The sequence below is a fragment of the Pelagibacterium sp. genome, assembly GCF_035555455.1.
GTDB lineage: Bacteria > Pseudomonadota > Alphaproteobacteria > Rhizobiales > Devosiaceae > Pelagibacterium.
The window spans coordinates 1-53,890 of sequence record NZ_DATMGM010000007.1 but is presented as its reverse complement, the minus strand read 5'-3'; the positions used below and the strand labels follow the sequence as shown (position 1 = coordinate 53,890).

Here is a 53,890-nt window from a genome sequence, read left to right as displayed (position 1 = left end):
AGAGCACCAATTACGCCGATCTGGTGCCGACGGTGGAACGGGTGGTCGCCTATCTGCAAAACGACCTGCCCAACGCCGCCGATATCGAAGACGGGCGCCCCTCGCCCGGCATCGACTGGCAGATCACCGTCGACCGCGTGGAAGCGGCCCGCTATGGCATCGGGGTGCGGGAGTTGGCACCTTATGTCCAACTGGTCACCGGCGGGGTCAATCTGGGCACCTATCGCGATCAGGAGACCGGCGACGAACTCGACATCAAGGTGCGCCTGCCCAACGAGGAACGCACTCTGGATGCGCTGGATTCCATGCGCATCGCCACTGCACAGGGCATGGTTCCGGTCTCGAACTTCATCGAACGCCGGGCGGTGCCGAAGGTGGCCAATATCGAGCGGCGCAATCAGGTCTATGTGATGCCGATCGCGGCCAGCCTCGTGGACCTGCCCGCTGGTGTTTATCCCGCAGAGCGGGTGGCGGAGTTGCAGGCCTGGCTCGATTCGCAGGAGTGGCCGGACAAGGTGTCGTTCGCCTTTGGCGGCGCGGAAGAACAGATGGGCGACGCCAACGCCTTTATCGGACAGGCGCTGGCCGCAGCGCTGTTCATGATCTTCCTGATCCTGCTGCTTGAGTACAACAGCTTCTATCAGGTGCTGGTGACCCTCTCGACGGTGATCATGTCGGTGGCGGGGGTGCTTTTGGGGATGCTGGCGACGGGTATGAGCTTTTCGGCCATCATGACCGGGCTGGGCATCGTGGCGCTGGCGGGGATCGTGGTCAAGAACGGCATCGTTCTGATCGACACCTATAACACCTACAACCGCGGGCAGAACGTCGAGCCGATCACCGCCATGCTGCTGACCACCGCGCAGCGGGTGCGGCCAGTGCTGCTGACGGCGTTCCTCACCGCGCTGGGCGTGATCCCGATGTGGGCGAATATCGAATTCGACTTCATCCGCCGGGAAATCGTCCTGGGGGGCATCGCCGGGTCGTGGTTCGTCCACCTGTCGGCGGCGCTGGTGAGTGGGCTGCTGTTCTCGACCGTGCTGACCCTGATCATGGTGCCGGTGATGGTGACTGCGCCCAAGGTGGTCCGGCACCAGATCGGCACCCTGTTCGGGTGGCTGCGGGGCCGGCGCACACGCGAACCCGTCCAGCCAGCCGGGTTCGACGGCATGGCCGTGGCCATCGAAGGCAACGCCGAAGCGCCTCGCCATATCGTGACCAAGGACACCGAATTGGTGGAGCGGGCCGAAAACGGGGTGACGATCCTGTCGCGGCGACCCGCCGCCGAATAGGCCCCTGCCCTTCCGAGTAAACAAAAAGGCCCCGCATTGCGCGGGGCCTTTTTTATGGCGAGAAAGTGGTAATTCCTCGCGTTTCCGAACCGGAAAACCGGCGGCCACTTTTCCTGTAAACGCTCATTGTTTGATCGCGTTTCCGAACTGGAAAACCGGAGACCACTTTTCCTGGAAACGCTCTATTCTGCCGGCTGGGGGGCCGGCTTGCGGGTGACGTAGCCTTCGGGGTCGTCCTCAGCGACCCGGAGCCGTTCGCTGGCCTCGGCGGCTTCACGCTGGCGGTTCCACATCTGGGCGTACAGGCCGTTGTGATCAAGCAACTCGTTGTGGGTGCCGCGCTCGGCAATGGTGCCTTCACGCAGGACGATGATCTCATCGGCATCGACCACGGTGGAGAGGCGGTGGGCGATGACCAGCGTGGTGCGCCCCCGCGACACGGTATCGAGCGCCGACTGGATTTCCCGCTCCGTCTGGGTATCGAGGGCCGACGTCGCTTCGTCAAGGATCAGGATCGGCGGGGCCTTGAGGATGGTGCGGGCGATGGCGACGCGTTGCTTCTCGCCGCCGGAGAGTTTCAGTCCCCGCTCGCCCACCTGGGTATCGAACCCGTGGGGCAGGCTTTCGATGAAATCGCCGATCTGGGCCATGCGGGCGGCTTCGCGCACCTCCTCGTCGGTGGCGTCGGGGCGGCCATAGCGGATATTATAGGCGATGGTATCGTTGAACAGCACGGTGTCCTGCGGGACCATGCCGATAGCGGCCCGCAGCGAGTTCTGGGTGACGTCGCGCACATCCTGTCCGTCGATAGTGACGCGGCCCGAGATCACATCATAGAACCGATAGATGAGGCGTGAGATGGTGGATTTTCCCGCGCCTGATGGCCCCACTACTGCGATGGTCTTGCCCGCCGGCACGGTGAAGCTGACGCCCTTGAGGATCGGGCGGTCGGCATCGTAGTGGAAATACACATCCTCGAAGCTGAGCACCGGGCCTTCCAGCGCCAGCGGCTGGGCGTCGGGCTTGTCCTCGATCTCGGGGCTCTGATCGAGCAGGCGGAACATGGCTTCGATATCGGCCAGACCCTGACGGATTTCGCGATAGACGAAACCGATCTGGTTGAGGGGCCGGTAAATCTGCATCAGGAAGGTGTTGAGCAGGACGAAATCACCAACGGTGAGATCGCCGCGCATGACGCCCAGCGCCGCCATGACCGAGAGGACCACCACGCCCGCCCAGAAGATCACGCCCTGGCCGAAGTTGAGGAAACCCAGCGAAGTCCAGATGCGCACGGCGGCGCGTTCATACCCGGCCATGGCGGAATCAAAGCGCCTGGCTTCCAGCGCCTCGTTGCCGAAATATTTGACGGTCTCGAAATTGAGCAGGCTATCGACCGCCTTGGCGTTGGCGTCGGTATCGCTCTCGTTCATGTCGCGGCGGATGGCGATGCGCCAGTTCGAAGCGCGCACGGTAAACACCATGTACAGCACCACGATCACGGCCAGCACCAGCACATAGGCCATGCCGAACAGCCAGCCGAAAATGATGCCCACGATGAGGAATTCGACAAGGGTGGGCGCGGTGTTGAGCATCGTGAAGCGCACGATGGTCTCAATACCCTTGGTGCCGCGCTCGATGACCCGGCTCAGCCCGCCCGTCTTGCGCTGGAGGTGGAAGCGCAGGGAGAGCTGGTGCATGTGGGTGAAGGTGCGATAGGCCAGCTGGCGCACGGCATGCTGGCCGACCGAGGCAAACAGGATGTCGCGCAACTGCTGGAAGCCGGTATCAACGATCTGGCCCACGCCATAGGCGATGGCGAGGATGATGGGGATGGACAGCCCCATGATCAGCGCCGCATCGGGGCCCGAAACCCCAAGGGAATCGATGATGCCCTTATAGGCGAAGGGAACAAGGGTGCTGGCGACCTTGGCGAGCAGCAAAGCCCCGATGGCAAGCACCGCGCGCCGGCGCAGATCGGGGCGCCCCTCAGGCCACATATAGGCCCACAGATTGCGCAGGGTGCCCAGGATTGCACCTTCATCGGCGCTGACGGTTGATCCGGATTCGTCGGACATGGGTGAGGACTCCGCGAAAGATTTTTTTGTGGCGGCAGGGGGTAGCGGCTGAAGCCGGACGCCTGCCGGTTTTTCGTTATGCCCGCGGACGGGCTGTTACTATCGGCGTCGAGAAAGTGAAGTGCTGCAACCGCACCCGGGCGGGGGTCATGAAGCGGACAGCAAGCACGCGCCATCCGCGCCTTGTGGCGAGAGGCCCGACAGATACCCATCCACAGCGCGGCTGAAGGCTGCAAGGCGGATGTGGCACACATTGTAATTGTTGCGCGTGCCCTGCGCATGGCGCTGAATCACCCCGGCGTCGAGCAGCACCTTGAGGTGTTGGGACACCGTGCTCTGGGCGAGGGAGAGACAATCGGTGATGTCGTTACAGCAGCAATTTTCGGCCCGCCGGGCAAGGATGCGCAATATCTCCAGCCGCACCGGGTGACCGAGGGCGCGCATTATCGTGGCAATATCGTCTTCGTCCATGGCCGCTGCTTTCATCGTCAGATAACGATAAAGAAATAGGCAAAAATTGCAAGACGCGCGGTGGCGCCGTCCCGACCTGAATTTGATCAGGCCGGGAGGTCCTCGTCTTCCATGTCGCCGATCATCTGATCGGTGCCCGGCAGATCGAAAACCTGTCCGGGATAGATCAGATCGGGATCGCGAATCTGATCGGCGTTGGCCTCGAAAATCTGGGTGTAGCGAATGCCCTCGCCATAGACGCGGCGGGCGATGGTCCACAGATTGTCGCCACGGCGGATGATCGCCTGACCCGACGTGGTGCGATTGCCGGTGGTGACGCCGACCAGCGTGGGCACGGCGGTTTCGGCGGGCGCAGTGGGCGTTTCGGGTTCGGCAGGCTCTTGCATTGTCGGAGCGGGCTGAGCGGAGACCGGAGCAGCCTGGGCCTGTTCGGGCGTTGAAACCGGCTCTGGCGCGGTCTGGGGCGCAGGTGCTGGCTGGGCATCGATCACCGGCGCGGATTCCGGCTCAGGTGCTTCGGCAACGACGATTTCATCGGCCACGGTGGCGGGCAGATCGAGAATGAAATCGACCTCGGCGCGACCGACGACGATGCCGTTCCTGTCGAGCATATCTATGCGGACACGCTGGCTTTCCTGATCGAGCACGTCGGTAGCTTCCACCAGCCAGCGGCCATCGGCGACCCGGGTGCTGCCTACAGCCTCGTTGTCCACATAGAGGCGGACGCTCATGCCGTTGGTACCACTGCCGGCAAAGAAATTGCGGTTTCCGTCGATCTCGACGGCATCGATAGTGGGCGGCACGGCGGCGGCAGGCGCGGGCGTTTCAGCCACGGCGATTGGTGCGGGTTCCGCCACCGGGGCCACCGTTTCCGGTTCTGCGGCAGGTGTGGGCACGGGAGCAGGCGCAGCGGCACTGGCTGGTTGCTCAGCGGTCACCGGGGCTGCGGGCTGCTCCGCGACAGGGGCGGCAGCGGCGGGCTGCTCCATTCCCGGTTCTGCGGCGGGAGTTGGCTCTTCCGCCACGTCTGGTGCCGGGGGCACGATGGGCTCGGGCTCAACCGTGTCCTGTGCGGCAGGCTGGTCGGGAGCTTCGGCGATGACCGGTTCAGCGACCGGGGCTTCGATGGTCTCGGCAGGTTCTGTGATCGGGGCCGGTTCGTTAGTTGTGGTTTCAGGCTGAGTAGCAGTCGCACTCCGGGGGGTAACGGCATCGGCAATGACCGCCGTTTCCACAGGTCGTGACGCGGGCTCGCGCGGCGCTTCGGCCACGACGATTTCGGGTTCAGCCACGGGTGCGGAAGGTGCCGGTTCGGGCTCGACGGGAGCGGTGGCTTCCACCGCTTCGGGCTGCACATGCGACTCGGAGGCCGTCAGCGCTGCGCTTTCGACTGGCTCCGCAGGTTCGGCCATTTCGGGCTGCGCCGGGACTTCGGCTGCGGCGATGGTGGCGGGCTGTTCGGCGGGTGTTTCTGCCGGTGCGGCAGGTGGCGCTGCGGGCTCCAGGCCCTGGAGGATTTCGCTTGCCTTGCCCGGTTCGGCGGCAACGACGAGGGGTTCTGCCGTACGGTCTTCCTGCACCACCACCATCACCGACGTGCTGGCAAAGCGGTCGGTCTGGACGTCGAGCAGGCGCAGTTCGACACCACCGGCAGGCAACGGCGTTTCGGTGACGAACACGAAGTCGCCGGACGGCTCTGCGGTCTCGGTGCCGATCTGCTGGTCATCGGCAAAGATATGAATTTCGCCCGAGGGCGAAGCCGTACCGGCGATCACCGCCAACCCATCGGGCTCGACCCGGACCAGCGCAAAGGACGGCAGCACTGCCTGCGACACGCTGAGCGCGGTTTCATCGTTTGCCGCCGTCGCGGGCTGGTCCGTGATCGGATCGCCAGGCTGCGCATCGGCCTCGACAGAGGTAGCACCCTCAGTCGCCGGTTCGCCTGCCGCTGTCTGGACGGGTTCGCCCCCGAAAAAGGTCTCGCTCATACAGGCCGCGAAATCGCCGCGCTGGACACAAGCAACAGTGCCCGGCCCGGCAAAGATGCCGATGACCACGATGGCGGTAGCTGCCGCCGCGCCGATGGCGAGAGCTACGGGAGAAAGGGGACCGGCCAGTGGAGCCTCCGTCAGTGTTTCCCGGCCGCCGCATCGGCCTCATTTCCTGATTCGCATATTTGCGACAGCGATTTGAATTATAACGCCTATAAAGTCTTCATCAACTTATAGGTGAACGCCTCATAGAGCGCCTCGAAAGACGCGTCGATGATGTTTGGCGAGACCCCGACGGTGAACCATCTATCGCCGGCGCGGTCCCGGCTTTCGATCAGCACGCGGGTGATCGCCCCGGTGCCGCCATCGAGAATACGGACCTTGTAATCCACAAGTTCAAGATCGTCGATACGGTCGGAATATTTTCCCAGATCCTTACGCATGGCGAGGTCGAGAGCGTTGACCGGGCCATTGCCTTCGGCCACCGACATCAGAATTTCACCATCGACGTCGATCTTGACCACCGCCTCGCTCACCGTCACCTGCTCGCCGCGCGCGTTATGGCGGCGCTCGATCGAGGTGCGGTAGCTGGTGACGTCGAAAAATCGGGGCAGCGTATCGAGGACCTTGTGGGCCAGCAGGCAGAAGGACGCTTCGGCCCCATCATAGGAATAGCCGCGTGCTTCGCGTTCCTTCACCTGCCGCAAAAGCTCATCGAGGCGCGGATCCTCGCGGGGCAGATCGATGCCGAAGCGGGCTAGCGAGGTCAGCAGGTTGGACTTGCCCGCCTGCTGGCTGACCATGATCGACCGTTCATTGCCCACACTCTCGGGCGTGACATGCTCATAGGTCGCCGGGTCCTTGGCGATGGCAGAGGCATGGATACCCGCTTTGGTGGCAAAGGCCGAGGCCCCGACATAGGGCGCCTGCCGGTTGGGCGCGCGGTTGAGGATTTCATCGAAGGCGCGCGAAACCTGGGTGATCCTCTCCAGCTTCTGCACGGTCACCCCGGTTTCGAACCGGTCGGCAAATATGGGTTTAAGCACCAACGTGGGGATCAGGGTGACCAGATTGGCATTGCCGCAGCGCTCGCCCAATCCGTTCAGCGTGCCCTGAATGTGGCGCACACCGGCGCGCACGGCGGCAAGAGTGTTGGCCACCGCCTGCCCGGTATCGTCATGGGCGTGGATGCCCAGCCGATCGCCCGGCGCGACGGTGAGCACATCGGCGACGATCGCTTCGATCTCGGCGGGCATGGTGCCGCCATTGGTATCGCACAACACCACCCAGCGCGCGCCAGCCTCGATAGCGGTTTTCACACAATCGAGCGCATAGGCGCGGTTGGCCTTGTAACCATCAAAGAAGTGCTCGCAATCGACATAGGCCTCCTTGCCGCTGGCGATGGCCGCCCCCACGCTTTCAGCCAGGCTCTGGAGATTTTCCTGTGTCGAAATGCCAAGGGCGAGCGTGACCTGATGGTCCCAGGCTTTTGAGACGTAACAGATCGCGTCGGAACGGGAATTGATCAGATCGGCGATGCCGGGGTCGTTATCGACGGAGCGCCCTGCCCGCTTGGTCATGCCAAAGGCAACGAATTGCGCCGCCTCCGTGCGCTTTTGCGCAAAAAACGCCGTATCGACGACATTGGCGCCGGGATAGCCGCCCTCGACGTAATCGATGCCCAGTCCATCGAGCAGAAGGGCAATATTGATCTTGTCTTCGAGAGAAAATTCGACGCCGGCGGTTTGGGCACCGTCGCGCAGGGTGGTGTCGTAGATATAGAGGCGTTCTTTGGTCATAGGCTGATACTTGCAGTCAGAGGGGGCCTGCACAGGCAGGCGGGCCGGGCGCGAAGGCGGCGGGGTCAAGCGGGTGCATGGCATACCGCCTCGATGTTGTGTCCGTCGGGATCGAAGACGAAGGCGCCATAATAGTTGGGATGGTAGATGTCACGCACGCCGGGCGCGCCATTATCGCGTGCGCCCGCTTGCAAGGCCGCGCGGTGGAACGCATCGACGGCCTCCCGCGACCGGGCGGAAAACGCGATATGCAGCCGGCCCGTGCAGCGCCCGCCGCTGCTGAGCCAGAATTCCGGCTTCGTGTCGCCATAGCCGGTGACCCTGCCTTTTGGCAGATCGAAATCCTGCAGTCGCCGGTATCCGAGCGGCGCGAGAACCGCATCGTAAAACGTCAGCGCGCGGTCGTGGTCGCCCACGCTCAGTCCGAAATGGTCGATCATGCTCATCTGGCGTCTCCCTCAGGCCAATGGTCAGTATCGTGGTCGGGGTGTTGGAAGCTGGCCTGAACCGATCGTCCCAAATCGGCCAGGCGCTGCTCGGTTGGAAGCTGCTCGGCTATCCGCGCGAGATCCAGGACCCAATCATGGCGCGCCTCGACGCCGAACTGCTTTCGCGGCGGGAAGGCATCGGGGCTATCGAGCGAGCCCAGTGAAACGGCCAGCCATTCGCTATCAATACGATCGAATGTCAGAGGCGTACCGCACGCCCGGCAGAACCCGCGTTGCGCCACCTTCGAGGACTTGAATACTGCGATCGCGCCGCGCACAGGCTCGAAATCAGTCCGGGGCACAGCAACGAACGCCGCAAAAGGGCCGCCGACCGCCTTCTGACACATGCGGCAATGGCAGATCATGGACGATCGTGGCTGACTCCGAATGCGGTAACGCACCGCGCCGCACTGGCACCCGCCGGTGACCTCGTCAGCCATGAGGCTTCTCCTGGAGCCGGTTCCAGACCGCATCGAGCACGGCATCGCGGTTTTCGGTTATCTGGTTATTCCAGACGCGCAGGATGGAGAAACCTTTCGAATTCAACGTTTCGTCGCGGGCGGTGTCGTCACCGGCGTGCTGGCTGCCATCGAGCTCGATGATCAGGCGAGCGGAATAGCATACGAAATCAGCGATGTAGGGCCCGATGGGAACCTGGCGGCGGAACTTGTACTCGGCAAGCCGGCGATCTTTGAGGATGAGCCACATCGCACGCTCGGCCTCGGTGGGGTTGCGGCGCATGGATTTGGCTAAGCCGCGGTTCCGCTTTGGAACCTGGTGCCGCCACGCTGCCCCCGCGGGCTGAAGCGAGGCTGTGCACCCCTCATCCGACCTTTCGCTGCGCGAAAGCCCACCTTCTCCCTCAAGGGGAGAAGGGGTGACTTGCAGAAGCGATCCAGCAGGAGCATTGGTTGCGTGTCGTGAAAGCCCTGCTTCTGCCACGAGGGGTAAAGAGGGGATGGGCCCAGGCGATGCGGAGAGAGCCCCCCTCTCCCCTTGAGGGAGAGGGGATGGGGGTGAGGGGTGCGCAGAGGTTGCCGACGAGCCCGGGCACGGCGTTTTTTCACTCACCGCGCGGCCTCCCATCTGGTGCGGCGTTCGCCGGTTTCGGGGTCTTTATAATCCATCAGCTGGATGCCCTGTTCCAGAAGTTCGGCGCGGATGGTGTCGGCGAGGGCGAAATCTCTTGCGGCGAGGGCGGCGAGGCGGGCGGCGACTTTTTCGGCGGTGGCGGTGTCGTCGCCGGATTGGCGGATCAGGCTGTCGAGGGAGAAGCCGAAGAAAGTCAGCGTGGCAGCAAGCGCCTGTGCGGCAGCGTCCTCGCCCCGGTTGGCGGCGCGGGCCAGGGCGTCGAGGGCGGTGGAGGCACGCGAGAAGTTGAGGTCATCGGACAGGGCGGCGATGACATCGGCGTCGGGAGACGTTTGCGAACCCGCCCGCGCGGCGCGCTGCCAGGAGACGAGCTTGTGTCCAGCCTCCTCCAGACGCGCGATGGAAAAATCGATGGGCTCGCGGTAGTGGGTCATCAACATGGCGAGGCGCAGCACTTCGCCGGGCCAGGCGCGGCCCCCGAAGGCCTCAGTTTCGAGCAGATCGCGGATGGTGATGAAATTGCCGTCCGATTTGCTCATCTTGCGGCCTTCGACCTGGAGATAGCCGTTATGCATCCAGTAGCGCGCCATCATCGGGGTGTCGTGGGCGCAGCGGGACTGGGCGATCTCGTTCTCGTGGTGGGGGAAGATGAGATCGAGCCCGCCGCCATGGATGTCGAAGGTTTCGCCCAGAAAGGCGAGGCTCATGGCCGAGCATTCGATGTGCCAGCCGGGACGTCCCCTGCCCCACGGGCTATCCCAACCGGGCTCGTTCTCGTCCGAAGCCTTCCAGAGAACGAAATCGGCGGGGTTTTCCTTGTGACTGTCGATGGCCACGCGGGCACCCGCGATATTGTCTTCGAGATTGCGGCCCGACAGCGCACCGTAATCGGGCATCGAGCCGACGCGGAACAGCACTTCGCCTTCCGCCTCATAGGCGTGACCTTTAGCCAGCAGACGCTCGATAATGGCGATCATGCCGCCGATATGTTCTGTGGCCCGAGGCTCGATACTCGGCGGCAAGCAGCCTAGAGCGGCGACGTCCTTGTGAAATTGCGAGGCTGTGGTCTCGGTGACCCTGCGGATGGCTTCGTTGAGCGGGAGGTCGGGGTGATCGCGCAGGGCGCGGGCGTTGATCTTGTCGTCAACGTCGGTGATGTTGCGCACATAGGTGACATGGTTCTCACCATAGACATGGCGCAGCAGCCGGTAGAGCAGGTCAAAGACGATCACCGGGCGCGCATTGCCGATATGGGCAAAATCATAAACCGTGGGCCCGCAGACATACATGCGCACGTTGCCAGGATCGAAGGGGACGAAATCCTCCTTGGACCGCGTGAGCGTATTGTAAAGCTTCAGGCTAGGCTTGTCCGACATTCAGCGCCCCGTGCGACATTCAGAGTGGAAACGGCAGGCAGGCGCAAGGGCCACCGCCGTTGGAAACGGTTGATGCTGCCGTACCGGCAGCGGGTCCACACCTGTATTCGGGATGATGAAAACCGCGCCGCCGACAAGGTCAGCAGGTAATGCAGCCGATAATGCAAATCTGGCCAAAGGTTTTCATGGCGCGCACCATGGACGCGAAGAAACCGCAAAGCAAGCAGGAAAATGGGGATAACGCCGACACGTCATCCCCACTGAATGGTGACCTTGGAGCAGTCTGGCCATCACCGAAGCCCCCTGCGGCGATGTTGAAGCTTTCAGCCTTGCTTCAAAGAGTGAGCCTGCCACTTTGGGCGACACGCCGCCACCTGCATCACGCAGTTGTTATTGGCCCCGCCACGGGGACGACAAGATCGGGCAATTGGCCGCTTTCGATCTAACGGCTGAGCAGTTCCACAGTCTGGTCGATGGCACCGAAAACGGAGCGGTTATCGGCATCGACGGCTTCGATGCGGACGGTGTCACCGATGGCGAGAAAAGGGGTACGGGCTTTGCCGATGCGGGCTTTTTCCGCCGTGCGCGCCTCGGCGATACAACTGAACCCGATGCCATCGTGGCGGATGGGGAGGATATCGTCATGGGCATTGGCGACGGTGCCCGACCCGATGATGGTGCCGGTCCCCAGCTCGCGCGTCTGGGCGGCGGCAACGATCAGATCAGCAAAATCGAACCGCATGTCGGTGCCGGCGTCGGGCTGGCCATAAAGGCTGGCATTGACGTGAGTACGCACCTTGAGGTGCAGGCGATTGTCCCGCCAGGCCTCGCCCAGTTCATCGGTGGAGACGAAAACCGGGCTGAAACTGGTAGCCGGCTTGGCGTGGAAAAAGCCAAACCCTTCCTGAAGATCGCCAGCAACCAGTCGTCGCAGAGAGACGTCGTTGCAGATGCCGACCAGCCGGATGGCCGCGCTGGCCTGTTCGCGCGTGGGGCGCATGGGCACACGGGAGATAACCACCACAACCTCGGCCTCGTAATCGACCGCGAGCCCATCTTCGGGGACGACGATGGGCGCGGTGGGGGCGAGGAAGCTATCGGAACCGCCCTGATAGAGCAGCGGACGATCGTTCTGGAGTTCAGCATCCTTGCTGCCCTTGAGCGAGCGCACCCGATCGAGGTGGACCATATATCCCGCACCGTCGATCCACTGGAAAGCCCGCGGCAAGGGGGCCAAGGCCTCGCGGGGGTTGAACGGCATGCCAGCGATCTCGCCATTGTCGAGCTGGTCACTGACCGCGCGCAGGATGGGGGCGCAACGGTCCCACTCATCAAGCGCATCCTGAAGATTGGACGCGATGCGGCCCGCCGAAGCGAAACGGGAGAGGTCTTTGGAAACGATGACCAGATGTCCATCGGGACGACCGTTGCGCAGGGTGGCAAGTCTCATTGGGGAACCGTACCGAACGTGATTGGTGTTGCTCGCCAAGATGGCGCATAGAAGGACACAGTTAAAGCCTTGCGTTGACCGAAAAGCCTGTTAGAGCTTCATCCGGTCTGCCTGAATCTGACTGCCCGCTCCCGGCTTGGGTTCCTATGCGACCGAGGCGGCACTAGCCTCCGCATTTTGCCCGACCCACGCGGCGATGTTGCATGGACACTATGACTTCACCACACGTTCCGCCAGCCGCAATAGCCCGCATCGCTCTCGTCTTGCTGGCCGCCCTCGGGTTTGTACTCACCGATATTTCGATCGCGATGGCCCAATCGCGCAATTGTTCGCAGATCGTCGCCATTCTGCGCGGCATCGAGCGCAACGAATTGTTCGTCAGCTTTAACGGCATCGTCGGCGAATTGCAGGGACGACAGGCTGAAGTCACCCAGGCTGAGGGGTTGTGGATGCGCAATGGCTGCCAGCAACTGGTCAGCGCAGGCCAGGCGTTGAGCCGCGAATGTCAGTCTTTGGCCCGTTCCATCACGCTGGGGCGCAGCCAGGTGGAACAGCTGACGACCATGGCTCGCGAGGGCCAGTCGCTGGCGCAGAGCCGGCAGCAATTGTTGCAGGATTACGCGCGTTCGGGTTGCGATGCGAACCAATCGGGCGTGACGTTCGGCCAGCAGGGAGCGCGGGGCGGGCTGCTCGATAACATGTTTGGCGACGGCTATGATTACGTCGATACCCCTTACGATCCGTGGAGCACGCAGCAAACCCGCCGCACGGTTTGTGTACGCACCTGTGACGGGTTTTACTGGCCGATCAGCTTTTCGACCACGGACAACTATGTGGGGCAGGATGCGATCCAGTGCCACGAAATGTGTCCGGGCACGGAGGTTGCGCTGTTTTCCTATCGCAACCCCGGTGAAGAGCCCGAGGACATGATCTCGCTATCGGGCGCGCCCTATCGCTCGATGCCCTATGCTTTCCGGTTTCGTACGGAAATCGACACAAGCTGTTCCTGCCGGACGCAGGATACTGTAGGCACGGTCGCCATGACAGGCGAGGGCGAGACCGCGCGGGCGGTGATCGAGCTGGGTGCCCTCGAATTTCCCCTGCCCCGCCATGATCCGCGCGAAAGAGTGGAAGCGGTGGTTGCCGAGGCGATCTATGTGCCGCTGCCACGGCCCCGTCCGCGCGCCGATGGCACGGCTGAGGCGATGGTGGGCCAACAACCCGACCTCGACAACCCCGATTTGCGGATTGTCGAGTTCGGCGACCGGCGGGTCAGGATAGTCGGGCCAGAGACGCCGTACGTCCCAGCACCGGCAGGAGAGTCCTGAGCTCAGGGCCCTCCCCCATCCCGGTCAGCGCCAGCCGCAGCGGCAGGAACAGCGCCTTGCCCTTGCGGCCCGAACTCTCGCGCAACGCGCCGGTCCACTGGCCCCAGGTGGTTTCGTCCCAAGGCTCTGTGGGGAGCAGTTCGCGGGCGAGATCGATGAACTCGCGATCCTCGTCGGCGATGACGGGCCGGGCCGAGACAAAAATCTGCTCATAAAGCGGCGCGAACTGGGACAGGCGCGAGACGTTTTCGCGTAACGCCAGCCACACCGGCTCGGTCAAACCTTCTATGGACGCAAGGCGATCGCGAACCGTGGCGAAGTCCATGTGGTGGACGATGCGGGCATTGAGGGTTTCGAGTTCAGCCGGGTCGAAACGCGCGGGGCCGTGGGAAATCATCGAGAAATCGAGGCGCTGGGCAATCGCATCCAGGCTGGAATAGGGCTCGACCGGGAGCGAGGTTCCGGTGACGGAGGCAACAATGGCAATGGCCAGTGCCTCGTAGCCTTCGCCGCGCAGCTGCTCCAGCGACAGTGAGCCCAGGCGCTTGGAGAACCCCTGCCCTTCGGCATCGGCCAACAGGTTGTGATGGGCGAACACCGGCACCGCTCCGCCCAGCGCCTCGAAAATCTCGATCTGGGTGCCGGTGTTGGACACGTGGTCCTCGCCCCGGATCACGTGTGTCACGCCGAGGTCGATATCGTCGACCACCGAGGGCAGCGTGTAGAGATAGGTGCCGTCCTCGCGGATCAGAACCGGATCGGACATCGACGCTGTGTTGACGGTCTGCTCGCCCTTGATGAGATCGGTGAACTTGACCGGACGGCCATCGAGACGGAACCGCCAATGGGGCTTGCGACCTTCGGCTTCAAGCCTCGCTTTGTCTTCGTCGGTCAGCGAGAGCGCCGCGCGATCATAAATCGGAGGTTTGCCCAGAGCGCGAGCCCGCTTGCGCTTGCGGTCGAGTTCATCGGCGGTCTCGTAACAGGGATAGAGCCGCCCGGCAGCGATCAGCTTGTCCCGTGCCGCATCGTAAAGCGCGAAACGGTCCGACTGGCGCGCTTTGAGGTCGGGCACGATGCCGAGCCAGGCGAGATCGGTTTCGATCCCTTCGGCAAATTCCTGGGTCGAGCGGGCGAGGTCCGTATCATCGAGGCGCAGGATATAGCGTCCGCCCTGGCTCTTGGCGAACAGCCAATTGAGCACGGCAGGACGGGCGTTGCCCAGATGCAGGCGACCGGTGGGGGACGGAGCATAGCGGACTGTGACACTCATTGCGGCAGGCTCCTGTCGCGGTAACCGGAAGTGATGGGGTATTTACGGCCCGAGCCGAACGCTTTGGCGGTCAGTTTGGGACCGGGTGCAGCCTGGCGGCGCTTGAACTCGGAAATCTGGATCAGGCGTTCGATGCGCCGGACGAGATCGACATCATAGCCCTTTGCCACCAATTCGGCGACAGAAGCTTCATCCTCGACCAATCCCGCGAGGATCGCGTCGAGCACCGGATAGGGCGGAAGGGAATCCTGATCAGTCTGGTCCGGGCGCAATTCGGCACTGGGCGGCTTTTCGATGATCTCTGTGGGGATGACGATACCATCGCGCCCGAGAGCATCGGACGGAAGGTTTGTATTGCGCCATTGGGCCAGCGCATAAACCTGGGTCTTGAGCATGTCCTTGAGCGGGTTATAGGCCCCGTTCATATCGCCATAGATAGTAGCGTAGCCCACAGCCATCTCGGACTTGTTGCCGGTGGTGATCAGCAGCGCCCCGAACTTGTTCGAGATCGCCATGAGGATGGTGCCGCGCGTCCGCGATTGCAGGTTTTCCTCGGTGATATCGGGCTCGCGCCCGGCGAACAGGCCGGCAAGCGCACTGCTGGTGGCATCGACCGGCCCGGCGATCGGGACGATATCGTAGCGCACACCCAAGGCCTCGGCAGAGAGTTTTGCGTCGCGCAGGCTCGCCTCGGTGGTGTAGCGATAGGGCAGCATGACGCAATGGACCTTGTCGGCCCCCAGCGCATCGACGGCGATGCCGGCGACTACGGCGGAATCAATGCCGCCGGACAGCCCCAGCACGACGCTGGAAAACCCGTTCTTGTGCACATAATCGCGCAGGCCAAGCATGGCGGCCCGCCACGGTGCCTCTCCGGATGACGCGGGAGTGACGATGTCGCCCTGCACGCAGACCCAGCCCGCATCCTGCTTTTGCCAATCGGAGAGGACCAGCGCGGTGTCGAAGCTGTTGGCCTGAAAAACCAGAGTACCATCGGCATTGACGCCGAAGCTGGCACCATCGAACACCAGTTCGTCCTGTCCGCCGACCTGATTGCAATACAGCAACGGCAGATTGGTCTGCGCCGTGCGCTTGCGGACCAAATCGAGCCGCTGTGCCTGCTTGCCGGCCCAATAGGGCGAGCCATTGGGACATAGCAGCAGTTCAGCGCCCTGCTCCGCCAATGCCCCGCAGACGGACTCGTGCCAGATGTCCTCACAGATCGGCACCCCGATCGGGATGCCCTTGACCACAAGCGGGGCGGGCAACGGACCGGGGGTAAAATAGCGCTGCTCGTAAAATACATCGTCATTGGGTAGCTCGACCTTGTCGCGGCGGTCGAGGATTGCCCCATCTTCGGCGAGGATGACGCTGTTATAGAGCTTGCCATCGGCCTGCCAGACGGTCGGCAGCAGCAGGGAGACATTGAGGCCCCTGGTTGCCTGGGCCAATGCGCGGGCCGCGTCCATCGCCTCGGTCACGAACTGGCGCCGGAACAGCAGATCGTCGGGGAAATAGCCCGTCAGATACAGTTCGCTGAATAGTATAATGTCCACGCCCGCCGCTTCGGCCTCGGCCAGTTCGCTCCGGGCAGCAGCAAGGTTATCGGCGAGGGCGCCGACCTTGGGATTGAGTTGGGCAAGGGCAATGCGCAGTGTGTCTGTCACGAAGCGGTCCGGCGGTCAGGATGGGCGCGCCAGACTTATCGCGCCCGGAGCCGCCGGGCAAGGCGTACCGGGCAACGTTGGCGATCATGACTGAAGGCAACGAGAGTCGCGCGCAGACCGCCAGAGTTGCAAGGATTTGATCAGACCTTGCAGGAAATCAGAAAGTGGCGGTCAGTTCGACGAGCGGTCCCCACCGGAACATTTCGACATATTGCTCGCCCTGATCGCTCGAAACGTGCCCGTTAAGATAGGTTGCGCGAACACCAGCTCGGATTATGAAGGTATCGGAAGCATGGAACCCGGCCAAAACTTCACCCGATGCGCCATAAAGCCCGCCGCTGACGTCCGATATGGTTGCTCCACCATTCGTCATGGAACCGGTAGTGTTGGTGTACGGGATGATCGCGGCTTCAGCATTGATATCAAACACATCGTTGATACCGGCCTTTGCGGCGATACCCAAGCGCAGGCCATGGGTAATCAGTCCGACATTTTCCGGAGATTCATCGGTGTACATATAGCCAAGAAATGCACCGGCGCTGAATGAATCGGAGGCAAGTGGCAGGTAGCCGAAGTCCGCGTTGATATAGCCTACACGGCCGATATTGTAGGATGTTCCGACCGGACGGTACTCTCCGTCGGTGATGCTGCCATATCCAATATGACCTTTGAGATAGGTCGACGTCGAGTGGTCGTTGATGCGACCATGGACTTCAAGTGCGTGAGACGTATCGCGTGCCGAGCCGCCGCTCGAACCAAAAGACTGCCCACCCATCCCATAAAAATACCGCAGTCCGGCTTCGAAATCGAGGCTGCCATCCATTGGGTAGGTATCGACGGGGTAGGCCGGGCGGAATGAGGGCTCGTTGCCCATGGGCCAGTCGGCGGCGAGGGCCGGGCCAAGTGCAGTCGAGGCGAAAAGGCTCACGATGAGGCTTGTAGCAACACGGGACATAAGAGCCTCCCAAGGGCGCGATGCAGGTATCGGTGCCAGAGTTATAGGGCGGTTAGGGTTAATGTTGCCTGAATCCCCCCTGCCCTGCCCTATCGGCTCAAATCGGGCGAAAAACAAAAAAGGCACCGACGATGCGGTGCCTTTTGATTTGCGCAATCTATGAACGCCGAAGCGAACGCGTCTTTAGTATCCGACAGCCTGAGCAGTGCCATTGGTGCGCTGGCCGTGCATTTCCTCGGCGATGAGGAAAGCCAGTTCCAGCGCCTGGCTGGCGTTGAGGCGCGGATCGCAATGGGTGTGGTAGCGGTCCGACAGGCTGGCTTCGGTGACAGCCGAAACGCCGCCCGTGCACTCGGTCACGTCGCGACCGGTCATCTCGACATGCACACCACCGGCAATCGTGCCCATCTGGCGATGGATATCGAAGAACGACCGCACTTCCGACAGGATGCGGTCGAACGGACGGGTCTTGAAGCCGTTGGATGCCTTGATGACGTTGCCGTGCATCGGATCACAGCACCAGACAACCGTGCGGCCTTCGGCCTCTACGGTCTCGATCAGGCGCGGCAGGTGCTCATCGACCTTGTCCGACCCGAAACGGGCGATCAGGGTGAGACGGCCCGGTTCATCCTCGGGGTTGAGCATGTCCATCAGGCGCTTGAGATCGTCAGACGACATGGACGGGCCACACTTGACGCCGATCGGGTTCTTGATGCCGCGGAAGTATTCGGCGTGGGCGTGGTCGGGATTGCGGGTGCGATCGCCGATCCAGAGCATGTGCCCGGACGTGGCGTACCAGTCATTGGTGATCGAATCCCGCCGGGTCATCGCTTCCTCGTAGCCGAGCAGCAATGCCTCATGGCTGGTGAAGAACTTGGTTTCGCGCAGCACCGGGGTGTTTTCCGGATTGAGGCCCAGCGCGCCCAGAAACTCGATGGCGCCGTCGATCTTCTTGGCGACCTCGTCGTAACGCGGATACCAGTTGGAATCCTTGACGAACCCCATCGTCCACTCGTGCACGCGGGACAGGTTGGCAAAGCCACCCATCGAAAATGCGCGCAGGAGGTTCAGCGTCGCTGCCGACTGGCGGTAGGCCTCAAGCTGGCGGGTCGGATCGGGGATGCGGGCTTCGGGCGTGAATTCGATGCCGTTGATGATGTCGCCCCGGTAGGCAGGCAGTTCCACACCATCGATGGTTTCGGTATCGGAGGAGCGCGGCTTGGCGAATTGTCCGGCAATGCGGCCGACCTTGACCACGGGCTTGGAGGCCCCATGGGTCAAGACCACGGCCATCTGCAGGAACACGCGGAAGAAGTCGCGGATATGGTCGGCATGATGCTCGGCGAAGCTCTCGGCGCAATCGCCCCCCTGCAACAGGAAGGCGCGACCGGCGGCGACTTCGGCCAGATTGGCCTTCAGATCGCGCGCTTCTCCGGCGAAAACCAGCGGGGGAAACGAAGCGAGCCGGGCCTCGACCGCCTCAAGCCCTGACTGGCTTGGATAGGTCGGGACCTGCAGGATTGGTTTTGTCCTCCAACTGTCAGGTGTCCACGTGCTCATCGTTCTACTCACTGTCAAATAGGAATTGGCCCGGCCAGCGGGACCGGTCGGGTAAGGCGGGCATACCAAGTGGGGACCGGCCTGCCAAGTAGTCTATAGTATTGTGATCGGGATGTGGGGCTTTTATGCGCAGGCTGGAATTGGGAAGTGGCTGCACCCCCTCATCCGACCCGGCTGCGCCGGGCCACCTTCTCCCACCACGGGAGAAGGGTTCCTGGGGTAACCTCACGGATTGCACTTTTCTCCGTCCACGACGCGATAGCTTGGCGATTTGAAGGTGACCAGCTCCTCGGCGGCAGTCGGGTGCACGGCGATGGCGTGGTCGAAATCGGCCTTGGTGCCATTCATCCCCATGGGAATGGCGACAAGTTGGATCATCTCGCCGGCACCCGGACCCAAGATGTGGACTCCCAGCGCACGACCGGTATCGGTTTCGGTGATGAGTTTGAGCATCATCTTTTCCTGCCGGTCGGACAAGGTGTTCATCATGGGCCGGAAACGGGTCACATAAACGTCGATTGAGCGATACCGCGCGGCGGCGTCTTCCTCGCTCAACCCAACGGTGCCGATCTCGGGTTCGGAAAACACGGCGGTGGGAATGAGGTGATAGGGAACCGTGGTCGGCGTATTGTTGTAAACGGTCTGGGCGAACGCCGCCCCTTCGCGAATGGCGACGGGGGTCAGTGCGGCCCGACCGGTCACATCGCCAACGGCATAGATCGAGGGCACCGAGGACTGCGAGTAGTCATCGACCACAATGGCACCGGCCTGATTAAGCTGGACACCCACAGCTTCAAGCCCGAGACCCTTCGTGTAGGGATGGCGACCGGTGGCGAACATCACGGCGTCAAAGGTGGCCTGTTCGTCATGGGAGAAGCTGACGCGCACCCCCTCCCCATCCTTGTCCAGCCGGGAGATATGATAGCCATAGCGCAGACGGACGCCGCGCTCGTGCAGCGCATCCTCAAGCCCATCACGCAGATCGTGATCGAAGCCGCGCAGAATCTTGTCGCGGCGATAAACCAGCGTGGTATCGACGCCAAGCCCGGCAAAGATTGTCGCGAACTCGACGGCAATATAGCCCCCGCCCTCGATGAGGATGGTTTTGGGAAGGGTTTCAAGATGAAACGCCTCATTGGAGGTGATGCCCAGATCGGCCCCTTCGATATCGGGCTTGAAGGGCACACCGCCGGTGGCGATCAGAATGCGTTCGGCTTGCAGTTCCTCGCCAGACGAGAGCTTTACCGTATTGGGGCCGGTAACGGTGGCCCGGCCACGGAACAGCGTCACCCCGGCTCCGTCGAGCAGGGTTTCATAGATGTTTTCAAGCCGCCCGATTTCGCGATCCTTGTTGGCCAGGAGCGTCGGCCAGTCAAAGCTCGCATCGACCGTCCAGCCGAAGCTGGGGGCGACATCGAAGGTATCGCCAAAGCGCGAGGCATAGACGAACAGCTTTTTGGGGACGCAGCCGCGGATGACGCAAGTGCCGCCATAGCGGTACTCTTCGACGATGGCGACCTTGGCGCCATACTGGGCGGACATGCGCGCCGCGCGCACCCCGCCGGAGCCTCCACCGATCACGACCAAATCAAATTTCTCGCTCATGGCGGCCCCGTTCCTTGTCTTCGTGTGAACGCAAGCATATAGGCGGCGCGGCGGCACAAAAAAACCCCCATCCGACGAGACAGGGGTTTTGAAGGCAGCAAAGCCGGAGGCGGGGCGGATTATTGCGCCGCTGGGGCCTCATCTTCGGCGGCATCGTCCCCGGCATCCCCAGCCGGCGCATTGTAGCCCTGGTTGCGCAGTTCCGAACGCACCCGAGCGAGGAATTCGCTGGAGGTGTTCCGGCTCCACACGGCCAGCACGGTTTGCAGATCCTCGTTGATGGTCAGGTTCTGCTCCAGCAGCCGCGCACCGACATCGCTGCGATAGAAATCGACGATCTCCTGCAAATCATCGACCGAGAAGCGGATGGCGTAGATGCGCGCGAACTGATTGTAGAGGGCATCGCGATCGAGCAGGTAGCCGTCATAAACCGTTTGCAGCGCGGTGATCAGCGGCTCCCGCAGGGACGGATCTTCCTGGATCATCAAGCGCATGACTTGCAGGCCCATTTCGATCAGCGTGCGCTCATAGAGCTGAGCGGAATCGGTCATGTCCACATATTCGCGCGCGATAGCCAGATGTTCGGGCGAAATCTCCTGCTGGGCCTGGGCCGGTGCGACAGAGATGAATGTGGTGCCGGAAATAACGAGTGCCACGGCGATCCGGCGTAGCTTGGGCAGGAAAGTCATTGCGGTTACGGTCCCTTGCGAAATGATTGGGTTATGACTTTGTACGATCCGAGAGCCTGACGACCCCTTCGGGCGTAGCAAGATAGGCCTCGGAACACAATTCTATAAAGAGGCCATGCTCGACCACGCCGGGTATATCGAGCAAGGCCCGCGACAGCGCTTTTGCGTCGGAAATGCGGCCAAAAGATGCGTCGATGATGGAGTGACCGCCATCGGTGACAAAGGGCTTGCCATCGGCTGCGAGCCGCAACGTCTTGCCCCCTTCGGCGCCAAAATCGGCCATCACGCCCGCAATGGCGCGCTCGGTCGCGGCCAGCCCGAACGGATTGACTTCGATGGGCAGCGCAAACCGGCCCAGCGTTTCGACCAGCTTGCTGTCATCGGCGATCACCACCATGCGCGCGGACGCGGCGGAGACGATCTTTTCCCGCAGCAGCGCGCCACCACCGCCCTTGATAAGCTGGAACGCGCCATCGATCTCGTCAGCGCCATCGACGGTGACATCGAGACTGTCAATGTCCTCAAGGGTGGTGAGCGGAATATTGAGCCCGCGCGCCTGAGCAGCAGTGACTTCGGAGGTGGGTACGCAAAGGCATTCAAAGCCCTTGGCAACCTCGGCACCAAGCAGATCGACGAAGTGTTTTGCGGTCGACCCCGTGCCCAGACCGATGCGCATACCGGACGTGATTTCGCCCATGGCCGCGCGAGCCGCTTCGCGCTTGAGATCTTCACTCATTTACACAGTTCCCATATTGCATTTTTGCCCAAGAACGGCAGTTCGGCAGCGATGTCAACGCAAGCGCTCTCAGACCAACGGACAATGAGAGAAGAGTCCGCCAAAGGTTGATGACGCTTTGCCAATGATGGCGCGGGGCATATAGTCACTCCATGAGTGTGACCGCCTCCGCCCCCACGACCGAACGCCCGCTGATCGACGGTTTTGGCCGCCAGGTTACCTATTTGCGGGTTTCGGTAACCGATCGGTGCGATTTCCGCTGCACGTACTGCATGGGCGAAGACATGGTGTTCCTGCCGCGCAGCGAGATACTCAGCTTCGAGGAAATCCAGACCGTGATCGGGGCGTTTGTCCGGCGGGGCGTGCGCAAGGTGCGTCTGACCGGGGGCGAACCCCTGGTGCGGCGCGACATCATGAAACTGATCGAGGCGCTGTCACGCCAGCATCTGGCCACAGGGGCGCTGGACGAATTGACGCTGACCACCAATGGCAGCCAGTTGGCGCATCATGCGCAACGACTGGCCGAACTGGGTCTGCGTCGGATCAATGTTTCGCTCGATACGCTGGACGCCGAAAAATTCGCAACGATCACGCGGCGCGGGCGGCTGGCACAGGTGCTCGACGGCATTTTCGCGGCGCGCGATGCCGGGCTGGCCGTCAAGCTCAACATGGTGGCGCTCAAAGGCATCAATGAAGACGAAATCGTCCCCATGCTCGACTGGGCGCATGGAGAAGGGTTCGAACTGACGCTGATCGAAGAGATGCCGCTGGGCGCGGTCGCGTTTGAACGCGCCGATACGCATTTGTCGTTGCGCACGGTGCGCGACCGGCTGGCCGAGCGCTATACGCTGACCCCGATCGCCCGGCGCACCGGCGGGCCGGCCCGCTACATGCAGGTGCAGGAGACGGGCGGAACGCTGGGGTTCATCACACCGCTGAGTCACAATTTCTGCGAAAGCTGCAACCGGGTCCGGCTGACCTGCACGGGCCAACTCTATATGTGCCTGGGACAGGAAGACCGGGTGGATTTGCGCGCGGCGCTGCGAGAGGGTGGGACCGAAGGGCTCGACGCCGCCCTCGACCGGGCGATGATGCTCAAGCCCAAGGGACATGATTTCGTCATCGCCCGCCGCGCCGCTCCGGCGGTTTCGCGGCACATGTCGGTGACCGGGGGCTAGAGGTCTTCAAGATATTGTTTTGTCGCGCTTCCGAACCGGAAAAACGGCTTCACTTTTGCTGGAAACGCTTCTGGCTACTCGCCCACTACGGCAAACTCTAGCGGCAGGGCAGTAGTGTATTTGATCTGTTCCATGGCAAACGACGAACTCACATCCGTGAGCGCGATGCGGGCGATCAGCTTTTTATAGAACACGTCATAGGCCTGAATCGACGGCACGACAACGCGCAGCAGGTAATCGACGTCGCCGCTCATACGGTAGAATTCGACCACCTCGGTGAATTCGTCGACCACGGCGGCAAATTTGCGCAGCCAGGCATCGTTGTGCTCATTGGTCCTGACGGCGACGAATACGGTGACCCCGGCATTGACCTTGTTGGGATCGAGGACAGCGACGCGGCGGCGGATGACGCCTTCCTCTTCCATCTTCTGGATCCGGCGCCAGCAGGGGGTGGTTGAAAGACCCACTTTGCGGCCAATCTCAGCCACCGGCATGGTGGCGTCCTTTTGTAAAAGTTGAAGAATTTTCCGGTCGAGCTTGTCGAGCGCCATTGGCCGCCCCTGAAATAGATTTCCTAAAACAGCGTTATTTTTCCACGATTATGGAAAATCATCCGCCCTCGCCGGGCATTTGACGCAGTTGCGTTACCTCTGTCAAGGTGAACGCAGCGCCCTCACCCCGGCGTCCTGGCCACTTTGCAACGGCTGAATCCTGTTGGCTCCAACAAGGCGCCAACGCGTATGGTGAAAATTGCGTCTAAAGCCCAGGCAGCACTCAACCTCTTATTAACTACGCACGCCGTAGCGTTGGGCTCGCGTACGTGCTGGCTTTTGCGCCCGCCCGATGAGTAGTTGAGTAGCGTTACGAGAGTTCGATGGCTTTCAGCCAGGCATATCAGGCCTCCGAAGCGGCGCGCCCGCGGCAGTCGCGCCGTACGGTGCAGCGCACCGTGCATGACGCACGACAAAGGCTGACCTCCAGTTCCGGCACCCGCGTCACCTTCGACTATGAACTGCTCGACGAATACGCCTCCGCCCGGCTGACCAGCATTCTGCCGACCCTACTCCTGCTCGGCATCCTGTCCATGGCCGCGATTCTGTGGATTGAGCCCATGCTGGCCGCCCTGTGGGCCGCAGCGGTGGGTATCTCCAATCTGGGCATTACCCTGATCTGCCGCCGGTTCCGCAAACTCAGCAGTCAGGGCTTTAACGCAAAGCTGTGGACGCGGACCTTCATCATTGCCGAAGCGGTCAACGGGCTGGCATGGGCCACCCTGCCGGTGCTGACCATTTCCGGCGGCGGCCAGGATATCCAGGTCATCATCTTTGCCATGCTGCTGGTGAGCATCGCGGCCAATGCGGTCGCAACGCGTACCCTGCCCAGTGCCACGCTGGCGGCGACGTTCCCGGCCACGGCCAGCGTCGCAACCATGCTTGTGGTCTCGGGCGGCACCCTCAATTACGCCATGTCGGTCGTCGCCATCGGCGCGTTCTTTTTCTTCCTGTTCCTCACCCGGCAGTTGCACCGCTCCGAGATCGGAAATCTGGAACACCAATTGGAAAAGGACGGCCTGATCCTCGAACTTGAGGAAGCGCGCACCATGTCGGACGAAGCGCGCCGGCACGCGGAACAGGCCAATATCGCCAAGTCCCGTTTTCTGGCCACCATGAGCCACGAACTGCGCACCCCGCTCAATGCCATCATCGGCTTTTCAGAAGTACTGAAATCGGAGTTGCTCGGCCCGCATTCGGTCGATCAATACAAAGAATATGCCGGAGATATCCATGCAAGCGGCCAGCATCTGCTCAACCTGATCAACGAATTGCTCGATCTCTCGCGTATCGAGGCGGGCAAATACGATCTCAACGAAGAAGCGGTGAGCCTCGTGGAGATTTCCGATCACTGCCGCCGCCTGCTTGAAATCCGCGCCCGCGCCAAATCGATCGATCTTCAGTTCGAGGCAAGCGACGCCATGCCCAAAGTCTGGGGGGATGAGCGCGCCGTGCGTCAGGTGGTGCTGAACCTTCTGTCCAACGCCATCAAGTTCACCCCGCAATCGGGCAAGATCATCCTCACGGTCGGCCGGTCCAGCGATGGCGGGCAGTTCATCTCGGTGGTCGACAATGGCCCGGGGATCCCCGAGGCCGAGATCGAAACCGTGTTGTCGTCCTTTGGTCAGGGCTCACTGGCCCAAAAGACCGCCGAACAGGGCGCAGGGCTTGGCCTGCCGATCGTCCAGCGGATCATGGACCTGCATCAGGGCCGTCTCGACCTGTTCTCGAAACTGCGTTTCGGCACCGAGGTGATCGCGACGTTCCCCCGCGCCCGCGTCATGGAAGGCATCGCCCCCGTGGTCGAAAAGCGCAGCAAGCTCGAAATCTACTCGGAAGCCGTCTGATCGTTCCGGATCAGGTGGCGCGCAAATCTTCGGTCAGCACCCCGAATTGCGCGATTTCTGCATCGTGGGGCGCATCGCGCAGCGTTTCGGCAAGGCCAGCCTCATACCATTCTCGCATAGGGGCTAGAGCGCGTAGCCGCGCCGCATAGTCCAGAGCCTGCTCGCCAAGCGGCAGGCCATAGGTCTGGATACGAAAGGCCACAGGACAGAAAAAGGCGTCTACCGCCGTAAAGCGATCTCCGGCCAGATAGGGGCCGCCGAATCGCGACAGCCCTACCCGCCAGACCTGTTCGAGCCGGTCGAGATCAGCTTGCAACGCAGGCCCAATCTCGTTGAGGCGAACGCGCACGCCGATAGTCATGCCGCATATGGTGCGCAGCGCCGTGTAGCCGGAGTGCATTTCCGCCACAGCCGACCGGGCCCAGGCGCGCGCCGAGCGGTCATCGGGCCAGACCTGGGGATAGTCCTCAGCGACATATTCCGTGATCGCCAGCGAATCCCAGACGGTCCGCTCGCCATCGACCAGACACGGCACGAGGCCGGTAGGCGAGAACCGGTGGAAATCACCGTCATCCTGGTGCTGGGGAAAGGGAACGAACCGCTCTTCGAATTCGATCCCCAGCATTTTGAGCAGCACCCATGGACGCAGCGACCACGAGGAATAGTTCTTGTTGGCGATATAAAGCGCGTACATCCACGATCCTCCGATGATGGACACTCAACCGATGCCCAAGGGGGTCAGTCACTTTTCTCCGAGACTGATGCCTCATCGAAGGTCGCCATGTTCTTGTGCAGGTGCAAGGCCGTCTTGCACAGGATGGCAGCCAGCGCCGCCCCGCTGCCCTCGCCCAGCCGCATGCCAAGATCGAGCAGGCCATTGGCGCCCATGCGCTCCAAAGCCTTGTCATGACCGCCTTCCGCCGAGACGTGGGCGAACAGGCAGTGATCGATGGCAGCAGGATTGACCGCATGGGCGATGGCGGCGGCAGCGGTTGCCACAAAGCCATCGACGATCACCGGGACCTTCTGATGACGGGTTGCAATGATGGCACCCAGCATGGCAGCGATCTCGCGGCCACCCAGATGGGCAAGGATGGCCAGCGGGCTATCAAGGCGCCCCGCATGGCGCTGAAGGGCACGATCCACCGCATCGGCCTTGCGGGCCAATCCAGCATCGTCCAGCCCGGTGCCCCGCCCGACCCAATCCGCACCCGAGCCGCCATAAAGCGCCGCATAGATCGCGGCGGCGACCGTGGTGTTGCCGATCCCCATCTCGCCGATGCACAGCAAATCGACATCACCAGCGATGGCTTCCATGCCATAGGCGATGGTGGCGGCGCAGGTGCGTTCATCCATGGCGGGCACCACGGTGATATCGCCGGTGGGCACATCGAGCGCCAGTTCGAACACCCGCAGATTGATTTCATGCAGGGCGCAAATCTGGGAAATTGCAGCGCCTCCTCGCGTGAAATTGTTGACCATCTGCTGGGTCACTTCACGGGGATAGGCGGAAACCCCCTGATCAGTGACCCCGTGATTGGCGGCAAAAATCGCCACCATCGGATCGTCCATGGTCGGCTCGGACTTGCCCTGCCAGCGGGCCAGAAATTCAACGAGCTCTTCCATCCGACCAAGCGATCCCGCGGGCTTGGTGAGCCGCGCCTCGCGTTGTCGCACCGCAGCCACCGCTGCCTCGTCACCATCGGGGCCGAGCATCAAAAGATCCTGAAAATCGGCAAAGGCGTGGGCGGACATGGTGGCTCCCGGATTCGGATGGTATGAGGGGTGCTTGTTCTGGAGCAAGTCGAGGAAAAACGCAATTGAGCGCGCAACAGGATCGGCCCGCCGGGGCTTTTATCATGGCGCTGCGGCTATTTTCCCGCCTGCCCTCTGGCTCTTCTGCTCATGGCGCACCCGACCTCGACAGGATTGCGCCTGTGGCACCGCTAGCCAGCCTGGTGATCGGGGCCGGACCGGCGATGTTGCTTGTTCTTGCAGCCATGGGCGGTTTTACACCCCTGTTTGCGGCATTGCTGGCCGTGGCCGCCGCGGCAATTGTCGGCGGCGCGATGAGCGAGGACGCAGTGGCCGATGCAGCGGATGGCCTGTTTGGCGGGACCACCCCGGAACGGCGGCTGGAAATCCTAAAAGACAGCCGCCACGGCACTTACGGCGTGCTGGCCATCGTCCTGGTTATCGGCCTCAAAACGATAGCTTTGGCAAGCATGGCAGCGCGGGATCCGATTGCCGCGGGGTGCGTCTGGATCGGCGCGACGATTGTGGCGCGGTCGGGATCGCTCCTGCTCTCATTCGCCTTGCCATCGGCCCGGTCCAACGGACTATCAGCCAGCTCCGGGGGTGTGTCACGGAACAGTTTTATTGTCGGGCTCGTTGTGGCCACAGGGCTTGCCGTGGCCATCTGGGTGCCCTTCGTCGGGCCGTCAGCCATGGTTCCTGCCCTAGTGCTGGCCGTTTTGGTTGCGGTGGGATGGATGCAGCTATGCCGAAAACTAGTAGGCGGGCAGACCGGTGATCTGATCGGCGCGTTGCAAGCGCTGCTTGAAATCACCATTCTTGCCACCATCATGCGTATGCTCACCGGCTGAAACGGTTCGGATTCTCATGCTGTTTGTTGCTTTTGCCCTTGTGATCACCGCCGCCCTTGCGCTGGCCATCAGCGCCGACGCGGGTGCGATTCTTGGTTTGACGCAAGCGCAGACGGCCAGCGCCATTCCGCTGGTTATCATCGGAACGCTGGTGGCGAGCGCGCTGGTGGGCCGGCGGCACCGGCTGGGGGAAATCGTCTCGGGGTTCGTCGTCTGGATGGCGATCGGCGCGACTCTGATCGTTGGATACACCTATCGTGGCGAGCTTCAACGGGTCGGACAACGTGTGATGGGCGCGCTGCAACCGGGGGTCGCCCTCGTCGATCCACAGACCGGAAACGTACACGTCTCCCGCTCGTTCGGCGGCAGCTTCAGGATCGATTCCCGGATCAACGGCGAACCTGTACCGATGATCTTTGATACCGGGGCCAGCGCCGTTGTGCTCTCGGTTCGCGATGCACAAACCGCAGGCATCGACACCGCCGACCTGCGCTATACCGTGCCGGTGCAAACCGCCAACGGGACTGGCCGCGCCGCGCCGGTGCGGCTTCAGCAGATCGAGGTTGGCAATATCGTGCGGCGCAATGTCCGCGCGTTCGTTGTGGAAGACAGCGCGCTGGACACGTCGCTTTTGGGCATGACGTTCCTTGAAACCCTGTCGCGCTACACGGTGAGCCAGGATTCGCTGGAGTTGCACGACTAGAGCGGATTAGAGCGGCGCGCCGCACCGACTACCCTGCCAATTGCTCCTGACGCGCAAGGGCGGCAAAGGCAGCAGCAATGATTTCCGGACCGGCGCCCGGCTTGCAGGCTTCCACGGACAATATCTGACGGAACCGCCGCGCTCCCGGCAGTCCTGTTGCCAGCCCAAGCATGTGCCGGGTTATCTGGTTGAGGCGCGTGCCCTTGCCCCGTTCACGCTCCGCATATTCGCTCATCGCCGTTTCGATGTCCGATAGTGTCGGCTGTTCACCCTCGTCACCGAAAATGACGCGATCGACACCGGCCAAGAGCATCGGCTCGTGATAGGCGGCGCGGCCCAGCATCACACCGTCGACATGCACCAGATGGGCTGAGGCCGCTTCGAGCGTGGCAATGCCGCCATTGATCGCCACGGGGAAATCGCCCAACCGCTGTTTGAGCCGATAAACACGCTCATAATCAAGCGGCGGAATCTCGCGGTTTTCCTTGGGGGAAAGGCCTTTCAACCAGGCTTTGCGCGCATGGACATAAAGGGCCGCGATGCCGGTCGGCACCACGGCATCGATGAAACGATTGAGGTCAGCCTCGGTGTCCTGATCGTCAATACCGATGCGGCATTTGACGGTGACCGGCGTGTCGGTGGCGCCCTGCATGGCCGAAAGGCATTCGGCGACAAGCTGTGGCTCAGCCATCAGGCAAGCCCCAAACTTCCCCGATTGGACGCGATCCGAAGGGCAGCCGATATTGAGATTGATTTCATCGTAGCCGAAACGATCGCAAATCGAGACCGCTTTCGCCAGTTCTGCCGGATCGGACCCGCCCAACTGCACGGCAACCGGGTGTTCGGACGCATCCCGGGCCAGCAGTCGCTCCGCGTCGCCATGCACCAGCGCCGCGCTGGTCACCATCTCGGTGTACAACAGCGCCCGCGCCGACAACTGCCGATGCAGATAGCGACAATGGCGGTCCGTCCAATCCATCATGGGCGCGACGGAAAACCTACGTGCTTGATTCATCATGGTTTTTCGCTATTTTTCAAGGTATTATCAAGCCGCTATCTTTTACTCCGCAAGCATACCGAAGCGGGGCCGCCTGGGCCCAAAGAGTTGCGGGATAAACAATCTTGCCGATCTTATAGACCTGCACATCGACGATATGAAGCCCGTCGGGACCAGGCAAGGTGCGACGGAATAGTAGTTAGGCGCGGAAAAGCTCGATGTGCGGATCGTGGCCGCAACCAATGGTGATCGGCATCTCCATTGCGGAATCGATAGCAGAATTGACGCCCGGCAGCGGTTGCCGAACCAGCACTCTCCTTACGCCTCCGGCAGTCGGCTCCGGGCGATGGCGGCGTGAACCTGGGCTCCATGGCCGAGGGCGGCGTCGTTGAAATCGTAACCGGGGTGGTGCAGCGGGGGGCAGGTCTCACCATTGCCGATAAAGGCAAAGCAACCGGGGGCGTGGGCCTGGAAGCGGGCAAAGTCCTCGGAGGCGGTCATGGGCGCGGCGCGCAGCGCGACCTGCTCGGACACCGGCCTTGCCGCCGCCATCATCGCCTCGGCAAGCGCGGCATCGTTGATGGTCGGCACGAATTCCCGCGTGTAGTTCACCTCGATCCCGACGTTGTGCCCCTCGGCAATGCCGCGGGCGATGCGGCGCATTTCGGCTTCGATACGGGCGGAAACCTCGGGGTGGAAGCTGCGGCAGTCGCCCGAGACGCGCGCCTCGCTGGGCAGCGCATTGCGCGTGCCGTCCGTCACCAGCTCGGTCACCGAAACGACGGCGATTTCAGCGGGATCGAGGCGGCGGGCAACGATGGTCTGGAGTTCCAGCACCAGCGCGCAGGCCGGCACCATGGCCTCGCGCCCCCAATCGGGCCTGGACGCATGACCACCTTGCCCCTGGATGGTGATCTCGAAAAGATCCTCAGCCGACATGATCGCGCCGGGACGGGTCTCGAAATGGCCAAGAGGTAATCCCGGCATGTTGTGCAGGCCATAAATCTCGTCGAAGGGGAAATTTTCCAGCAAGCCGTCATCCAGCATGGCCTGCGCGCCCTGCCCCCATTCCTCGGCGGGCTGAAACAGGAAGCGCACGGTGCCATCGAAGCCGCCCTCCTCCGCCAACAGCCGGGCTGCGCCCAGCAGCATCGCGGTATGACCGTCATGGCCGCAGGCATGCATCAAGCCGGGCGTGGTCGAGGCCCAATCGGCCCCGGTCGCCTCGACTATCCTGAGGGCGTCCATGTCGGCGCGCAAGGCAATGGCGCGGTTGGAGGTGCCGCGCTTGAGCGTGCCGACCACACCAGTCCCGCCCACCCCCTCGGCGACCTCAAGGCCAAAGCTGCGCAAAGTGGCGGCGACAAAGGCCGCAGTCCGGTTTTCTTCGAAACCGAATTCGGGATGGGCATGCAGGTCGCGCCGCCAGGCGGTCATCTGGGCCTGTAGGTCGTTGGGGATGGTCATTGACTGAGGCTCCTGGCGACATCGAAGAGAATATTGGCCCCCGCGATGAGATCGCTATCGGCGGTGAACTCCGCCGGATTGTGGCTGATGCCCCCTCGGGAGGGCACGAAAATCATGGCCGCCGGCGCGATGCGCGCGATCATCTGCGCATCGTGCCCCGCCCCCGATGTCATGCGGCGGCAGCGCAATTGCCGGTCCGCAGCCGCCTTCTCGATCGAGGCGACGATCCGGGGGTCAAAAATCACCGGCTGGAAGCGGGCGAGGCGTTCGGTTGTCACCGAGAAACCCTCCTCTTCCAACTCGGCCAGAAATTCGCCGAGGGCCGCCTCCTGGCTTTTAAGGCGTTCCTCATCGGGATTGCGCAGATCGATGGTGAAACTGGCCGTGGAGGGAATGACATTGATGGCGTTGGGCTCAAAGCCGATGGTGCCCACCGTCGCCACAGCGTGGGGCGTCTGGCGGGCCAATTGGTCGAGAAAGGTCAGCACACGCGCGGCGGCAACGCCGGCGTCACGCCGCAGGGTCATTGGCGTCGTGCCGGCATGGTTGGCGGAGCCGCCAATGGTGACCTGTTGCCAGGAAATGCCTTGCAGGTTTTCGACGGCGCCCAGCGCGTATCCTTCCGCCTCCAGGATCGGTCCCTGCTCGATATGTAACTCCACATAGGCGTGCGGTTTGATGAACCCCGGCTCGTGCGGCCCGGCATAGCCGATCCGCTCCAGCTCTGCGCCGAGCGTCGTGCCATCGGTGCCAATAACGGCCAGCGCCGCATCGGCGGCCAATCCGCCGGCGGCCACCAGGCTCCCCATCATGTCCGGGGCATACCGCACCCCTTCCTCATTGGTGTAGGCAACGACAGCCAGCGGACGCGCGGGGCGAAGGCCGGCCTGCTGCATGGCCTCGATCACGGCGAGACCGGACAAGACGCCGTAGCAGCCGTCATAAATGCCGGCATCGATGACGGTATCGATATGCGAGCCCATGACGACCGGATCGCCGGTCGCGCCGTCCGGCTGCCAGATGCCATGGATATTACCGATCCGGTCGATCTCAATGCGCAGCCCGGCCTCTGCCAACCACCGGCACAAGAGGTCGCGCCCGTCCCGATCGGCGTCGCTGGCGGCAATACGGCACAGCCGCCCGGCCTCGTCGCGTCCCGTCGCTCCCAATTGTTGCAGCCGGCTGAGCAAGCGGGCAGCATCGATCATGGGGGTCATGCCAAGCCTCCCGCAAGCACCGCTTCGGGACTGCGTCCGACGATCCGTTCATAAAGGGCAGCGTCGGTGGCGCCCTCGGTGTTGATGACCAGCACGCGGGCCTGTGGGCCCAGACCGATGCTGGCGGCCAGCGCCGGATCGCGCAAGACGGTCATAACCCCGGCAAGTCCCGCGCCGCCGCTTTCACCGGCCACCACAGCCGGGTCACCGGCGTGCGGGTTGGCGAGGCGCCGCATCACCTCCGTCGCGCTGGCTTCGTCGACCGTCATGAAGCCGTCGGCCACGCGCTCAAGAATTCGGAAGGCGACCAGGGAGGGCTCGTAGCATTCCAGCATGGCCATGACGGTCGGCTCCCCCCCATCCAGCCTGACGGTGTGGCCGAGTTTGGCGCTTTGGTAGAGGCAGGCAGCGCGTTCGGGGTCCACCACGGTCACATGCGGCGCGTCGGCGCCGAGGGCGATGGCCAGATGCCCGCTGACCGCTGCCGCGAAACCGCCCACCCCCGCCTGCAAGAACACATGGGTTGGAGCCTCCTGCAGGCTGCTAAGAATTTCCCGGACCATAATGGTATAGCCCTGCGCCACCAAACCTGGAATATATTCGTAGCCGGGCCAGGAGGTGTCGGACAAAATCGTCCAGCCGCGCTCGGTTGCAACGCGGGTCGCTTCCGCAACCGAGTCGTCATAATTGCCGGGCACGCGCACCATCTCGGCGCCGAAGCGGGCAATGGCGGCGACCCGTTCATCGCTGACCCCGGAATGGACGAAAATGACGGCGCGGGCCCCCATCAATTGCGCCCCCTGGGCGACGGAACGACCGTGATTGCCATCGGTGGCGCAGGCGAAAGTCATGGTGGCGGCAATGGCGCGCACCGCATCCGAGGTCAGCTCGGCAATAGCGACGTCGCGGCCAAGCCGGCGCGCCGCTTCTTCCAGCACCAGGATCATCAGGGCATAGGCCCCGCCAAGCGCTTTGAAGGAACCCAGCCCGAGACGAAACCCTTCGTCTTTCACATGCAGCGCCGCCAGGCCCAGTTCAGCCGCCAGTCCGGGCAGGCTATGGAGGGGCGTCGGGGCATTATTGTCGCGCAGCGCCAGAATCTGCGCCACGCGGTCGACAGCCGCCAGACTCAGCATCTCGGCATCCTGCGGGTCCAGCGTCTGGCGATGGTGCGGCATGGAATTGAACAGATAGGGCGTGGCGGACATCGGCAGCTTCCGTGAATTCACAAGGTCTGACGAAATGCTATTTCAAACACGGAGATAAATGCGCTGCATTATGCCGGGTGCCGTGCAAGTTTGCTTCGTTGCCGCCGCCAGTTCCTGACTTTTGTTGCGCGGGCGCCGTCACTCCAGCGGCACGGTCAGCCCGACCTTCACACGCTCCATGGATACGAAGGTGCGGAAGCGTTTGACATTGTTGTTCTCAAAAAACAGCTTGCGCGTCAGGGCTTCATAGTCGGCCATGGCCCGCACGACGACGATCAGGATGAAGTCGGCCTCTCCGGTCACATAATAGCATTGCTGCACTTCGGGGGCGTCAGCAAAGGAGCGTTTGGCCGCGTCGAACCGCTCGGCCCGCTCGCTTTCCATTTCCACTTCGACAAACAAGGTGATGGCACGGCCGACCTTGGCTGGATCGATCTGCGCGACATTGGCCTGGATCACACCGCTCGCCTCCATGCGCTTGATGCGCCGCTGGACGGCGGGGGCAGACAGATTGACCCGCTCGGCAATGGTGCGCTGCGGGGTCTTGTTGTCCACTTGCAGCACTTGAAGGATGGCCATATCCAGCCGATCGAGATCGAACGTCATCAGAGCTGACTTTTTATTCACATCACCCTCTTAAAACGAAACAAAGTTGCATTGGCCACCCTGTAAAAGAGCGCCTTTCTTCTGGTGAGGTGAATAATATTGCTTCGTCCGCTGAAAGTCTGCACCGAAATGGCAGCAGGCGTGTCGGAACGAAAGGGTCGGTCGAGCCGGGGCGCAGTCACCGGTGTCCCCACCGACCATGCAAAAATGGGAGAGGATAGAGTATGGCGAGACCAATCACGAAAATGCTCAAGGCGGCCTGCCTGGCGGTCGTGCTGCTGAGCAGCGCCGCCCAGGCCGAAGATATTATCGTTGCCACAGGCTCAGGCTTCGTGCCCTTCCACTTCAAGGATGGCGACGCGATGGTCGGCTTCGATATCGATATCTGGGATGCGATCGCTGCAGATGCAGGCATTACCTATACGCTGCAACCGATGGATTTCAACGGCATCATTCCGGCGTTGCAGACCGGCCAGGTACAGGCCGCCATTGCGGGGATGACCATCAATGAGCAGCGCGCCAGGGTGGTCGACTTCTCCGATGGATATTACGAAAGCGACTTCCTGTTCATGGTGCCGGCCGATAGCGAGCTGACCGGTGGCGCCGACATGGACGGCACGATCATTGCGGTCAAGACCGGAACGACGGGACAGGATTATGCCAAAACGCATTTCCCGAACGCCGAGTTGCGGCTCTTTCCCAATGGCGAAAACGCGTATCTCGAAGTGATGACAGGCCGGGCCGATGCCTCGCTGCAGGACAAGCCGAACGTGCTCTATTTCATCAAGATGAATGGCGAGGGCAAGGTGAAGGGTGTCGGCGAGGCCATGCAGGCAGAGGATTATGGCATTGCCTTTCCCAAAGGCAGCGATCTGCGCGACCGCGTCAACGCTTCGCTGGACCAGATCAAGAGCGACGGCACCTATGCCGAAATCTATCGCAAGTGGTTCGACGCCGACCCGCCGGCCAATTGATCTGAGGCACCCGCAGGCCTGTGCCGGTCTGCGGGTGCTGTCCGGCCCGCCCTAAAGGAGGCGAAGATGGATTTCGACTGGTCCGTAGTCGTGGAGGCGATGCCGACTTTGCTCGGCGGCGCGCGGCTCACCATCATTATTACGCTTATCGGACTGGCTGGCGGCATGACGCTCGGCGTCGCTGCTGGCGTCATGCGCGCCTATGGCGGCCCGGTACTGAACGCAATCGCCCTAGTCTATATCGAGATCATCCGCGGCACCCCAATGCTGGTGCAGGTGATGTTCATCTATTTCGCCCTGCCCATGCTGGCCAATATCCGGGTCGACCCGCTATCGGCCGCCATCACGGCGATCATGATCAATGCCGGAGCCTATATCGCCGAAATCGTGCGCGGCGCGCTGCTATCGGTGCATAAGGGACTGAGCGAGGCCGGGCTGGCGCTTGGTCTGCCGAACTGGAAAGTGCTGTTCTATATCGTCGGTCCGCTGGCCTTCCGGCGCATGATCCCGCCGCTCGGCAACCAGTTCATCATCAGCCTGAAAGACACCTCGCTGTTTATCGTCATCGGCGTCGGCGAATTGACCCGGCAAGGCCAGGATATCATGTCGACCACCTTTCGCGCAGTCGAAGTGTGGTCGGCGGTGGCGATCCTGTATCTGATCATGACGGGCATGCTGACAGTGGTTCTCCGTATCACGGAAAAGAGGATGCGCATCCTATGAGTATGGTCGAATTCAAATCCGTTACCAAAGCTTTCGGGGCGTTGACGGTCCTCAGGGACGTCGACCTGACCATTGACGCGGGTGAAGTCGTGGTCCTGATCGGCCCATCGGGGTCAGGAAAGTCCACGCTGCTGCGCTGCATCAATGCGCTGGAGACCATCAATGGTGGCGATCTGATCGTTGATGGCGTTAGCGTGAAAGAAGGGCGCTCCAGGGTGCGCATGATCCGCCAGGAAGCCGGGATGGTGTTCCAGCAGTTCAACCTGTTTCCTCAGATGACCGCGCTGGAAAATGTGGCCTTTGGCGCGCGCCAGGTCCGCAAGCTCGCCAAAAAAGAGGCCCACGCACTGGCACAGGACCTGTTGGCCAAGGTCGGCCTGGCCGACCGCGGCCATCATTATCCATCCGAGCTTTCCGGAGGGCAACAACAGCGCGTGGCCATCGCCCGGGCGCTGGCCGTCAAACCCAAGCTGATGCTGTTCGACGAGCCGACGTCAGCGCTGGACCCGGAACTGCGCCATGAGGTGCTCCGGGTCATGCAGCAACTGGCGGAGGAAGGAATGACCATGGTGGTCGTTACGCACGAAATGTCGTTTGCCCGCAAAGTCGGCACCAGGCTGATCTTCATGGAAAACGGCAAGATCTCTGTGGATGGCAACCCTGCCCACCTGCTCGATCATCCGGAAAACCCACGGCTACGTGATTTCCTGCAGCATGTTCACTAGGAAATCATGGACCGCTAGTGTCCGCGCACCTTCCTGCAAAATGTAGCGGACTTCGTAAAAGCCCGGCCCCGCCGCTTCAGTCGGATCAGGACTTACTCTAGCCGCAACTCCGAAATCACTTCCAGCGCGCGGTCATCGAGGGCGGCGTCGATCTCTCCACTCGCATGGGTAGCCAGCACCGTGTCGCGGCGGTGGATCAGGGCGCTGATCTCGTCCTCATAGGCAGCGATCATCGCCGTCAGCCAGCGGTTGACCAGATAGGACGGGCGCGGCATGTGCAAATCGAAGCGCTCCAGCAGCGCAATGGTCGGCTCGGCCGCGAGCCAGTCGTCACCAACCACCCAGCGGTTGACCGTGAACAACCTCAGGGGCTTGCCGTAGGGATCGACCCCCACGGCAATCAGGTGGTGGATCGGCCCGCTGGTGCCGTTGGGGCGCACGAAGCAATGGAAATGGCCATGCTCGGTCGCCCCTTCGGGATCGTCGGCAGGGTGGGAATGGTAAAACCACTGCGCGCCGGTTTGCGGATCGAACACGTCATCCTTGGGGTAATGCGTCCAGACCGAAAGGTCGGACGCATCCCGCAAGGTTTCGGTCAGGATGGTGAGCCCGCCCTTGGCGAGCACGCTCTCGCAGAAGGCGAGCTCCTGTCGCGCCCGGTCGCGGGATTCACTCATCTTGCCACCACGAGGTCCGGTGCCTCGGTCGCCCCCTCCGGCAATGGCAAAGGTGCCGGTGGCGGCGCGGCAAGTTGCGGCGTGCTGGCCTGCGGCAGGGGTGCGGGTGGCGGCGGCGGCGCGGCAAGCTGGCTTGCGGGTTGGGCCGGAGCGGCTGGAGGTGGCGGGGGAGCGGCAAGCGGAGCGCCAGCCGCACACGGCGCGGCAACCGGTGCCCCGGCAGCGCAGGGCGCCGCAGCAATTGGCGCTCCCGCAGCGCAAGGCGCGCCAGCGGCACACGGGGCCGCGCCGCCAGCGCTGCGGGCTACGCTGACGCTCGCCGCGCGCGGCACCGGATGGGTGACATGATCGGCGACAATGGCCACGGTTCCGACCGCCAGGGCGGCCCCGAACAAGAAAGTGTTACGTCCTGTGGTCATTTCCTGGTCAATCCATCAAGTCCAAAAAGCGGGCGAGCCCAGATGCCGGCCAGCGAGCCAACGAAAGCGGCGGCAAACCACAGCCAGCCATGCAGGCTGCCCGAGGCGATGCCCGAAAACAGCGCGCCGATATTGCACCCGAACGACAGGCGCGCCCCGTACCCCATCAGGATACCGCCGATGGCTGCGGCCAGAAACGAGGCAAACGGAATTTTGACTTTTGGCGCAAACTTGCCGGCCAATGCTGCCGCCAGTGCCGCGCCGAGGATGATGCCGAAATTCATCACGGAGGTGTTGTCGGCCAATACTGAGCTCGACAGCGCCTGTGCCTGGGCAGGCCAGGTCCAGAACTCCCAGCCCGCAACCGGAATGCCTACGGCGTCCGCAATCTTTGCGCCCCAGAGGCCAAACCCATAGGTGATCGACCATGGGTGTCCCGCAACCAGCAGTGTGGTCACATTGAGGATGGCGAGCAGCAGCCCGGCCCCGACCAGAGGCCACGGACCATAGAGCAGCCAGGACCAGCCCGGACGGCGCGGCGCCGGCCCCCGTTCAAGATTGCCGTGCGCCCGCCTTTCCACGAGGGCGGTGATCAGAGCCACGACCGCCAGGCCGAGAATGGTCACCGCGATGGCAAAGCCCACCCCGAGTTCACGTCCGATATCGATCGGCGGCAGAGCAGGCTGATTGAGCCACCAGGGCAGATGAGCGGTGCCAATCACGGCACCAACGATGAAGAACACCAGCGTGACCAGCATGCGCGAGGACCCGCCACCCACAGTGAACAGGGTCCCCGAGCCGCACCCTCCTCCAAGCTGCATGCCCAGCCCGAAGATCGCAGCGCCAACGAGCACCGAAACGCCCACCGGCGCAAGCGCGCCAACCAGCGGCTGGCCGCCGAGACTGCCTGCGGCAAGCAAGGGGATCATGGCAACGGCGGCGACGCCGATCATCAGCATCTGGGCCCGCATGGCCCTGCCGCGCTTTTCCACCACCATGCGACGCCAGCCGCCGGTGAAGCCGAATGAGCCGTGATAGAGCGCCGCGCCCAGCCCGCCGCCGATGGCCAACAGGGTGGCCTGACGCAGATCAACGAGAATGGCGATGGCAATGAAACCGATCAGCAGGCCGAGGGCGGCGACCAGCGTTGGCGCGCGGTCGGAAACGGCCTTGGGAAGATAATTGGGACGATCAAGGGCGATGTCGGACATTTCAATCTTTCAATAATTCGACAAACAGATGCCCCGGACCCGGGGCATCTGCAACGTCGGAGAGGAGCGCCACCCGGTTATTGGATCGGGCGCGAAGGGTCCTGCGTCCATTCGGCCATGGAGCCGTCATACATCGACGAGTTCTTGTTGCCGAGGATTTCCGAGAGGCCGAACCAGGCGACCGAAGCCCAGTGGCCGGTGTTGCAGAAGCTGATGTTTTCCTCGCCGGACCCGATGCCCACTGCCTCGATCAGCGCGGCAACCGTTTCGGGCTGGGCGAAGCGGGCGTAGTCAGCGCTGTAGAAGTTCGAATGCGGGATGTTGACCGCACCGGGGATGGTGCCGAGGGCGGCAACCACCGGGCTCTTGGACTGGCCTTCATACTGCTCGACCGGGCGGCCATCGACCAGCGCGATACCGCTTTCGAGCGCAGCCAGAACGTCATCGGTGGTGGCTAGAAGGTGTTCTTGAAGATCGACGGTGAATAGGGCCGGTTCGGGCTGAGCCAGTTCAGCCACGCGCTCGCCGCCAACCGCATCGTACTGACGCCAGCCGCCATCGAGGATCGAAACCTCGTCGTGGCCGAGATATTTGAACGTCCAGTACACCCGGGTCGCGCCGCCGATCTCCGAGGAATCGGTGCCCCAGGGCACGATCACCACGTGGTCGTCATCGTCGATGCCGAGCCCGGCGATCAGCGCGGTGACCTCGTCGATCGGCGGGGTCATGCCCGGCACGCCGTCGAGTTCGGTGCGCCAGCCGGCGCTGGCATAGGGCGCGACCACGGAGTTGGCGATATAGGGAAGAGCGCCGAGATCGGTCCCCTCGATATTGTCGCGAATGTCGAGAATCACGAGATTTTCGGCGCCTGCATTGGCCGTGAGCCAGTCGGCACTGACCAGCGGGGTGATCTCGGATTGGGCGAAGGTCGGCGCGGTAAGGGTCGCGGCGACGGCAAAGGCAGCAAAGGCCAGACGCATGGGAGGTCTCCAGGAGAAATGGGTACCTCACTATCGCTCATGGCCAAGAAAGCCGCGAGGATTGGGCGATTAAAGTTGCCGACAGAGGCGGAAAAGACTCCCACGGATATCATGGAGTTGAGCATGGCGTTCCCGCGACGCCGAAATCGCGATCGGGGCGGTCGTGCCCGGTCAATGGCGCGGGGATCTGATCAGCGAATCGAGCGATAGCCGCCCTTGAGGCCGTCCTTGGAATAGACGATCTGCCACAAATGCACCCACCGGGCGCGGAAGACCGCGGCGCAGCACAGAAGATAATAGCGCCACATGCGATAGAAGCGCTCGCCATAGGTTTCTTTCAGGTCCGGCCAGGCCGCTTCGAAATTGGCATGCCACGCCATGAGGGTGCGGTCGTAATCGGTGCCGAAATTGTGCCAGTCCTCCATCACCAGCTTGCCTTCGACAGCGGTGGTCACCTGTTTGGGCGACGGGATCATCCCGTTGGGAAAGACATATTTCTCGATCCAGGGCTCGCCGGTCCGGCGGGTCAGGGAACCACCGATGGAGTGGAGCAAAAACAGCCCATCCTCGGTCAAAAGATCGTTGATCTTGGAAAAGTACGGGCGATAGTTCTTGTAGCCCACATGCTCGAACATGCCGACCGAGACGATGCGATCGTACTGGCCATCAAGGTCCATATAGTCCATCAACCGCGTTTCGATGGGCAGATCGCCCCGCGTTTCGTTGGCAAAGGCCATCTGCTCGCGCGACACGGTGATGCCCAGACCCGAAACGCCGTAGCGCTCCGCAGCGAACTTGAGCAACCCGCCCCAGCCCGATCCGATATCGAGGATGCGCATGCCTTCCTTGAGGCCGATCTTGCGGCAGATCAGGTCAAGCTTGGCTTCCTGAGCCGCATCGAGCGTATCGGCTTCCCGCCAATAGCCGCAGGAATAGATCATGCGCGGATCGAGCATGCGCCGATAGAGATCGTTGCCGATATCGTAGTGCTTCTCGCCGACTTCCCTGGGCCGCAGCCGCTGCGGGTTCAGCACGATCCCTTTAATCGTCAGCATCGCCAGCGCGAAATCGAACTTGATCTTGCTGTGCAGTTGCCCGGTCAACACCCGATAGAGAAACTGGTCGACAGCCTCACTGTCCCACCAGCCATCCATGTAAGCCTCGCCGAGCCCCAGCGAGCCCTGCGTCATGATGCGATTGTAGATGCGCTCATCGTGGATCTGAATGTCCCAGGGACGGGATCCACCTATTTGAACATCGATTTGAGCAAGAAGATCGCTGATGAATGACTTGAATTTCGCCGACATGAACCCGCTCGGACAAGCAATAGTGGTGCGCAAACGCGCTGGGAAAGGGCACCCACCTCACTAGAATTTGTATCCGTTGTCCAGTACCGCTTTTATGTCAGATTTTCCGCAGCAGATGAATCCGGCACGAAATAGCCCTCGTCATCATCCACTGTTTCCAGAATTGAGATCAGTTCGGCAACCTTGCCGGTGGGCAAGTGATTGCCATCGTTGATCAGGGCTTCATCGGCCTCCAGCCAGGCGAGCGCCCGGGCAAGATCGGCGGCGGTCGCATCGATTGCGGCGATCTCGGCCATCAACTGATTATCGAGCGGACCTGCGAGCTCCTCGATTTCGGCGCGGGTGAGTGTCATGGCGTTTCCTCCGTGCTGCCATCAGCGATGGTGCAATGCGCCACCGGCCAGAGGGTTGCACGTGGGCACTGGCGCATCGCACGCGATGGATGCACTGTTTATCCCCTCAATCGACGCAAACCGGGCCCTGTCGGAAACCGGGGTCCGGGCACGTCCTTGCCTTAAAGGAACCCGGCCATGCTCTATGCAATCCTTTGTTATAACGATGAAGCCGCCGTCAGCGGCTGGTCCAAAAGCCATGACGACAAGGTGATGGCCGACCTGCTTGCCGTTCAAAAACCACTGGTGGAAGCGGTCAAGATGGGCCCGGTGGCCCGGCTGATGCCTACCACCGCTGCAACAACCCTGCGCAAGACAGCGGGCGAACCGCTGGTGCTCGACGGGCCCTTCGCCGAAACCAAGGAACAGTTCCTGGGGTTCTATGTCCTCGACGCGGAAAGCCTCGAAGAGGTGGTTCAGGTGGTGCGCAATCTCGCCGAGGCCAACCCGGGCGGGGGGAGCTATGAAATCCGGCCCGTGCGCGATTTCTTTCCCGGAGCCATGCCCACATGAACGAAAAGGATGCCAACTGGATCGGCCTGACCTTGGCTGGCGCACGCCCCCGGGCGATCGCCGCGCTCTACAGGTATTTCCGCGACCTCGACATGGCCGAGGAAGCGTTCCAGGAGGCATCCTTGCGCGCGCTGCGCAATTGGCCCCGTAACGGCCCTCCCCGCGACCCCGCGGCGTGGCTGATCCTCGTGGGCCGCAATTCGGGCATCGATGCCATCCGCAAGCAGGCCCGCTTCGATACGCTGCCAGAAGAAGAGCGGATATCCGACACTTCGGACGCCGAGACCGACATCGCCGACCGCATCGATGAGGCCCATTATCGTGACGACATCCTGCGCCTGTTGTTTGTGTGTTGCCACCCCGATCTGCCCGCAACCCAGCAGATGGCTCTCGCCCTGCGCATCGTTTCCGGGCTGACGGTGCCCCAGATCGCCCGTGCCTTTCTCGTCTCAGAGGCGGCGATGGAACAGCGCATCACCCGCGCCAAGGCGCGCATCGCCAAATCCGGCTCACGGTTCCAGACGCCGGATGCGGTGGAGCGCAGCGAGCGGGTGGGCGTGGTGGCTGCGATGATCTATCTCGTTTTCAACGAGGGCTACAGCTCCTCCGGCGAGCGTTCCGACACAAACACCTTTGCCGTCGAGGCCATCCGGCTGGGCCGTCTGCTGCTCGGACTGTTCCCAGCCGAGCCCGAACTGATGGGGCTTTTGGCCCTGATGCTCATCCAGCATTCGCGCGATGCCGCCCGCTTCAATGGGAATGGTGAAATCATATTGCTCGATGATCAGGATCGCGGTCTCTGGGACAGGGACATGATCGCCGAAGGGCTGGCGTTGATCGACAAGGCCATGCGCCATCGGCGGCCCGGCATCTTCCAGATTCAGGCAGCAATTGCGGCCCTGCACGCGCGCGCCGACCGGGCCGAAAACACTGACTGGGAGCAAATCGAATTGCTCTATCGCACACTCGAAACCCTGCAGCCCTCGCCGGTGATCACCCTCAACCGCGCGGTGGCTGTATCGCGGATCGCAGGCCCACAGGCAGCGCTCGATCTCATCGAACCTCTTTCCGACGTTCTGGGCAATTATTTCTATTTTCACGGCCTGCGCGGAGGATTGCTCAAGGATCTGGGCCGGATTGACGAGGCACGCACCGCCTTCGGTCTTGCTATCGCCCGCGCCAACACCACCGCCGAGGCGGTTCATATCCGGGCCCATCTCGACAGTCTGGAGCAATTAGGGACCTGATTATTTGGCGCCGGTGTCGGCAGGCAGCCAGCCCGAAAGCGGGTTTTCATGTGGCGCAATCGGGTTCATGATCGATGTGAACGGGCTCAGGAACTGAGTCAAATCCATCAGGAACGGAATCCGGAACTTGGCTTTATCATTTGATATCGCAAGGTTTTTTAACTGACCAAGGAGCATTCGCATGAGGATCAACCCCTATCTGAACTTCGCCGGCCAATGCCGGGAAGCCTTTACGCTTTATCAGTCGGTGTTTGGCGGCGAATTGGGGATGACCGCCCACAAGGACACGCCCTCGGCCCAACATGTTCCTGCGGACATGCAGGACAAGATCATGCACGCCATCCTGCGGATCGGCGATGCGGTGATCATGGGTTCGGACGCGCCGATGGCGACCGCCAACGACTTTGCCGGCACCTATATTGCCGTTCACCTCACAACGCCCGAGGAAGCCGACCGCGCTTTTGCTGCGCTCAAGGACGGGGGCACGGTTGAGATGGACCTTGCTGAAACCTTCTGGGCCAGGCGCTTTGGAATGTTGCGCGACCGGTTCGGCGTCAAGTGGATGTTCAACGTGGACCAACCCGCGCCATAGGCCCCGCCTCTTACCCGCCGTCCTTCCAGCGGACGCGGTAGAGGTCGAATCGGCGGTCGCGCAGATTGCGCACTGCGCCGTGCGAACGGGCCCATTGCAGGGTGGACAGGTTGAGATCGGCAACGATCACCATTTCGACGTTCTCGCTGGCCTCGGCGGCGATGCCATCGCGCGCGAACGGCATATCGCACGGCGTGAAGATCGCCGAGTGGGCGTAGTTGATATCGAGATTGTCCACGTTGGCGAGGTTGCCGGTAATCCCCGAGGTCACCACGAAGCACTGGTTTTCGATCGTGCGGGCCTGGCTGCAATATTTGACCCGCAGATGTCCCTGCCGCGTGTCCGTGCAATAGGGAACGAACATGATGCGGGCGCCCTGATCGGCGAGCCTGCGCGCCACTTCCGGGAACTCGCTATCGTAACAGATCATCACCCCGATCGGCCCGCAATCGGTATCGATCACGTCCACGGTGTCCCCGCCGACGATCCCCCAATAGTCGCGTTCGTCGGGGGTCGGGTGCATCTTTTCCTGCGCGTGGATCGAGCCGTCGCGCAAAAAGACGTAGCACACGTTCTGGATGTCTTCGTCTTCAGTGATGGTGGGGTGCGAGCCGCCGATGATGTTGATGTTCCACTTGAGCGCCATGGCCTGCATCCGGTCGATGAATTCCGGCGTATATTCGGTCAATCGCAGAATGGCGTCGTGGGGCGCTTGCTCGGGCTCGCTTGAAAGCAGCATCAGCGTGAACAGTTCGGGGAAGACCACGAAGTCCGAAGCGTAATCGGCGGCGACCTCCACGAAATATTGCATATGGGCGAAGAAGGCGTCGGCATCTTCGAACCGGCGTGCTTCGAGCTGAACCGTCGTGATCCGCACCGTCTCCCGGCTGCGCTGGTGGGCCGGGCGGGCTTCGTCCTCCTCGTCATAGCGCGGATTGCGCCACACCATCAGCGCCGCATGTCCCCCCGAGGCCTTGTCGTCCGGGTGGTAGTTGCGCAGCAGCATTTCGGGCTCAAAGCCCATCTTCATCTGGAAGCTGGCGACGGGGTCGCGCACCTCGCGATCGCGCACCGCCTGAAAATACTGGCTGGCGCGAGGGTAGTCCTTCTTGTTGCGCCGATAGCCCGGCAGCCGTCCGCCAAAGGCTATGCCCTTGAGCCAAAGCTCTTCGCACAGCCGCTGACGCGCTTCGTAAAGCCGCCGCCCGATCCTGTTGCGCTGGCGTCCGGGATCGACGCACACCTCGACGCCATAGAGCCATTCGCCCTTGGCGTTATGCAGGCTGCCATAGCCCGCCCCGGTGATGTTCTCCCAGGTGTGCTGGCGAAAAATCTGCTTTTCCGACAATTGCAGCGTTGCCGCATAGCCCACGATCTGGCCGTCATAGACGCAGACGAACTGCCCTTCGGGAAAGGCGTTGATCTGCCCCCTGATGGTTCCGGGCAGGTAGGGCCCTTCCTCCGGATAGACCCGCTGGGTCAGCTTGATGATTTCGGGGATATCGCGGATTTCGGCGATACGCACCTCAAGGATCGGCTTGTCGGAAAGCTTGGACACGGAGACTGGACCCTCGCCCTTTGGAATGAAATTAGCCCACACTAACGCGTTGCGCGCGATCAGGCTCCCGGTTCTTGGCTTTCTTCGGCCACCAATTGGGTCGCGCGGGCATACAGCGCCTCGCCATCGACGCCCATTGCCCGCGCTTCGGCGAACCAGTGGTCGATGGTCACCTGCGCGGCGGCGCGCCAGCGCGCGGTTTCATCGGCGTCGAGAGTGACGATGGCGTTGCCTTGTGCCATCGCCGCATCGCGCGCCACCAGATCATCGGCATCATTGGCCGCGCCAAAGCGTCCGGCCCATTCGATCCCCGCGTTGGCATCGATCACATGCTTGAGGTCTGCGGGCAGCCGGTCATAGGCCGCCTGGTTCATGACAAAGGCGAAGGTCTGGGTATAGAGCCCGTGATCGCCGGAAAACTGGGTGTGGTTGGAGACGATCTCGCTGGTGCGCAGCGCCAGTGTCACCTGCCAGGGGATAGTGGTGGCATCGATGGTGCCACGTGTCAGGCTTTCGGGCACCTGCGGCACCGGCATGCCGATGGGCTCTGCCCCCAGATCGGCAAGCATCGCCGAAATCACCCGCGACCCGCCCCGGATTTTCATCCCCCGCAGATCCTCCAGCGTTTCGATCGGGCGACGGGAATGGAACAGCCCCGGTCCATGGGTATGGACGGCGATCAGCTTGACCCCTGCGAACTCGTCCATAGCGTTTTCTTCGACAAAGCGCTGGAAGGCGCGCGAGGTACTTTCGCCGTCGGTGACCAGAAATGGCATCTCGAACACTTCGGATTTGGGAAAACGGCCCGGCGTATAACCCAGCACCGTCCACACCAGATCGACAACGCCATCGCGGGCCTGATCGAACAGATTGGCCGGTGCACCGCCAAGCAGCATCGACGGGTAGAACTCGACCTTGATGCGCCCGCCCGATTGCGCCTCGATGGCTTCCGCCCAGGGGATCAGCCCCTCACGTGGTACGCTGTCGGTCATGGGCAGGAACTGGTGCAGCCGCAGGGTGACATCCTGCGCATGGACAGGTGCAGAAAGGCCAGCGCCAACCAGCGCGGCCATGATGAAAATTCTGGCGAACATGAAACGTCCCCATATGCGCGGGACCAGCAAGGATGCCTCTCACCCTGTGCGAGTTCGATTCCGCTCCGGGCACCTGGTCCCGGGCACCGGCTCCCCCGATGCGCGGCCTGCTTAGCGCATCGTCACGGGGCGCTCAACCGCAGAATTTGTCCGTCCTGCGCGTCGATAAGAAGATAGATCGCCCCGTCCGGTCCCTCGATCACGTCGCGCACCCGGTGCGGGAAACGGTCGAACAGGAACTCATCGCCGACAACCTGTTCGCCGTCGAAATCGACACGGATGAGATTGGTCCCGGCCAGCGCGCCGATAAAGGCATCGCCCTGCCACTGGGGAAACATCTCGCCGGTATAAAACATCAGCCCCGACGGTGCAGGAGACGGCACCCATGTGCGTTCGGCGGCAACCAGATCGTCGGGCAGCGCCGCTGGCGGATTGATCGGAGCCCCGGAATATTCCGTCCCTTCGGTCAGAAGCGGCCAGCCATAATTGCCGCCCGGCACAATCTTGTTGAGTTCGTCGCCGCCGCGCGGCCCATGCTCGGACACATAAAGCTGGCCGGTCTGGGGGTGGAGAGCCGCCCCCTGCATGTTGCGATGCCCATAGCTCCAGATTTCCGGCAAGGCGCCATCGGTTCCGACGAACGGATTGTCCTGCGGCACGGTGCCATCGGGCAGGATGCGGATCACCTTGCCCAGATGCGAGCCGAGGTCCTGCGCCTGCACGCGGAATTCGGCTTCGGAACGCTCACCGGTGGTGATGAACAGATAGCCGTCAGCGTCGAAAACGAGGCGCGAGCCGTAATGCAGCGTCGAGGGCAGCTTGGGCCGTTGGGAGAAGATCACTTCGAGTTCGCTCAGTTGCGTCAGGTCATCGCTGAGCACGCCGCGCGCCACCGCCGTGGAATTGGTCCCACCCTCGCCCGGTTCGGCAAAGCTGAGATAGACGAGACGATTGCTTGCGAAAGCGGGATCGAGTGCAACGTCGAGCAGTCCCCCCTGCCCGCGCGCATCGATCTGGGGCACTCCGGCGATGGGGCCGGAGAGCTGGCCGTCGGCGGTGACGTGGCGCAAGGTTCCCGGCCGTTCGGTCACCAACATTCCGCCATCGGGCAGAAAGACCAGTCCCCAGGGGAATTCCAGCCCCTCGACAAATGTTTCAACAACCACTGAATCCGACTTTGCTTCTGTCGTTTGCGCACAGGCCGATATTGCAAGCGCGGCGGCACAGGCGAGAACGGCAAGCGATTTTCGCATCATGACGAGGCCTCTGTTTCGAGTTCCCGTCCGGACGGATCGAACCATGCCTGATAGTCAGACACCAGCAGATGGGTCGGCTCGGCATCCTCCTCGATGGTCGAAAAGCGCCCGATCGGGTCAAGGAAGGTGTTGTCGGTCGCATCGTCATTGACGGTCGAGACCTCACCGACCAGCACGTCTCCGCCCTCGCCCCAGAATTTATGCCAGTTGCCCGGCAGCAGCGTCACGCTCTCGCCGGGCGCAAGCTCAAGAATGCCACCGGCGGGCAGCACCCGGCGGATGCCATCGGTGAACACGGTCACATCGCCGGTGGTGTCGATCCCCGCCCCGGTGCCATCGTCATTGTAGAGCTGGAGCGCCAGAGCCGCGCCACCGCGATTGATGATGTCTTCGGCCTTGATGGTGTGCCGGTGCATTGGCGAGACCTGATCGCGGCGCGAGATCATGATCTTTTCCGCATAGAGCATGCCACGCCCGGTCGCCAGATCGGCGGCCCGCCCGTTGCGTACGGTAAAGAGGAACAAGCCCAAGGTATCGAAATCGCCCTGGCCGTAATCGGTGACGTCCCAGCCCAGCCCGGCCTCGACGATCGCGTCCATATCGGCGCGCCGATCCCTCATTTCCGCCGGGGACCAGTATGCGAAAGGAGGGAGCACGTAACCGAAGGACCGGATGAACTGGTCGGCCTCGGAAATGATCTCATTGACGCGAGACCGCTTCATCGGAGCAACTCCACACATAAGCGGTCACTGCTAGGCCACCGACCGAATACCCCGGAGAACGCCCTGACTGTACCGCAACACTTGGTCCCAAGGCTAAGCGGAACGGTTGGGTCCGGCAAGAGGGTCTATTCGGCAGCCTCTTCGTCGAGGCCAAGGAACCCGCCCGACTGGCGCTCCCACAGCCGTGCGTAGGGACCGCCCTTGGCCAGAAGCGCCTCATGAGTGCCCTCCTCGACAATCCGGCCATGTTCGAGGATCACTAGCCGATCCATAGCGGCAATGGTCGAGAGCCGGTGGGCGATGGCGATCACCGTCTTGCCGTCCATGAGCTTGTCGAGCTGGCTCTGGATCGCCGCTTCGACCTCACTGTCGAGCGCAGACGTCGCTTCATCGAGCACAAGGATCGGTGCATCCTTGAGCAGTACGCGGGCGATGGCGATACGCTGGCGCTGGCCGCCGGAGAGCTTTACGCCCCGCTCGCCGACCTGTGCCTCATAGCCGCTACGGCCCCGATGATCGTGCAATTGCGCGATGAACTCGTGCGCCTCGGCCCCCTTAGCGGCGGCGATCATTTCTTCTTCGGTCGCGCCGGGCTTGCCGAACAGGATGTTGGCCTTCACCGAGCGGTGCAGCAATGCGGTGTCCTGGGTCACCACGCCGATATTGGCGCGCAGCGATTCCTGGGTCACCTTGGAGATATCCTGCCCGTCGATCAGGATGCGCCCGCTTTCCAGATCGTAAAAGCGCAGCAACAGGCTGACCAGCGTGGATTTTCCCGCTCCCGAATGGCCGACCAGCCCGATCTTTTCTCCGGGCCGGACATTGAGGTTGATCCCTTCGATCACCCCGCTGTCGCGCCCGTAATGAAAGCGGATATTTTCGAAATGAATGCCGGCGTCGGTGACCACCAGCGGCTTGGCGTCGGGGGCGTCGGTCAACTCCAGCGGCTGTGCCACGGTTTCCATCGCATTCTGGATGACACCGAAATGGCGCATCAGCCCGTTGAGCTGCCCCATCAGGCGCCCCAGCATCATGTTGAGCCGCAGGATCAGGCTGAGCGCAAAGGCCACCGCACCAACGGTGATCGCACCAGTGCTCCACAGATGAATGGCCAGCACGGCAAAGGCGATGACCATGATGGCCGACAGCAACCCGAGCGCAGCGCGCACGCCCGTTATCATCCGGGCCAGCCGGGTCGACGCAAACAGGAACCGTTCGAACCCGCCGCGCACATAGCGGTCATTCTCGTCGGAACTCGAAAACAGCCGCAGCGTCTGGATGTTGGAAAAGCTGTCGGTCACCCGCCCGTTGAGGGTCGAGGCGGCCTCCGCGTTATCGGCAGCGCGCTGGCGCATCCTGGGCACAAAATACCAGGCCAGCAGCGCAAAGATACCGATCCACACGACCACCAGAACCGCCATGCGCCAGTCGAGCTGGGCAAATAGCACCAGCGTGGTTCCGGTATAGATCAGCAGGAACCAGACGATCTGCAGCACACCGGCCACGAAATCGTTGAGCGATCCGGCGACCTGACTGACCTTGGTGACCAGCCGACCGGAGAAATCATCGGAAAAAAAGCGCATCGACTGACGCGCGACATAGGAATAGGTCTGCCAGCGCACCAGCGACGTGAACCCGCGCCCGATGGTCTGTTCTTCCACCAGCGCATTGACCGCCGGCAGGAGGAACCGCCCCAAAACGACCACGGCGGCCATGATCCACAACTCGGCGCCATGCCCAGCGACCAGCCCGCCCCAGCCCTCGGCGGCACTGCCGCTGTCGAGCAGATCGACCAGACGGCCCATGTAATAGAAAAAAAGCGCTTCAAAGAGCGCCACCAGCCCCCCGGTCACCATCAGCAACAGATAGGGCGCCTTTGCCTGGCTCACATAATGCCAGAGAAACGCCCAGATATTGCCCGGCGGCTGCAAGTCGTCCCGCGGACGGAACGGATCGATCCAGGTCTCGAACAGACGGGAAATGCGGACGGGCAGGCTGGCGGTTTCTTGCTTCATGCCGGACAAAGTGGTGATAACTCCAGATTATGTCAAGATATATCTTAAGCGCCAAGTCCGCCTGTGTCGTTAATCGCCGGTCACCGGTATCGTTCCACCATCATACGCCCCGCCCGCAGACAGCCGTCCTATTGCGCCGCAACGTCATCGATATCGGCATCGATAAAGCCGCCTGACTGCCGCGCCCACAGCCTTGCATAGGTGCCACCCAGCTCCACCAGTTCGGTGTGGGTGCCTTCTTCGATCACCCTGCCCTCTTCGAGCACCACCAGCCGGTCCATGGCGGCGATGGTCGACAGCCGGTGGGCGATGGCGATCACTGTCTTGCCGTCCATAAGCTTGTCGAGCTGGCTCTGGATCGCCGCCTCGACTTCGCTGTCGAGCGCTGACGTGGCCTCATCGAGCACAAGGATGGGCGCGTCCTTGAGCAGCACGCGGGCAATAGCGATGCGCTGGCGCTGGCCGCCGGAGAGCTTTACGCCCCGTTCGCCCACATGGGCGTCGTAACCGGTGCGGCCCTGCGCATCGACCAGCGTGAGAATGAACTCATGAGCCTCAGCCTGTTCGGCTGCGGCAATCATCTGGGCATCGGTCGCATCCGGGCGACCATATTTGATGTTCTCGCGCACCGAGCGGTGCAACAGCGAGGTATCCTGGGTCACCACGCCGATATTGGCGCGCAGCGAGTCCTGCGCCACCGTCGCCACGTCGGTTCCATCGACGAGAATATGGCCGCTCTGGCGGTCGTAAAACCGGAGCAGCAGGTTGACGATGGTGGATTTGCCAGCACCCGACCGCCCCACAAGACCGATCTTCTCACCGGGACGGACATGCAGGTTCAGCCCCTCGATGATCCGCGTGGTGCTGTCATCGCCCTTCATGCCGTAGTTGAAAGCAACTTCGTCGAAAACGATGTCGCCCTTGACCCGACCCAGACGAGGCGCGTCGGGCTCATCGGCCACCATGGCGGGCAGCGACAGCGAGTTGATGCCGTCGCGCACCGTGCCAATATTTTCGAACAGCGCCGACATCTCCCACATGATCCACTGGCTCATGCCCTGGAACCGCAGCACGATCGCGGCCGCCGCCGCCACCGCACCAGCGCTGACGGTATCGCCCAGCCACAGCCAGATCCCCACGAATCCGACCGAAAACAGCAGCAGCCCGTTGAGGATGGTGATGCCCTGATTGAGGACGGTGATATAGCGCATCTGGCCGTGCACGGTATCGAGGAACTCATCCATCGCCTCGCGCGAATAGTCTTCCTCGCGGCTGGAGTGGGAGAACAGCTTGACCGTGGCGATGTTGGTGTAGCTGTCGACGATCCGCCCCGTCATCATCGAGCGCGCGTCGGCCTGAAGTTCGGAAATCTTGCCCAGCTTGGGCACGTAGATGCGCAGCAGGACGATATAGGCGACCACCCACACGATGAATGGCAGGGCCAGCCACACATTGTTCATCGCCGCCAGTACCACCGCCCCGATGAAATAGACGATGACGTAGTTGAGCACGTCGAGCAGCTTCATCACCGTCTCGCGCACGGCAAGCGCCGTCTGCATCAGCTTGGTGGCGATCCGCCCGGCAAATTCGTCCTGAAAATAACTCATGGACTGGCGGATCAGATACCGATGCGCCATCCAGCGGATACGCTGGGGGAAATTGCCCAGCAGCGTCTGGTGAATCACCAGATTGGATACCAGCACCAGCGACGGCACGACGACGAGCACGAACAGCCCCATCCAGAACAAGGTCACGCCCTCATCGGCGAGGAAGGTTTCCTTGTTGGCCTGCGACAGCCAGTCGATGACGTTGCCCAGAAAGCCGAACAGCGCGATTTCAGCCAGCGCCACCAGTGTCGACAGCACCGCCATGATGGCCAGCGGCAGCTTCACCCCTTCCATGTAATGCAGGCAGAAAGCCAGCAGCGATTTGGGTGGCTGCTCGGGCTGGCGCGGCGGATAGGGGTTGAGCAGGCTTTCGAACCAGCGAAACATCGCAGATATCCGGAGGGAAGAGAAACGACACAAGCCGCGCACACCTTCCCACAAGTGTGCAGCGGCTGGGATGACTATTTCAGCAAGACCGGGCCTGATAAATTCCCCGTCGGGAACCGTCAAGCCGATGCCGGGAGCGAGGCGCTTGCGAAAGCAAGGACGTTGGCCGTCCCGTCCTTCCGACAGGGTCGCTGCACAGGCAGTGCGTCACGCTATCATATCAGCTCCGGCTGGCCTGTCACCCGAACGCCACAGCGATCCCGTTGTTAGCTTGCCTGATACATCTGGCAAGGCGGAAAGTGTTAACAAACCGGAAATAATTTTTTCATGTGCTAAGTGACTCTGGGGACTCCACAAATTCCGCGCAACGCCCAAAAGGCAAAAAATGCCTATGGACAAGAGTCGTTCAACCGATTCAAAGTCCGGTCATCACGAAATTGGTGGGGGCAGCCGCGAACCGGCTGCTGGTTCGGGCATGAATTCGGCGGAGACATCCGGCGTCAGCGGCAAGGGATTCGGGAAAGCAGCGGCCGGGTTTTCCCGGCATCGTCTGACCCTCACCGATCCTGCTCTTCCAGCGCTTATCATCCTTGTTGCCGCCGTCGTTGCCGCACTGTGTTTCATCGCGTGGGACATCGCTCGCACCAAGGCCGATATCGAAGACCGTGCCCGCCTCATCGCCAATCTCGCCGCCACCCGCATCGCGATCGATCCGCTTGAGGACCTATCCCCTGGGGCGCTGGCCGTAGGGCTGGCGCTCGATGACTCCATTGGCCTTGCGGTCCATGATCGCGATGGTGCGGTGATGTTCTCCCACCTGCCCGCCGCAACCGCTCCCCTCCACTCCTATATCGAAGGCAGCGCGCCGCTGGACGGCTATGGAGAGGTCAGGATCGCTTTGCCCGGATTGTCGCTGCTCGACGATGTGGCTCTGCGTCATGGCTGGATGCTGGCCCTGTTGCTGGCCGGCCTGTTCCTTTCCCTGCGCCCCCGTCAGCAGCGTCCTGCCCGAACCTCCGGCGAACTGCTGGCCCCGGCCATCGATGCCGTGCCCTACGGCATCGCCCATTGGCATGAGGACGGGGCGCTGGTCTCCGCCAATCCCGCCTTCGCCCAGTTGCTGCGCCTCGATCCGGCCTGCACCGCACCGGGCACCTCCTATGCCAGCATCACCCACGCCATAAGTGGCCGCATTTCGGTCCGACCGGTGCTCGATGGCGATCGCCAGCGGATGGTCGAGGTGGAGCGTGGTGACGGGTCCGTG

At 62.3% G+C, this 53,890-nt stretch carries 49 protein-coding genes; 13 read left to right on the top strand and 36 right to left on the bottom strand.

What is annotated here, in order from left to right; all coding sequences use genetic code 11:
- Positions 1-1,292 (top strand): efflux RND transporter permease subunit (locus VNS12_RS01355; protein WP_325486041.1); only part of this gene is annotated, 1,292 nt, incomplete at its 5' end.
- 182 nt (positions 1,293-1,474) lie between these two features.
- On the opposite strand, the gene VNS12_RS01350 is transcribed toward VNS12_RS01355, so the two are convergent.
- The 9 genes from VNS12_RS01350 to VNS12_RS01310 all read right to left on the bottom strand — a co-directional run bounded on the left by VNS12_RS01350 (position 1,475) and on the right by VNS12_RS01310 (position 12,034).
- Positions 1,475-3,367 (bottom strand): ABCB family ABC transporter ATP-binding protein/permease, encoded by a 1,893-nt coding sequence (locus VNS12_RS01350; RefSeq protein ID WP_325486040.1) that lies wholly within the window; start codon positions 3,365-3,367, stop codon positions 1,475-1,477.
- A 147-nt stretch (positions 3,368-3,514) separates the two neighbouring features.
- Positions 3,515-3,838, bottom strand: a complete 324-nt coding sequence (locus VNS12_RS01345; RefSeq protein ID WP_325486039.1) for an ArsR/SmtB family transcription factor — start codon at positions 3,836-3,838, stop codon at positions 3,515-3,517.
- Positions 3,839-3,924: 86 nt separating this feature from the next.
- Complete coding sequence (locus VNS12_RS01340; RefSeq protein ID WP_325486038.1) at positions 3,925-5,895, bottom strand: LysM peptidoglycan-binding domain-containing protein; 1,971 nt, start codon at positions 5,893-5,895, stop codon at positions 3,925-3,927.
- Positions 5,896-6,041: 146 nt separating this feature from the next.
- Positions 6,042-7,628, bottom strand: a complete 1,587-nt coding sequence (cimA, locus tag VNS12_RS01335) for a citramalate synthase (protein ID WP_325486037.1) — start codon at positions 7,626-7,628, stop codon at positions 6,042-6,044.
- A 65-nt stretch (positions 7,629-7,693) separates the two neighbouring features.
- A complete protein-coding gene (locus VNS12_RS01330) occupies positions 7,694-8,068 on the bottom strand; it encodes a VOC family protein (protein WP_325486044.1) in 375 nt (124 codons plus the stop codon).
- Positions 8,069-8,070: 2 nt separating this feature from the next.
- Positions 8,071-8,556, bottom strand: a complete 486-nt coding sequence (locus VNS12_RS01325) for a GFA family protein (RefSeq protein ID WP_325486036.1) — start codon at positions 8,554-8,556, stop codon at positions 8,071-8,073.
- Entirely contained in the window at positions 8,549-9,202 is a 654-nt protein-coding gene (locus VNS12_RS01320; RefSeq protein ID WP_325486035.1) for an endonuclease domain-containing protein, read from the bottom strand. Before VNS12_RS01320 ends, VNS12_RS01325 begins: the two co-directional genes overlap by 8 nt.
- Complete coding sequence (cysS, locus tag VNS12_RS01315; RefSeq protein WP_325486034.1) at positions 9,184-10,584, bottom strand: cysteine--tRNA ligase; 1,401 nt, start codon at positions 10,582-10,584, stop codon at positions 9,184-9,186. The genes VNS12_RS01320 and cysS overlap by 19 nt, the downstream gene beginning before the upstream one ends.
- A gap of 442 nt (positions 10,585-11,026) precedes the next feature.
- Positions 11,027-12,034, bottom strand: a complete 1,008-nt coding sequence (locus VNS12_RS01310; RefSeq protein WP_325486033.1) for a fumarylacetoacetate hydrolase family protein — start codon at positions 12,032-12,034, stop codon at positions 11,027-11,029.
- 212 nt (positions 12,035-12,246) lie between these two features.
- On the opposite strand from VNS12_RS01310, the gene VNS12_RS01305 reads away from it, so the two are divergent.
- Complete coding sequence (locus VNS12_RS01305; RefSeq protein WP_325486032.1) at positions 12,247-13,362, top strand: DUF2865 domain-containing protein; 1,116 nt, start codon at positions 12,247-12,249, stop codon at positions 13,360-13,362.
- Here the strand turns inward: VNS12_RS01305 and gltX are convergent.
- The 7 genes from gltX to rpiA all read right to left on the bottom strand — a co-directional run bounded on the left by gltX (position 13,307) and on the right by rpiA (position 21,847).
- On the bottom strand, positions 13,307-14,635 hold the full coding sequence (gene gltX / locus VNS12_RS01300; protein WP_325486031.1) for a glutamate--tRNA ligase: 1,329 nt from the start codon (positions 14,633-14,635) through the stop codon (positions 13,307-13,309). The genes VNS12_RS01305 and gltX overlap by 56 nt on opposite strands.
- Positions 14,632-16,302 (bottom strand): NAD+ synthase, encoded by a 1,671-nt coding sequence (locus VNS12_RS01295; RefSeq protein WP_325486030.1) that lies wholly within the window; start codon positions 16,300-16,302, stop codon positions 14,632-14,634. Before VNS12_RS01295 ends, gltX begins: the two co-directional genes overlap by 4 nt.
- A gap of 157 nt (positions 16,303-16,459) precedes the next feature.
- Positions 16,460-17,257, bottom strand: coding sequence for a hypothetical protein (locus VNS12_RS01290; protein WP_325486029.1), 798 nt, complete (start codon positions 17,255-17,257; stop codon positions 16,460-16,462).
- 183 nt (positions 17,258-17,440) lie between these two features.
- Complete coding sequence (locus VNS12_RS01285; protein WP_325486028.1) at positions 17,441-18,817, bottom strand: class II 3-deoxy-7-phosphoheptulonate synthase; 1,377 nt, start codon at positions 18,815-18,817, stop codon at positions 17,441-17,443.
- Between the two features lie 225 nt (positions 18,818-19,042).
- The gene (gene gor / locus VNS12_RS01280; protein WP_325486027.1) at positions 19,043-20,422 is read right to left on the bottom strand and encodes a glutathione-disulfide reductase; all 1,380 of its coding nucleotides are present in this window, start codon (positions 20,420-20,422) and stop codon (positions 19,043-19,045) included.
- A gap of 119 nt (positions 20,423-20,541) precedes the next feature.
- Positions 20,542-21,111, bottom strand: a complete 570-nt coding sequence (locus VNS12_RS01275) for a DUF2059 domain-containing protein (protein ID WP_325486026.1) — start codon at positions 21,109-21,111, stop codon at positions 20,542-20,544.
- 31 nt (positions 21,112-21,142) lie between these two features.
- The gene (rpiA, locus tag VNS12_RS01270; RefSeq protein WP_325486025.1) at positions 21,143-21,847 is read right to left on the bottom strand and encodes a ribose-5-phosphate isomerase RpiA; all 705 of its coding nucleotides are present in this window, start codon (positions 21,845-21,847) and stop codon (positions 21,143-21,145) included.
- 152 nt (positions 21,848-21,999) lie between these two features.
- Here rpiA and moaA point away from each other — a divergent pair, with 152 nt between their 5' ends.
- Positions 22,000-23,025 carry a GTP 3',8-cyclase MoaA gene (gene moaA, locus VNS12_RS01265; protein WP_325486024.1) on the top strand — a complete coding sequence of 342 codons (1,026 nt, stop codon included), beginning with the start codon at positions 22,000-22,002 and terminating at the stop codon, positions 23,023-23,025.
- A 74-nt stretch (positions 23,026-23,099) separates the two neighbouring features.
- On the opposite strand, the gene VNS12_RS01260 is transcribed toward moaA, so the two are convergent.
- Positions 23,100-23,576 carry an Lrp/AsnC family transcriptional regulator gene (locus VNS12_RS01260; RefSeq protein ID WP_325486023.1) on the bottom strand — a complete coding sequence of 159 codons (477 nt, stop codon included), beginning with the start codon at positions 23,574-23,576 and terminating at the stop codon, positions 23,100-23,102.
- Between the two features lie 323 nt (positions 23,577-23,899).
- Here VNS12_RS01260 and VNS12_RS01255 point away from each other — a divergent pair, with 323 nt between their 5' ends.
- Complete coding sequence (locus VNS12_RS01255) at positions 23,900-25,423, top strand: sensor histidine kinase (RefSeq protein ID WP_325486022.1); 1,524 nt, start codon at positions 23,900-23,902, stop codon at positions 25,421-25,423.
- 10 nt (positions 25,424-25,433) lie between these two features.
- Here VNS12_RS01255 and VNS12_RS01250 read toward each other — a convergent pair whose 3' ends face one another.
- Both VNS12_RS01250 and cobT read right to left on the bottom strand, forming a co-directional pair.
- Entirely contained in the window at positions 25,434-26,117 is a 684-nt protein-coding gene (locus VNS12_RS01250; RefSeq protein ID WP_325486021.1) for a glutathione S-transferase family protein, read from the bottom strand.
- A 44-nt stretch (positions 26,118-26,161) separates the two neighbouring features.
- Positions 26,162-27,178 (bottom strand): nicotinate-nucleotide--dimethylbenzimidazole phosphoribosyltransferase, encoded by a 1,017-nt coding sequence (cobT, locus tag VNS12_RS01245; protein ID WP_325486020.1) that lies wholly within the window; start codon positions 27,176-27,178, stop codon positions 26,162-26,164.
- Between the two features lie 65 nt (positions 27,179-27,243).
- Between cobT and VNS12_RS01240 the strand changes: the two genes are divergently transcribed.
- Together VNS12_RS01240 and VNS12_RS01235 are read left to right on the top strand one after the other, a co-directional pair.
- The gene (locus VNS12_RS01240; RefSeq protein WP_325486019.1) at positions 27,244-28,029 is read left to right on the top strand and encodes an adenosylcobinamide-GDP ribazoletransferase; all 786 of its coding nucleotides are present in this window, start codon (positions 27,244-27,246) and stop codon (positions 28,027-28,029) included.
- 16 nt (positions 28,030-28,045) lie between these two features.
- On the top strand, positions 28,046-28,732 hold the full coding sequence (locus VNS12_RS01235; RefSeq protein ID WP_325486018.1) for a retropepsin-like aspartic protease family protein: 687 nt from the start codon (positions 28,046-28,048) through the stop codon (positions 28,730-28,732).
- 28 nt (positions 28,733-28,760) lie between these two features.
- On the opposite strand, the gene dusA is transcribed toward VNS12_RS01235, so the two are convergent.
- The 5 genes from dusA to VNS12_RS01210 form a co-directional block, all read right to left on the bottom strand.
- The gene (dusA, locus tag VNS12_RS01230) at positions 28,761-29,750 is read right to left on the bottom strand and encodes a tRNA dihydrouridine(20/20a) synthase DusA (protein ID WP_325486017.1); all 990 of its coding nucleotides are present in this window, start codon (positions 29,748-29,750) and stop codon (positions 28,761-28,763) included.
- A gap of 297 nt (positions 29,751-30,047) precedes the next feature.
- Positions 30,048-31,196: an amidohydrolase gene (locus VNS12_RS01225; protein ID WP_325486016.1), complete on the bottom strand. Its 1,149-nt coding sequence runs from the start codon at positions 31,194-31,196 to the stop codon at positions 30,048-30,050.
- Positions 31,193-32,413 (bottom strand): Zn-dependent hydrolase, encoded by a 1,221-nt coding sequence (locus VNS12_RS01220; RefSeq protein WP_325486015.1) that lies wholly within the window; start codon positions 32,411-32,413, stop codon positions 31,193-31,195. Before VNS12_RS01220 ends, VNS12_RS01225 begins: the two co-directional genes overlap by 4 nt.
- A complete protein-coding gene (locus tag VNS12_RS01215; protein ID WP_325486014.1) occupies positions 32,410-33,621 on the bottom strand; it encodes a diaminopropionate ammonia-lyase in 1,212 nt (403 codons plus the stop codon). The genes VNS12_RS01220 and VNS12_RS01215 overlap by 4 nt, the downstream gene beginning before the upstream one ends.
- A 138-nt stretch (positions 33,622-33,759) precedes the next feature.
- Positions 33,760-34,227 (bottom strand): Lrp/AsnC family transcriptional regulator, encoded by a 468-nt coding sequence (locus tag VNS12_RS01210; protein WP_325486043.1) that lies wholly within the window; start codon positions 34,225-34,227, stop codon positions 33,760-33,762.
- A 224-nt stretch (positions 34,228-34,451) separates the two neighbouring features.
- Here VNS12_RS01210 and glnH point away from each other — a divergent pair, with 224 nt between their 5' ends.
- From glnH to glnQ, 3 genes are all read left to right on the top strand, one after another.
- Entirely contained in the window at positions 34,452-35,201 is a 750-nt protein-coding gene (glnH, locus tag VNS12_RS01205) for a glutamine ABC transporter substrate-binding protein GlnH (RefSeq protein ID WP_325486013.1), read from the top strand.
- A 66-nt stretch (positions 35,202-35,267) separates the two neighbouring features.
- Positions 35,268-35,924, top strand: a complete 657-nt coding sequence (gene glnP / locus VNS12_RS01200) for a glutamine ABC transporter permease GlnP (RefSeq protein ID WP_325486012.1) — start codon at positions 35,268-35,270, stop codon at positions 35,922-35,924.
- A complete protein-coding gene (gene glnQ, locus VNS12_RS01195; protein WP_325486042.1) occupies positions 35,921-36,649 on the top strand; it encodes a glutamine ABC transporter ATP-binding protein GlnQ in 729 nt (242 codons plus the stop codon). Before glnP ends, glnQ begins: the two co-directional genes overlap by 4 nt.
- Positions 36,650-36,741: 92 nt before the next feature.
- On the opposite strand, the gene VNS12_RS01190 is transcribed toward glnQ, so the two are convergent.
- From VNS12_RS01190 to VNS12_RS01165, 6 genes are all read right to left on the bottom strand, one after another.
- Entirely contained in the window at positions 36,742-37,326 is a 585-nt protein-coding gene (locus VNS12_RS01190) for a DUF6969 family protein (protein WP_325486011.1), read from the bottom strand.
- Positions 37,323-37,745 carry a hypothetical protein gene (locus VNS12_RS01185; protein WP_325486010.1) on the bottom strand — a complete coding sequence of 141 codons (423 nt, stop codon included), beginning with the start codon at positions 37,743-37,745 and terminating at the stop codon, positions 37,323-37,325. The genes VNS12_RS01190 and VNS12_RS01185 overlap by 4 nt, the downstream gene beginning before the upstream one ends.
- Positions 37,742-38,956: a YeeE/YedE family protein gene (locus VNS12_RS01180; RefSeq protein ID WP_325486009.1), complete on the bottom strand. Its 1,215-nt coding sequence runs from the start codon at positions 38,954-38,956 to the stop codon at positions 37,742-37,744. The genes VNS12_RS01185 and VNS12_RS01180 overlap by 4 nt, the downstream gene beginning before the upstream one ends.
- Positions 38,957-39,033: 77 nt before the next feature.
- The gene (locus VNS12_RS01175) at positions 39,034-39,936 is read right to left on the bottom strand and encodes a sulfurtransferase (protein ID WP_325486008.1); all 903 of its coding nucleotides are present in this window, start codon (positions 39,934-39,936) and stop codon (positions 39,034-39,036) included.
- Between the two features lie 191 nt (positions 39,937-40,127).
- Positions 40,128-41,243, bottom strand: coding sequence for a cyclopropane fatty acyl phospholipid synthase (gene cfa / locus VNS12_RS01170; protein WP_325486007.1), 1,116 nt, complete (start codon positions 41,241-41,243; stop codon positions 40,128-40,130).
- Positions 41,244-41,335: 92 nt separating this feature from the next.
- A complete protein-coding gene (locus VNS12_RS01165) occupies positions 41,336-41,596 on the bottom strand; it encodes a hypothetical protein (RefSeq protein ID WP_325486006.1) in 261 nt (86 codons plus the stop codon).
- Between the two features lie 177 nt (positions 41,597-41,773).
- Here VNS12_RS01165 and VNS12_RS01160 point away from each other — a divergent pair, with 177 nt between their 5' ends.
- The 3 genes from VNS12_RS01160 (at position 41,774) to VNS12_RS01150 (ending at position 43,987) form a co-directional block, all read left to right on the top strand.
- Entirely contained in the window at positions 41,774-42,148 is a 375-nt protein-coding gene (locus VNS12_RS01160) for a YciI family protein (RefSeq protein WP_325486005.1), read from the top strand.
- Positions 42,145-43,395, top strand: a complete 1,251-nt coding sequence (locus VNS12_RS01155) for an RNA polymerase sigma factor (RefSeq protein ID WP_325486004.1) — start codon at positions 42,145-42,147, stop codon at positions 43,393-43,395. Before VNS12_RS01160 ends, VNS12_RS01155 begins: the two co-directional genes overlap by 4 nt.
- A gap of 181 nt (positions 43,396-43,576) precedes the next feature.
- Complete coding sequence (locus VNS12_RS01150; protein WP_325486003.1) at positions 43,577-43,987, top strand: VOC family protein; 411 nt, start codon at positions 43,577-43,579, stop codon at positions 43,985-43,987.
- Positions 43,988-43,997: 10 nt separating this feature from the next.
- Here the strand turns inward: VNS12_RS01150 and VNS12_RS01145 are convergent, their stop codons facing one another.
- From VNS12_RS01145 to VNS12_RS01120, 6 genes are all read right to left on the bottom strand, one after another.
- Entirely contained in the window at positions 43,998-45,545 is a 1,548-nt protein-coding gene (locus tag VNS12_RS01145) for a carbon-nitrogen hydrolase family protein (RefSeq protein WP_325486002.1), read from the bottom strand.
- Between the two features lie 59 nt (positions 45,546-45,604).
- Positions 45,605-46,639, bottom strand: coding sequence for a TRAP transporter substrate-binding protein (locus tag VNS12_RS01140; RefSeq protein ID WP_325486001.1), 1,035 nt, complete (start codon positions 46,637-46,639; stop codon positions 45,605-45,607).
- 122 nt (positions 46,640-46,761) lie between these two features.
- A complete protein-coding gene (locus tag VNS12_RS01135) occupies positions 46,762-47,892 on the bottom strand; it encodes a PQQ-dependent sugar dehydrogenase (RefSeq protein WP_414693039.1) in 1,131 nt (376 codons plus the stop codon).
- Positions 47,892-48,617, bottom strand: coding sequence for a D-lyxose/D-mannose family sugar isomerase (locus VNS12_RS01130; protein ID WP_325485999.1), 726 nt, complete (start codon positions 48,615-48,617; stop codon positions 47,892-47,894). The genes VNS12_RS01135 and VNS12_RS01130 overlap by 1 nt, the downstream gene beginning before the upstream one ends.
- A gap of 125 nt (positions 48,618-48,742) precedes the next feature.
- Complete coding sequence (locus VNS12_RS01125) at positions 48,743-50,632, bottom strand: ABC transporter ATP-binding protein (protein ID WP_325485998.1); 1,890 nt, start codon at positions 50,630-50,632, stop codon at positions 48,743-48,745.
- A 128-nt stretch (positions 50,633-50,760) separates the two neighbouring features.
- A complete protein-coding gene (locus tag VNS12_RS01120; RefSeq protein WP_325485997.1) occupies positions 50,761-52,626 on the bottom strand; it encodes an ABC transporter ATP-binding protein in 1,866 nt (621 codons plus the stop codon).
- A gap of 391 nt (positions 52,627-53,017) precedes the next feature.
- Here VNS12_RS01120 and VNS12_RS01115 point away from each other — a divergent pair.
- Positions 53,018-53,890 (top strand): hypothetical protein (locus VNS12_RS01115; protein ID WP_325485996.1); only part of this gene is annotated, 873 nt, incomplete at its 3' end.

Bases quoted from the DNA above. Each gene is read 5' to 3' on its own strand.
- VNS12_RS01350 (WP_325486040.1), bottom strand. From the start codon at position 3,367: ATGTCCGACGAATCCGGATCAACCGTCAGCGCCGATGAAGGTGCAATC.
- VNS12_RS01345 (WP_325486039.1), bottom strand. From the start codon at position 3,838: ATGGACGAAGACGATATTGCCACGATAATGCGCGCCCTCGGTCACCCG.
- cimA (WP_325486037.1), bottom strand. From the start codon at position 7,628: ATGACCAAAGAACGCCTCTATATCTACGACACCACCCTGCGCGACGGT.
- VNS12_RS01330 (WP_325486044.1), bottom strand. From the start codon at position 8,068: ATGATCGACCATTTCGGACTGAGCGTGGGCGACCACGACCGCGCGCTG.
- VNS12_RS01325 (WP_325486036.1), bottom strand. From the start codon at position 8,556: ATGGCTGACGAGGTCACCGGCGGGTGCCAGTGCGGCGCGGTGCGTTAC.
- VNS12_RS01320 (WP_325486035.1), bottom strand. From the start codon at position 9,202: ATGGGAGGCCGCGCGGTGAGTGAAAAAACGCCGTGCCCGGGCTCGTCG.
- cysS (WP_325486034.1), bottom strand. From the start codon at position 10,584: ATGTCGGACAAGCCTAGCCTGAAGCTTTACAATACGCTCACGCGGTCC.
- VNS12_RS01310 (WP_325486033.1), bottom strand. From the start codon at position 12,034: ATGAGACTTGCCACCCTGCGCAACGGTCGTCCCGATGGACATCTGGTC.
- VNS12_RS01305 (WP_325486032.1), top strand. From the start codon at position 12,247: ATGACTTCACCACACGTTCCGCCAGCCGCAATAGCCCGCATCGCTCTC.
- gltX (WP_325486031.1), bottom strand. From the start codon at position 14,635: ATGAGTGTCACAGTCCGCTATGCTCCGTCCCCCACCGGTCGCCTGCAT.
- VNS12_RS01290 (WP_325486029.1), bottom strand. From the start codon at position 17,257: ATGTCCCGTGTTGCTACAAGCCTCATCGTGAGCCTTTTCGCCTCGACT.
- VNS12_RS01285 (WP_325486028.1), bottom strand. From the start codon at position 18,817: ATGAGCACGTGGACACCTGACAGTTGGAGGACAAAACCAATCCTGCAG.
- gor (WP_325486027.1), bottom strand. From the start codon at position 20,422: ATGAGCGAGAAATTTGATTTGGTCGTGATCGGTGGAGGCTCCGGCGGG.
- VNS12_RS01275 (WP_325486026.1), bottom strand. From the start codon at position 21,111: ATGACTTTCCTGCCCAAGCTACGCCGGATCGCCGTGGCACTCGTTATT.
- rpiA (WP_325486025.1), bottom strand. From the start codon at position 21,847: ATGAGTGAAGATCTCAAGCGCGAAGCGGCTCGCGCGGCCATGGGCGAA.
- moaA (WP_325486024.1), top strand. From the start codon at position 22,000: ATGAGTGTGACCGCCTCCGCCCCCACGACCGAACGCCCGCTGATCGAC.
- VNS12_RS01260 (WP_325486023.1), bottom strand. From the start codon at position 23,576: ATGGCGCTCGACAAGCTCGACCGGAAAATTCTTCAACTTTTACAAAAG.
- VNS12_RS01255 (WP_325486022.1), top strand. From the start codon at position 23,900: ATGGCTTTCAGCCAGGCATATCAGGCCTCCGAAGCGGCGCGCCCGCGG.
- VNS12_RS01250 (WP_325486021.1), bottom strand. From the start codon at position 26,117: ATGTACGCGCTTTATATCGCCAACAAGAACTATTCCTCGTGGTCGCTG.
- cobT (WP_325486020.1), bottom strand. From the start codon at position 27,178: ATGTCCGCCCACGCCTTTGCCGATTTTCAGGATCTTTTGATGCTCGGC.
- VNS12_RS01235 (WP_325486018.1), top strand. From the start codon at position 28,046: ATGCTGTTTGTTGCTTTTGCCCTTGTGATCACCGCCGCCCTTGCGCTG.
- dusA (WP_325486017.1), bottom strand. From the start codon at position 29,750: ATGATGAATCAAGCACGTAGGTTTTCCGTCGCGCCCATGATGGATTGG.
- VNS12_RS01225 (WP_325486016.1), bottom strand. From the start codon at position 31,196: ATGACCATCCCCAACGACCTACAGGCCCAGATGACCGCCTGGCGGCGC.
- VNS12_RS01220 (WP_325486015.1), bottom strand. From the start codon at position 32,413: ATGACCCCCATGATCGATGCTGCCCGCTTGCTCAGCCGGCTGCAACAA.
- VNS12_RS01215 (WP_325486014.1), bottom strand. From the start codon at position 33,621: ATGTCCGCCACGCCCTATCTGTTCAATTCCATGCCGCACCATCGCCAG.
- VNS12_RS01210 (WP_325486043.1), bottom strand. From the start codon at position 34,227: ATGACGTTCGATCTCGATCGGCTGGATATGGCCATCCTTCAAGTGCTG.
- glnH (WP_325486013.1), top strand. From the start codon at position 34,452: ATGGCGAGACCAATCACGAAAATGCTCAAGGCGGCCTGCCTGGCGGTC.
- glnP (WP_325486012.1), top strand. From the start codon at position 35,268: ATGGATTTCGACTGGTCCGTAGTCGTGGAGGCGATGCCGACTTTGCTC.
- glnQ (WP_325486042.1), top strand. From the start codon at position 35,921: ATGAGTATGGTCGAATTCAAATCCGTTACCAAAGCTTTCGGGGCGTTG.
- VNS12_RS01190 (WP_325486011.1), bottom strand. From the start codon at position 37,326: ATGAGTGAATCCCGCGACCGGGCGCGACAGGAGCTCGCCTTCTGCGAG.
- VNS12_RS01185 (WP_325486010.1), bottom strand. From the start codon at position 37,745: ATGACCACAGGACGTAACACTTTCTTGTTCGGGGCCGCCCTGGCGGTC.
- VNS12_RS01180 (WP_325486009.1), bottom strand. From the start codon at position 38,956: ATGTCCGACATCGCCCTTGATCGTCCCAATTATCTTCCCAAGGCCGTT.
- VNS12_RS01175 (WP_325486008.1), bottom strand. From the start codon at position 39,936: ATGCGTCTGGCCTTTGCTGCCTTTGCCGTCGCCGCGACCCTTACCGCG.
- cfa (WP_325486007.1), bottom strand. From the start codon at position 41,243: ATGTCGGCGAAATTCAAGTCATTCATCAGCGATCTTCTTGCTCAAATC.
- VNS12_RS01165 (WP_325486006.1), bottom strand. From the start codon at position 41,596: ATGACACTCACCCGCGCCGAAATCGAGGAGCTCGCAGGTCCGCTCGAT.
- VNS12_RS01160 (WP_325486005.1), top strand. From the start codon at position 41,774: ATGCTCTATGCAATCCTTTGTTATAACGATGAAGCCGCCGTCAGCGGC.
- VNS12_RS01155 (WP_325486004.1), top strand. From the start codon at position 42,145: ATGAACGAAAAGGATGCCAACTGGATCGGCCTGACCTTGGCTGGCGCA.
- VNS12_RS01150 (WP_325486003.1), top strand. From the start codon at position 43,577: ATGAGGATCAACCCCTATCTGAACTTCGCCGGCCAATGCCGGGAAGCC.
- VNS12_RS01140 (WP_325486001.1), bottom strand. From the start codon at position 46,639: ATGTTCGCCAGAATTTTCATCATGGCCGCGCTGGTTGGCGCTGGCCTT.
- VNS12_RS01135 (WP_414693039.1), bottom strand. From the start codon at position 47,892: ATGCGAAAATCGCTTGCCGTTCTCGCCTGTGCCGCCGCGCTTGCAATA.
- VNS12_RS01130 (WP_325485999.1), bottom strand. From the start codon at position 48,617: ATGAAGCGGTCTCGCGTCAATGAGATCATTTCCGAGGCCGACCAGTTC.
- VNS12_RS01125 (WP_325485998.1), bottom strand. From the start codon at position 50,632: ATGAAGCAAGAAACCGCCAGCCTGCCCGTCCGCATTTCCCGTCTGTTC.
- VNS12_RS01120 (WP_325485997.1), bottom strand. From the start codon at position 52,626: ATGTTTCGCTGGTTCGAAAGCCTGCTCAACCCCTATCCGCCGCGCCAG.